General features: G+C 50.6%; 55 protein-coding genes (1 of these 55 only partly in view). 43 read left to right on the forward strand and 12 right to left on the reverse strand.

Features of this window, described 5'->3' with window-relative positions; translation table 11 throughout:
• Positions 1-380: 380 nt before the first annotated feature.
• The 6 genes from DXA36_RS13385 (at position 381) to DXA36_RS13410 (ending at position 8084) form a co-directional block, all read left to right on the forward strand.
• Positions 381-1310: an ABC transporter permease gene (locus tag DXA36_RS13385; protein ID WP_182479067.1), complete on the forward strand. Its 930-nt coding sequence runs from the start codon at positions 381-383 to the stop codon at positions 1308-1310.
• Positions 1311-1328: 18 nt separating this feature from the next.
• A complete protein-coding gene (locus DXA36_RS13390; RefSeq protein ID WP_118679999.1) occupies positions 1329-2246 on the forward strand; it encodes a carbohydrate ABC transporter permease in 918 nt (305 codons plus the stop codon).
• A gap of 39 nt (positions 2247-2285) precedes the next feature.
• Positions 2286-3845: an ABC transporter substrate-binding protein gene (locus DXA36_RS13395; protein WP_118680001.1), complete on the forward strand. Its 1560-nt coding sequence runs from the start codon at positions 2286-2288 to the stop codon at positions 3843-3845.
• Positions 3846-3961: 116 nt separating this feature from the next.
• Complete coding sequence (locus DXA36_RS13400; RefSeq protein WP_118680201.1) at positions 3962-5413, forward strand: glycoside hydrolase family 30 protein; 1452 nt, start codon at positions 3962-3964, stop codon at positions 5411-5413.
• A 17-nt stretch (positions 5414-5430) separates the two neighbouring features.
• Positions 5431-6540, forward strand: coding sequence for a glycoside hydrolase family 5 protein (locus tag DXA36_RS13405; RefSeq protein ID WP_118680003.1), 1110 nt, complete (start codon positions 5431-5433; stop codon positions 6538-6540).
• 191 nt (positions 6541-6731) lie between these two features.
• The gene (locus tag DXA36_RS13410; RefSeq protein WP_118680005.1) at positions 6732-8084 is read left to right on the forward strand and encodes an MATE family efflux transporter; all 1353 of its coding nucleotides are present in this window, start codon (positions 6732-6734) and stop codon (positions 8082-8084) included.
• Here the strand turns inward: DXA36_RS13410 and DXA36_RS13415 are convergent.
• A complete protein-coding gene (locus tag DXA36_RS13415) occupies positions 8005-8679 on the reverse strand; it encodes a hypothetical protein (RefSeq protein ID WP_118680007.1) in 675 nt (224 codons plus the stop codon). The genes DXA36_RS13410 and DXA36_RS13415 overlap by 80 nt on opposite strands.
• A 164-nt stretch (positions 8680-8843) precedes the next feature.
• Here DXA36_RS13415 and DXA36_RS13420 point away from each other — a divergent pair, with 164 nt between their 5' ends.
• From DXA36_RS13420 to DXA36_RS13455, 8 genes are all read left to right on the forward strand, one after another.
• Complete coding sequence (locus tag DXA36_RS13420) at positions 8844-9419, forward strand: TetR/AcrR family transcriptional regulator (protein ID WP_118680009.1); 576 nt, start codon at positions 8844-8846, stop codon at positions 9417-9419.
• Positions 9420-9545: 126 nt separating this feature from the next.
• Positions 9546-11273: a biosynthetic-type acetolactate synthase large subunit gene (gene ilvB, locus DXA36_RS13425; RefSeq protein WP_118680011.1), complete on the forward strand. Its 1728-nt coding sequence runs from the start codon at positions 9546-9548 to the stop codon at positions 11271-11273.
• Positions 11270-11788 carry an acetolactate synthase small subunit gene (ilvN, locus tag DXA36_RS13430; protein WP_118680013.1) on the forward strand — a complete coding sequence of 173 codons (519 nt, stop codon included), beginning with the start codon at positions 11270-11272 and terminating at the stop codon, positions 11786-11788. The genes ilvB and ilvN overlap by 4 nt, the downstream gene beginning before the upstream one ends.
• Before the next feature lie 104 nt (positions 11789-11892).
• Complete coding sequence (locus DXA36_RS13435; protein ID WP_118680015.1) at positions 11893-12456, forward strand: RNA polymerase sigma factor; 564 nt, start codon at positions 11893-11895, stop codon at positions 12454-12456.
• A complete protein-coding gene (locus DXA36_RS13440; protein WP_243114648.1) occupies positions 12447-13496 on the forward strand; it encodes a DUF4179 domain-containing protein in 1050 nt (349 codons plus the stop codon). Before DXA36_RS13435 ends, DXA36_RS13440 begins: the two co-directional genes overlap by 10 nt.
• A 56-nt stretch (positions 13497-13552) precedes the next feature.
• Entirely contained in the window at positions 13553-14200 is a 648-nt protein-coding gene (locus tag DXA36_RS13445; protein WP_118680017.1) for a YkgJ family cysteine cluster protein, read from the forward strand.
• Positions 14201-14497: 297 nt separating this feature from the next.
• Positions 14498-14719, forward strand: a complete 222-nt coding sequence (locus tag DXA36_RS13450; protein WP_118680019.1) for a protein pyrBI — start codon at positions 14498-14500, stop codon at positions 14717-14719.
• Between the two features lie 126 nt (positions 14720-14845).
• Positions 14846-15034 (forward strand): sigma factor-like helix-turn-helix DNA-binding protein, encoded by a 189-nt coding sequence (locus tag DXA36_RS13455; protein WP_279221548.1) that lies wholly within the window; start codon positions 14846-14848, stop codon positions 15032-15034.
• 68 nt (positions 15035-15102) lie between these two features.
• Here DXA36_RS13455 and DXA36_RS13460 read toward each other — a convergent pair whose 3' ends face one another.
• The gene (locus DXA36_RS13460) at positions 15103-15486 is read right to left on the reverse strand and encodes a BlaI/MecI/CopY family transcriptional regulator (protein WP_118680021.1); all 384 of its coding nucleotides are present in this window, start codon (positions 15484-15486) and stop codon (positions 15103-15105) included.
• A 283-nt stretch (positions 15487-15769) separates the two neighbouring features.
• Between DXA36_RS13460 and DXA36_RS13465 the strand changes: the two genes are divergently transcribed.
• The 6 genes from DXA36_RS13465 (at position 15770) to DXA36_RS13490 (ending at position 23303) form a co-directional block, all read left to right on the forward strand.
• Complete coding sequence (locus DXA36_RS13465; RefSeq protein ID WP_118680023.1) at positions 15770-17254, forward strand: D-alanyl-D-alanine carboxypeptidase family protein; 1485 nt, start codon at positions 15770-15772, stop codon at positions 17252-17254.
• Between the two features lie 135 nt (positions 17255-17389).
• Positions 17390-19945: a diguanylate cyclase domain-containing protein gene (locus DXA36_RS13470; RefSeq protein WP_118680025.1), complete on the forward strand. Its 2556-nt coding sequence runs from the start codon at positions 17390-17392 to the stop codon at positions 19943-19945.
• A gap of 180 nt (positions 19946-20125) precedes the next feature.
• Positions 20126-20665 carry a DUF6323 family protein gene (locus DXA36_RS13475; protein ID WP_118680027.1) on the forward strand — a complete coding sequence of 180 codons (540 nt, stop codon included), beginning with the start codon at positions 20126-20128 and terminating at the stop codon, positions 20663-20665.
• An 80-nt stretch (positions 20666-20745) separates the two neighbouring features.
• Positions 20746-21663, forward strand: coding sequence for a DUF6179 domain-containing protein (locus DXA36_RS13480; protein WP_118680029.1), 918 nt, complete (start codon positions 20746-20748; stop codon positions 21661-21663).
• Positions 21664-21733: 70 nt separating this feature from the next.
• Positions 21734-22357: a GH25 family lysozyme gene (locus tag DXA36_RS13485; protein ID WP_118680031.1), complete on the forward strand. Its 624-nt coding sequence runs from the start codon at positions 21734-21736 to the stop codon at positions 22355-22357.
• 190 nt (positions 22358-22547) lie between these two features.
• Positions 22548-23303, forward strand: coding sequence for a hypothetical protein (locus DXA36_RS13490; protein ID WP_118680033.1), 756 nt, complete (start codon positions 22548-22550; stop codon positions 23301-23303).
• A gap of 70 nt (positions 23304-23373) precedes the next feature.
• Here the strand turns inward: DXA36_RS13490 and DXA36_RS13495 are convergent, their stop codons facing one another.
• Positions 23374-23625: a hypothetical protein gene (locus DXA36_RS13495; protein WP_243114650.1), complete on the reverse strand. Its 252-nt coding sequence runs from the start codon at positions 23623-23625 to the stop codon at positions 23374-23376.
• 231 nt (positions 23626-23856) lie between these two features.
• Between DXA36_RS13495 and DXA36_RS13500 the strand changes: the two genes are divergently transcribed.
• From DXA36_RS13500 to DXA36_RS13515, 4 genes are all read left to right on the forward strand, one after another.
• Entirely contained in the window at positions 23857-24840 is a 984-nt protein-coding gene (locus DXA36_RS13500) for a hypothetical protein (RefSeq protein ID WP_118680035.1), read from the forward strand.
• A gap of 1 nt (position 24841) precedes the next feature.
• Positions 24842-25714: a TPM domain-containing protein gene (locus DXA36_RS13505; protein ID WP_118680037.1), complete on the forward strand. Its 873-nt coding sequence runs from the start codon at positions 24842-24844 to the stop codon at positions 25712-25714.
• A gap of 13 nt (positions 25715-25727) precedes the next feature.
• Positions 25728-26351, forward strand: coding sequence for an MBL fold metallo-hydrolase (locus tag DXA36_RS13510; protein WP_182479068.1), 624 nt, complete (start codon positions 25728-25730; stop codon positions 26349-26351).
• Between the two features lie 78 nt (positions 26352-26429).
• On the forward strand, positions 26430-26771 hold the full coding sequence (locus tag DXA36_RS13515; protein ID WP_118680041.1) for an arsenate reductase family protein: 342 nt from the start codon (positions 26430-26432) through the stop codon (positions 26769-26771).
• Positions 26772-26834: 63 nt separating this feature from the next.
• Here the strand turns inward: DXA36_RS13515 and DXA36_RS13520 are convergent, their stop codons facing one another.
• Positions 26835-28127 (reverse strand): ATP-binding protein, encoded by a 1293-nt coding sequence (locus DXA36_RS13520; RefSeq protein ID WP_207666360.1) that lies wholly within the window; start codon positions 28125-28127, stop codon positions 26835-26837.
• A gap of 131 nt (positions 28128-28258) precedes the next feature.
• Here DXA36_RS13520 and DXA36_RS13525 point away from each other — a divergent pair, with 131 nt between their 5' ends.
• Positions 28259-29044 carry a carbon-nitrogen hydrolase family protein gene (locus DXA36_RS13525; protein ID WP_118680045.1) on the forward strand — a complete coding sequence of 262 codons (786 nt, stop codon included), beginning with the start codon at positions 28259-28261 and terminating at the stop codon, positions 29042-29044.
• A 23-nt stretch (positions 29045-29067) separates the two neighbouring features.
• On the opposite strand, the gene DXA36_RS13530 is transcribed toward DXA36_RS13525, so the two are convergent.
• On the reverse strand, positions 29068-30417 hold the full coding sequence (locus tag DXA36_RS13530) for an MATE family efflux transporter (protein WP_118680047.1): 1350 nt from the start codon (positions 30415-30417) through the stop codon (positions 29068-29070).
• 255 nt (positions 30418-30672) lie between these two features.
• On the opposite strand from DXA36_RS13530, the gene DXA36_RS13535 reads away from it, so the two are divergent.
• The 8 genes from DXA36_RS13535 to DXA36_RS13570 all read left to right on the forward strand — a co-directional run bounded on the left by DXA36_RS13535 (position 30673) and on the right by DXA36_RS13570 (position 39419).
• Positions 30673-31317 (forward strand): RpiB/LacA/LacB family sugar-phosphate isomerase, encoded by a 645-nt coding sequence (locus DXA36_RS13535; protein ID WP_118680049.1) that lies wholly within the window; start codon positions 30673-30675, stop codon positions 31315-31317.
• Between the two features lie 129 nt (positions 31318-31446).
• Complete coding sequence (locus DXA36_RS13540; protein ID WP_118680051.1) at positions 31447-32811, forward strand: MATE family efflux transporter; 1365 nt, start codon at positions 31447-31449, stop codon at positions 32809-32811.
• A 2-nt stretch (positions 32812-32813) separates the two neighbouring features.
• A complete protein-coding gene (locus DXA36_RS13545; protein WP_118680053.1) occupies positions 32814-35432 on the forward strand; it encodes a glycoside hydrolase family 28 protein in 2619 nt (872 codons plus the stop codon).
• 2 nt (positions 35433-35434) lie between these two features.
• On the forward strand, positions 35435-35959 hold the full coding sequence (locus DXA36_RS13550; protein ID WP_118680055.1) for a hypothetical protein: 525 nt from the start codon (positions 35435-35437) through the stop codon (positions 35957-35959).
• Positions 35960-36079: 120 nt separating this feature from the next.
• Entirely contained in the window at positions 36080-36412 is a 333-nt protein-coding gene (locus tag DXA36_RS13555; protein WP_118680057.1) for a PadR family transcriptional regulator, read from the forward strand.
• A complete protein-coding gene (locus tag DXA36_RS13560; RefSeq protein WP_118680059.1) occupies positions 36405-36833 on the forward strand; it encodes a permease prefix domain 1-containing protein in 429 nt (142 codons plus the stop codon). The genes DXA36_RS13555 and DXA36_RS13560 overlap by 8 nt, the downstream gene beginning before the upstream one ends.
• A 257-nt stretch (positions 36834-37090) precedes the next feature.
• Positions 37091-38836: an ATP-binding protein gene (locus tag DXA36_RS13565; protein WP_118680061.1), complete on the forward strand. Its 1746-nt coding sequence runs from the start codon at positions 37091-37093 to the stop codon at positions 38834-38836.
• Between the two features lie 43 nt (positions 38837-38879).
• Positions 38880-39419: a rubrerythrin family protein gene (locus DXA36_RS13570; protein ID WP_118680063.1), complete on the forward strand. Its 540-nt coding sequence runs from the start codon at positions 38880-38882 to the stop codon at positions 39417-39419.
• Between the two features lie 45 nt (positions 39420-39464).
• Here DXA36_RS13570 and DXA36_RS13575 read toward each other — a convergent pair whose 3' ends face one another.
• Complete coding sequence (locus DXA36_RS13575) at positions 39465-40970, reverse strand: tagaturonate reductase (RefSeq protein WP_118680065.1); 1506 nt, start codon at positions 40968-40970, stop codon at positions 39465-39467.
• A gap of 14 nt (positions 40971-40984) precedes the next feature.
• A complete protein-coding gene (locus tag DXA36_RS13580; protein ID WP_118680072.1) occupies positions 40985-42487 on the reverse strand; it encodes a UxaA family hydrolase in 1503 nt (500 codons plus the stop codon).
• A gap of 189 nt (positions 42488-42676) precedes the next feature.
• On the opposite strand from DXA36_RS13580, the gene uxaC reads away from it, so the two are divergent.
• Positions 42677-44092, forward strand: a complete 1416-nt coding sequence (gene uxaC, locus DXA36_RS13585) for a glucuronate isomerase (protein WP_118680074.1) — start codon at positions 42677-42679, stop codon at positions 44090-44092.
• A 7-nt stretch (positions 44093-44099) separates the two neighbouring features.
• Here the strand turns inward: uxaC and DXA36_RS13590 are convergent, their stop codons facing one another.
• From DXA36_RS13590 to DXA36_RS13610, 5 genes are all read right to left on the reverse strand, one after another.
• Positions 44100-44969, reverse strand: coding sequence for a hypothetical protein (locus DXA36_RS13590; protein ID WP_147366595.1), 870 nt, complete (start codon positions 44967-44969; stop codon positions 44100-44102).
• The gene (locus tag DXA36_RS13595) at positions 44956-46458 is read right to left on the reverse strand and encodes a class I adenylate-forming enzyme family protein (protein ID WP_118680078.1); all 1503 of its coding nucleotides are present in this window, start codon (positions 46456-46458) and stop codon (positions 44956-44958) included. Before DXA36_RS13595 ends, DXA36_RS13590 begins: the two co-directional genes overlap by 14 nt.
• Positions 46451-46702 carry an acyl carrier protein gene (locus DXA36_RS13600; protein WP_118680080.1) on the reverse strand — a complete coding sequence of 84 codons (252 nt, stop codon included), beginning with the start codon at positions 46700-46702 and terminating at the stop codon, positions 46451-46453. The genes DXA36_RS13595 and DXA36_RS13600 overlap by 8 nt, the downstream gene beginning before the upstream one ends.
• Before the next feature lie 33 nt (positions 46703-46735).
• Positions 46736-47455: a collagen-like protein gene (locus tag DXA36_RS33855; RefSeq protein ID WP_118680082.1), complete on the reverse strand. Its 720-nt coding sequence runs from the start codon at positions 47453-47455 to the stop codon at positions 46736-46738.
• A 287-nt stretch (positions 47456-47742) separates the two neighbouring features.
• Positions 47743-48744 carry a LacI family DNA-binding transcriptional regulator gene (locus tag DXA36_RS13610; RefSeq protein WP_118680084.1) on the reverse strand — a complete coding sequence of 334 codons (1002 nt, stop codon included), beginning with the start codon at positions 48742-48744 and terminating at the stop codon, positions 47743-47745.
• 270 nt (positions 48745-49014) lie between these two features.
• Between DXA36_RS13610 and DXA36_RS13615 the strand changes: the two genes are divergently transcribed.
• The 9 genes from DXA36_RS13615 to DXA36_RS13655 all read left to right on the forward strand — a co-directional run.
• Positions 49015-49545, forward strand: coding sequence for an AAA family ATPase (locus DXA36_RS13615; RefSeq protein WP_118680086.1), 531 nt, complete (start codon positions 49015-49017; stop codon positions 49543-49545).
• Positions 49542-50078 carry a GNAT family N-acetyltransferase gene (locus DXA36_RS13620; RefSeq protein WP_118680088.1) on the forward strand — a complete coding sequence of 179 codons (537 nt, stop codon included), beginning with the start codon at positions 49542-49544 and terminating at the stop codon, positions 50076-50078. The genes DXA36_RS13615 and DXA36_RS13620 overlap by 4 nt, the downstream gene beginning before the upstream one ends.
• A gap of 283 nt (positions 50079-50361) precedes the next feature.
• Positions 50362-51321, forward strand: coding sequence for a Gfo/Idh/MocA family protein (locus DXA36_RS13625; RefSeq protein WP_118680090.1), 960 nt, complete (start codon positions 50362-50364; stop codon positions 51319-51321).
• Positions 51322-51417: 96 nt separating this feature from the next.
• Complete coding sequence (glnA, locus tag DXA36_RS13630) at positions 51418-52848, forward strand: type I glutamate--ammonia ligase (protein ID WP_118680092.1); 1431 nt, start codon at positions 51418-51420, stop codon at positions 52846-52848.
• A gap of 75 nt (positions 52849-52923) precedes the next feature.
• Complete coding sequence (gene amrA, locus DXA36_RS13635) at positions 52924-54330, forward strand: AmmeMemoRadiSam system protein A (protein ID WP_118680094.1); 1407 nt, start codon at positions 52924-52926, stop codon at positions 54328-54330.
• An 82-nt stretch (positions 54331-54412) separates the two neighbouring features.
• Positions 54413-55237, forward strand: a complete 825-nt coding sequence (gene amrS, locus DXA36_RS13640) for an AmmeMemoRadiSam system radical SAM enzyme (RefSeq protein ID WP_118680204.1) — start codon at positions 54413-54415, stop codon at positions 55235-55237.
• A 178-nt stretch (positions 55238-55415) separates the two neighbouring features.
• Positions 55416-56021: a TetR/AcrR family transcriptional regulator gene (locus DXA36_RS13645; RefSeq protein WP_118680096.1), complete on the forward strand. Its 606-nt coding sequence runs from the start codon at positions 55416-55418 to the stop codon at positions 56019-56021.
• Between the two features lie 202 nt (positions 56022-56223).
• Positions 56224-57078, forward strand: coding sequence for an ABC transporter ATP-binding protein (locus DXA36_RS13650; RefSeq protein ID WP_118680098.1), 855 nt, complete (start codon positions 56224-56226; stop codon positions 57076-57078).
• On the forward strand, positions 57075-57671 hold the 5' portion of the coding sequence (locus DXA36_RS13655; RefSeq protein WP_118680100.1) for a fluoroquinolone export ABC transporter permease subunit. It continues 90 nt past the right edge of the window; 597 of the gene's 687 nt are visible here — the first part of the coding sequence; the start codon lies at positions 57075-57077; its stop codon lies beyond the right edge, outside the window. Before DXA36_RS13650 ends, DXA36_RS13655 begins: the two co-directional genes overlap by 4 nt.

Here is a 57671-nt window from a genome sequence, read left to right on the forward strand (position 1 = left end):
GGTGCCGCGCCCTTGCCCTGCTGTACGGTACCTAAATCCGGGAAAGTGCCGGGTAAGTACCGAAACCATTTTTACGGAAATCATCTATGGGTAAAAAAGAAGAGAAATTGTCTTATGTATCTGCGGAAATATACATTATAATGAATGCGAACAAAGAACAAATATTAAAATGCGCATTTAAAGTGATAAATAGCAAACAAAATATACAAACTGCACATAATGCGTAAAATAATCCGGTAAATCTCAGTTTTGTCATATTTCAATTCCTTTCCTGGAAATGTACAATTGTGGTATCAAGACAATGTATGGAAGCGAAGCATTCCATGGAAGCATAGCATTCCATGGAAGCATAGCCTTCCACGGAAAAGAAGGGAGAGGGAATGGTGAAAGAGCGGTTTACTAACTTTGGCCACGAAATAAAGAAGAACAGGGCTTTATTCCTTATGGTTCTGCCGGCGGTGCTCCTGGTGCTGGTATTGTCCTATCTTCCCATGTCGGGGCTGATACTGGCATTTAAGAATTACCGGTTTGACAAAGGGGTATTCGGCAGCGACTGGAATGGAATGGAAAACTTCCGTTATCTGTTTTCTTCCGGCACAGGCTGGCTGATTACCAAAAACACAATTCTGTATAATCTGCTGAATCTGATCACTTCACAGGGCCTGGCAATCGTGCTGGCAATTATCATTTCGGAAATGCAGGGAAAGTACTATAAAAAAATCACCCAATCGGTTATTTTCTTCCCTTATTTTATTTCCTGGGTTATTGTAGGGGCCTTTGTCTATAACATATTCAACTATGAGACCGGGCTTATGAACGGCTGGCTCGTTTCCCTTGGAATGGAAAAGGTGAATGTATATTCCATGCCCTGGGTATGGCCTATCATCATCTGCTGCTTTAATGCCTGGAAATGGTGCGGTTACAATTCCATTATTTATATCGCGGCGATCACCGGTATTGACGGGGAATGCTATGAGGCGGCCCAGATAGACGGCGCCAATATTTTCCAGCGTATCTGGTATATCACACTGCCCTGCATCAAGCCTACGGTTATCACCATGCTGCTTCTGCAGGTGGGAAGGATCCTCCGGGGCGATTTCGAGATGTTTTACCAGATAGTCGGCAATAACGGGCAGTTGTATAATGCCACGGACGTAATTGATACCTATGTGTTCCGTTCCCTGATGCAGAATTCCAATCTGGGTATGACGGCAGCGGCAACCTTCTATCAGTCCATTCTCTGCTTTATTATCATCATGCTGGTAAATACGGTTGTTAAGAAAATTGATGAAGATTATGCGTTGTTCTAAAGGGAGGAGGGAACGGTTATGGCAGCAAACAAACAGGTTTATGAATCCAAACGGGTAAAAATGGGTACCGCCGCCATTGTTTTCAATGTGATCGGCTATCTTCTGGTGGGACTGGTGGCGCTGGTGTGCTTATTGCCTTTTATTATGTTGATTTCCGGCTCCTTTTCTTCCGAACAGGCCATCCGGTTTACCGGTTATGGGCTGCTTCCCAAGGAATTTACCCTGGAAGCCTATCGCATCGTATTTAAGTATCCCCAGAAAATTGCCCGTGCCTACGGCGTATCTATTTCGATTACGCTCATCGGTACGGCCCTGGGACTTTTCATCACCACAATGGCAGCTTATGTTATCAGCAGGAAAGATTTCAAATACCGTAATGCCATTTCTTTCTTCTTTTATTTTACCACCCTGTTTAACGGCGGAATGGTGAGCACCTACATTTTTTATATCCAGTACCTGCATCTGAAGGATAACCTGCTCGCATTAATCCTGCCGGGGATGGTGAACATCTTTTACCTGCTTATTATGAGAAGCTTTGTGGCGGCTATCCCCATTGCCCTGGTGGAGTCGGCCAAGATTGACGGGGCGGGGGAGTTCCGCACTTTCATGCAGATAGTCCTGCCTCTTCTCAAATCGGGACTGGCAACCATCGGCCTGTTTATGGCGCTGGGCTATTGGAATGACTGGTACAATGCCATGCTTTACCTGAACACGTCGGAAAAATATCCGCTTCAATATATGCTCTATGATTTGCTTCAGCAGACACAGGCACTGGCCCGGATTGCCAGTCAGGCGGGAATACGGGTGGAAAGCCTGCCGTCCAATACCCTGAAGCTGGCGATGGCTGTGGTAGCCACCGGCCCTATCATCCTGCTGTATCCATTTGTACAGAAATATTTTGTCAAAGGTGTCACAATCGGATCCGTCAAAGGATGAGTCCGGTAAAACGATACACAAAAAAAGGAGGGTTATTTCATGAAAAAAGCTTCTAAATGGATTTCTGTGCTGCTCACGGCAGCAATGGTTGGTACCCTGCTCGCCGGCTGCGGAAGCGGCGGTTCCGGTTCCGGCAGCTCCGGCGGCAGCACCGACAGCGCAACGGCGGATACTGCCGTACAGACGGAAGCTCCGGGGACAGCAGGGCTGGATACTTCGGAGGAAGTGGAACTGGTGATGTATGTGGTCAGCAACGAACCTGCCAAACAGCAGGAGCTGACGGATAACATGAACAAGATATTTAAAGAAAAGCTGAACTGTACGCTGAAAATCAACTATATCGGCTGGGCGGAATATCCCAATAAATATCCGCTCCTGTTCTCATCAGGAGAATCCTTTGATATGGCCTATGCCGCTACCTGGCTGAATTTTGCGGCCCTGGCACAAAAGGGTGCATTCATGAACCTGGATGAGCTGTGGCCTTCCTATGCACCTGAAAACTTTGCGATGCAGTCTGAGACAGCCAAACAGCAGGCGACTATCGACGGCCATTACTACTGTGTTCCCACACTGCTTGCGACCTACTCCGCATACGGTCCCATGTACCGTACCGATATCCTGGACGGCGTGGACTGGGACGGTAAGATGGAAACCTTTGAGGATATGGAAGAGTATATGGATCTGGTTAAAGCCAACCGTCCGGAATTTGAGCCTTATGACGTAAACTCCGCCGGTTCGGAAATGGACGATTTGTTCATGTGGAACAACGGCATGTATTCCATAAAGGGATCGTCCAATGATTTCCTTTTCATAGACCCCATGGAAGACAATCCCAAGCTTTTTACCTATTATGAGTATGATAAAACACCGGAATTCCTGGAAATGATGAACCGCTGGAATCAGAAGGGCTTCTTCAGCAAATCCGCCCTTTCCGATACCGATACGGAAAAAACGAAGAACGGGAAAGCATCTCTGAAGGTTCACAACGTGGATACCTTTACCGGTCTGGTCATTGATAAACCGGATTACAGCTTTGACTATGCGAATCTGGTAAAGGATGTTTCCAATATGGCTTTTACCCAGGATGCCATGGTTATTTCCAACACTTCCAAGCATCCCGAGCGGGCATTGGCGCTCTGGGATCTCATCACCACAGACAGGGAAGCCTTCGATGCCTTTTTCTATGGAATCCAGGACGTTTCCTATGAACTGAACGACAAAGGAGAAGTGAAAACCCTGGATCCCGACAACTACGCGGCCTCCGCAATGTGGGCGGCACGTACCACCGAACTGAACCGCAACGGTATCGGGACACCGGATCGTACGGTGGAACTGAAAAAAGAATGGGACGCGTATATCAAGGACGGCGTGGGAAGCCAGAAATACCGTTCCTTCGTACTGGATACTTCCTCCATTGAAACGGAGTACGCGGCCTGCCAGAACGTTCATCAGCAGTATTGGTGGCCTCTGGAGCTGGGGTATACGGACCCGGTAAGCGGACTGAAGGAATACCAGGAAAAGATGGAAGCAGCCGGCATAGAAAAGGTACGTGAGGTTCTGCAGCAGCAGCTGGATGCCTATGTGGCAGGACTTGGCTGATAAAAAAACAGGCGGCGGAGATGCTTTTCCGCCGCCCTTTCCGGACAGAAGCGAAGGGGAGTAAGGCATCTGCGGAAAAAGGGGGTTCCGGCCGCAGCCGGAGAAAAGGGGGTATCATGGAACATACAATCAAAGTATATCTGACAGCTATGGAAAACGATGTGCGGCTCCGGGAACAGGAGAACCTGCAATGGAAAGCGGATATGCCCGGCAATGACGGGAATGAAGGGCATGTACTGAACGTATATGATCAGGTGGAATACCAGGAAATCATGGGTTTTGGAGGAGCCTTTACACAGGCATCTGCGGTAAATTTCTTCTCCCTGACCGACGGGCAGAGGCAGGAGGTCCTGGATGCATATTTTGATAAAGAGAAGGGCCTTGGTTATAATTTCTGCCGGCTCACCATCAACAGCTGTGATTTTTCCACAGAAATCTATTCCTATGACGACACGCCGGAAGACTATGAACTGAAAAATTTTTCCATAGAAAGGGATAAGGAGGACGTGATCCCCATGGTGTTGGCGGCGAAGGGGAAAGCGCCGGATCTGAGGCTGTTCGCATCGCCCTGGAGTCCGCCCGCCTGGATGAAAACCAACGGAAGGATGGATAAGGGCGGCTGTCTGAGGAAGGAATGCCGGGAAGCCTGGGCCGGTTATACCGCTCGTTACCTGCAGGCATATGAAGAAGAAGGGATTCCCATATGGGGTGTCACCGTACAGAATGAAGCCAAAGCGGAGCAGGGCTGGGAATCCTGCCATTATGAAGCCGGGGAGGAAAGGGATTTTGTTACAGGCTATCTGAAGCCGGCCTATGAAAAGGCGGGGCTGGGGGATAAGAAAATCTTTTTCTGGGATCACAACAAAGAGCGTGTGGTGGACCGCAGCCTGGAAACCCTCTGCAATGACCGGGCCAGGGCGGCCTTTGACGGAATCGCCGTACATTGGTATTCCGGCGACCATTTCGGCGCCCTGGATGTGACGCACCGCCTGTTTCCGGAGAAGCTGCTGATCGCTTCGGAGCAGTGTAAGGGCAGGGAAACGCGCCCCTGGGAATCCGGGGAAGCATATGCCCATGATATTATAGGGGATCTGAATAACTGGGTGGGCGCCTGGACGGACTGGAACATGCTTCTGGATGAAAGCGGAGGCCCGGATCACTGGCTGGAGGAACAGCTCGGGTGGGAAAGCATCACAGCGAAACGGAAGGAACGGGGTCTGGAAATCAACTGGAAGGATCCCCGGTTCCGGGAGCTGATGCAGGAAGAAGGGATATGGTTCGGAGAATCGCCGGTGCTGTGCGATCACGAAGAAAAGAGCATCCATTATGCGTCTTCTTATTATTATATCGGCCATTTCAGCCGTTTTATCCAAAGAGGCGCCAGGAGAATCGGAAGCTCTGTTTATACACCGGGGCTGGAGGTATGTGCTTTCCGCAACCCGGACGGCAGCAGGGCCGTGGTAGCCATGAATCCCTGTGGCGAAGAAAAGAAAACGGTGCTGCGTTTCCATGAGGAAATTGCGGAATATACCATCCCTGCCCATAGTATTGTCACCTTTGTATTCTGAAACGGGAGGAACGCTGCATGGATAAAATCAGAGGAGTGAACCTGGGAAACTGGCTGGTGCTTGAAAAGTGGATGCATCCGGCATTATTTGAAGGAACGTCCGCGGAGGATGAGGATGAGCTGTGCAGACAGCTTCCCCGGGAAGAACTGGTAAAACGGCTTAACGCACACAGGGATGCCTACATTACGAAGGAGGACTTTTCCTATCTTAGTAGCAAAGGGATTAACACGGTACGAATCCCGGTCCCGCACTTTCTATTCGGGGATGATCCGGCTTATTGCGAGCCGTATGTCCCCTGTGTGGAATATCTGGACAGCGCTTTTGCGTGGGCGGAAGAAACGGGACTTTCTATTTTAATAGATGTGCATACTGCACCGGAAAGCCAGAATGGCTTTGACAACGGCGGTATCTGCGGCGTCTGTAAATGGGCACAGGATCCAGGAAGGGTGGATCGGCTCCTACGGGTGCTGGAAAAGCTGGCACTGCGTTATGGCCGGCACCCGTCTCTGTGGGGAATCCAGCTGCTCAATGAGCCGGTTTCCGAACCTCTGTGGCAGATGGTCCGGTACAAATACCTTCCCCATAACCCGGAGAGGGCGGCAGGTTCTTCCTTTGTCCCACTGGATGTATTATATGATTTTTATACGAGAGGATATCATATGCTGCGCAGCATTCTGCCGGAGGATAAAAAGATTGTGTTTCATGACGGCTTCCGGTTTGAAGTCTGGGAACCCTTTTTCCGAAGGGCTGGTTTTACAAATGTGGTGCTGGATGCACACTGGTACCTGGGGATGGGGGTTCCCGGCGAAGATACTTCGGAGCTGGACTACATGCGGGCTATCCTGAAGGAACATGTGAAAAAGCTGAAAGCCATGGAAAAGACCGTTCCCGTCATTGTGGGGGAATGGTGTCTTTCCCACAATCTGCAGCCGGATAAGGTTTATACGGAGTTGGAAAAGCAGCTTTCCTATAAACTGGTGGGAGACGCCCAGCTCATGGCCTGGGAGGCCTGCAGCGGCTATTTTTTCTGGAGCTATAAGCTGGTTTCCGAACCGGAGGGCTGGGACTTCCGGAAATGCGTGGAAAAGGGCTGGCTGCCGGGAAACCTGGAAAACGGAAGGGATTGACAAAGGAAAAAGATTCATTATATAATAACATCGTTCATCGGAGGTGGACCATTCGCTGAAAAATGGGAACCGGATAAGATGCTGGCCAAGATGCTTGCTTCTTGTCCGGTTTTTTGTGTGGGACGGGGGAAGGCAGGGCCTGATCCCGGAAAACTTTGGTGGAAATCTGCAAAAGATAGGGGAAAATAAAAATGAAAGAAACACAAAATTTTACAAAGGGGAATATCCTTTTATCTCTTGTCCGGTTTGCGCTGCCTGTGCTGGCGGCGTTGTTCCTTCAGACGATGTACGGTGCCGTGGATATGCTTGTGGTAGGACAGTTTGCCACGGCGGCGGATGTGTCTGCGGTATCCACGGGCAGCTGGCTGATGCAGCTGATCACATCCTTTGTAGTGGGGATAGCCATGGGGACGACGGTCCTTCTTGGAAGGAAGCTGGGAGAGGGAAAGCCGGAGGAGGCAGGAAAAATTATCGGGGCCAGTGTGGTCCTGTTTGCGGTTATCGGTGTTGTGATCACGGTCCTGATGGAGCTTTGCGCGGTGCCGGTTGCCCGGATTATGCAGACGCCTGCGGAAGCGTTTGACGCGACCGTGCTGTATGTGCGGATCTGTTCGGCTGGTTCCCTTTTTATTGTGGCTTATAATGTGCTCGGGAGTATTTTCCGTGGGATCGGGGATTCCCGGATGCCGCTGATAACCGTGGCGATTGCTTGTGTGTTTAATATCGCAGGGGATTTCCTGCTGGTAGGGGTATTCGGTATGGCGACGGCGGGAGCCGCCATTGCCACGGTATGTGCCCAGGCCCTGAGCGTGATAATCTCCGTCCTGATTATCCGGAGGCAGAAGCTTCCTTTTACCTTCGGCAGGAAGGATATTGCATTCGATAAAAAGAGGATGGGGAGCGTATTCCGTCTGGGGCTGCCCATCGCGTTCCAGGATTTGCTCGTAAGCATTTCCTTCCTTGCCATTACGGCGATTGTGAATTCTCTGGGCGTGATCCCATCCGCCGGGGTAGGTGTTGCGGAAAAACTGTGCGGCTTTATCATGCTGGTGCCTTCGGCCTTTAACCAGTCCATGTCCGCCTTTGTGGCGCAGAATATGGGGGCGGGGAAAGCGGAGCGGGCCAAAAAGGCGCTGCTGGCCGGTGTGGGCCTTTCCCTGGGGGTAGGTGTGTTCATGGCCTGGCTGTCCTTTTTCCACGGGGATCTGCTGGCGGGGCTTTTTGCCAGGGATACGGCGGTTATCGGTGCGGCGGCGGAGTATCTGAAGGCGTATGCCATTGACTGTCTGCTGGTATCCGTTATGTTCTGTATGATAGGATATTTCAATGGCTGCCAGAAAACGATGTTTGTAATGGTTCAGGGGATCGTTGGGGCATTCTGTGTCAGAATCCCTGTGTCCCTGTTCATGAGCCGGCTGGAGCCGGTATCCCTGTTTAAGGTAGGGCTGGCAACCCCTTGTTCCTCTATTGTCCAGATAGTTCTGTGCCTGGGATATTTTGTGCTTCTGTCCAGGAAGAGGACTCTTCCGGAACCAGAGAAATAAGACCGAGGCGGCATTCGACGGATGCGGCCTTTGAGACAGGGGTCAGTTGGATATCCACAAAGGAAGCAGCGTCACAGACGGCATTGCAGGCATACAGGCTGCCTTTGCCGTCTGTTTTTAATACCATATCACCTGCATAATTGGAATAGTCGAAAACAGTTACCGTCCGTTGGGCCGTATCAAAATAGCCGATTTGGGAACGGTGCATACCGGAGCCCCAGGAAAACGTGAAATATAACTCTTCCCTGCCGTCCCGGTTCCTATCGGCGAGAGCAAAGGAGGTGACCCCGAAACCGCCGAACCATGTCCCAAGAGGGTATACGGCATCCTCATACAGGAGAAAAGAAGCACAGGAGGAATCATATTTATAGACGGCGATACCGTATTCTTCAGACAGTGCCGCCGGGGTTACCCTATAACAGGCCTCCTGTCCATAACCTGCAGCAGACGAACTGTGCAGCGAGGAAAAAGCTTCCGCCCCTTCTGTGGAAGGGGTTAGCCCGAAGGTTTTGACGACGGGACGGGGTTCCTGTCTCCAGCCGGTGAAAAACAGCAGGAGAAGAAGGAAGAAGAGAGAAAAAATCCGTTTTTTCATGACAGGCCTCCTTTTTATGCGGCATAGCTGTGTAACTCGTATATTCCAAGTATACGGTGCCGGACCGGTCCGCACAAGCCCCGTAAGTGTGGCAGACTTCCGCCCTTGACAGAGAAGGGATATGGGAATAGAATGAGAGCAAGTACTTGCATGGAGGTGGCGGCATGGATGAGACAAGCCAGAAAATTATTGACGCAGCGATGACCCTGATCCGTGATCAGGGATATGTGGCTACGACCACAAAAGATATAGCCCGGACGGCCGGTGTGAATGAATGTACGTTGTTCCGGAAATTCCAAAACAAGAAGGACATTGTGATGCAGGGGATCGCCCAGGAGAAATGGCGTGCCAATGTAACGCCGGAGATATTCCGGGAGGTGCAGTGGGAGCTTCGGGCGGATTTGGAGATGTTCCTGGCCGCATATATGGAAAGAATAACGCCGGATTTTGTGCGGCTGTCCATCGGATTGCGGGCGCCGCAGCTATATGGGGATACCGCGCCGCTGATCATGCAGATCCCGCAGGCGTTTCTGGCTTCGCTTACGGAATATCTGGAAGAGATGGGAAAAAGGGGGAAAATAGCCCCTGCCGATTTTGAGAGTATGGCTATGGTTATTTTTTCCTCCACCTTCGGTTTCACCTTTTTAAAGGCTTCTTTTAATCAGGAACTTACAAAACTGGAGCAAAAGGAGTATATCAAAAAGAGTGTGGATCTGTTTATCAGGGGGATTTCCGTATAAACGGAAGTCCCTGGACATGCTGTAAAAGGGTATGAAAAATGGTACTGCAAAGGCAGTGCCAAAAAAATAACCGCAATGCATGCAAGTGCTTGCATTTCTATATCTGGAATAAGGAGGAATGACAGGATGATAACGGGAGCGGAACTATTTGTAAAGGCACTTAAAGCGGAAGGGGTGACTACCCTGTTTGCCTATCCCGGAGGACAGGCGATTGATTTGTTTGACGCCCTTTATGGGGACAACGGAATAGACGTCATCCTGCCGCGGCATGAACAGGGCCTGATCCATGCTGCGGACGGATATGCCCGTTCTACCGGCAGAGTGGGGGTATGCCTGGTAACCAGCGGCCCGGGGGCGACGAATCTGGTAACAGGCATTGCCACGGCCAACTATGACAGCGTCCCGCTCGTCTGTTTTACCGGACAGGTACCCACCGGCCTGATTGGAAACGATGCCTTTCAGGAGGTGGATATCGTGGGAATCACCAGAAGTATATGCAAATATGCGGTTACCGTGAGAAAGCGGGAAGATTTGGGCGCAGTGATAAAGAAAGCTTTTGGGGTAGCAAAAGCCGGAAAGCCGGGGGTAGTGGTGGTGGATTTGCCGAAGGATATCCAAAGAGAATACGGCAGCGCCGGTTATCCGGAGCGGGCAAAGGTGAGAGGCTGTAAATCCCCAGCCTGTATACATACAGGCCAGATCCGAAGGGCGATGGAAGCACTGAAGCAGGCGGAAAGGCCGGTTTTTCTCCTGGGCGGCGGCGTGATCATAAGCCGTGCCGGGGAGGAAATGCGCTGTCTCGCCGAAACCACAGGGGTTCCTGTAGTCACAACGATTATGGGAAAAGGGTCCATACCCACCAGCCATCCTTTATATATCGGAAATCTCGGTATCCACGGCGCTTATGCCGCCAATATGGCTGTGAGCCGGTGTGATCTCCTTTTTTCCATCGGGACAAGATTCAATGACCGCATTACCGGGAGAACGGATTGTTTCGCGCCCGGAGCCTCCATTGTCCACGTGGATATCGATCCGTCCTCCATATCCCGCAATATTTCCGTGGATATCCCTATTGTCGCCGATGCGGGGCAGGCGATCCGCGCATTTACCGAAAGAGCCTGTCCTCTGGAAATCGGGGAGTGGAGGGAACAGATTGGGCAATGGAAGAAACAGCACCCTATAGAACGGAAGAAAAAAGGAATGACCCCGGAGACCATCATGCGGCATATCAATGAAACCTTTCCCGAAGCGGTTGTCGCTGCGGATGTGGGGCAGAACCAGATGTGGGTCACGCAGTTTCTGGCCCTGGATGGACACAAGCAGCTGCTGACATCCGGCGGCCTTGGTACTATGGGGTACGGCCTTCCTGCCGGGATAGGGGCGAAGCTGGGCAATCCCGGGACGGATGTGGTCGTTATTACCGGAGACGGCGGGATGCAGATGAACATCCAGGAGCTGGCTACCGCCGTGGTATATGAACTGCCTGTCATCATCTGCATATGGAATAACGGCTATCTGGGAAATGTAAGGCAGTGGCAGGAGATGTTTTACGGAAAGCGATATTCCTCCACCTGTATGCGTTACCGGAAAAGCTGCCCTGCGGACTGCAGCCGGCCCGGTAAAGACTGTCCCGTTTATACGCCTGATTTTATCCGGCTGGCGGAAAGCTACGGGGCAAAAGGAATCCGGGTGACAAGGGAAGCGGAAATCGCCCCCGCCCTGCAGGCCGCAAAACGAACGGCCGGAATACCCACCGTCATTGAATTTATCATAGACCGGGAGGATAATGTCATGCCAATTGTCCCGCCGGGAAACGCCCTGGAAGAAATGGTTTTGAAGGAGGAGCGGATATGAAAAAACGATGGATCTGTCTTTTTGTGGAAAATGAAATAGGGGTGCTTGCCCGGATAGCGGGCCTGTTCTCCGCCAAAGCATATAATCTGGAAAGCCTGACCGTGGGAAGAACGGAGGATGAAAAGGTTTCCCGTATGACAATCAGCCTTACCGGGGACGATAAAACCTTTGAGCAGGTGAAAAAGCAGCTCAACCGCTGTGTGGAGGTAATTAAAGTGGTGGATTATACCGACCGGGCCGTGTATCGGAAGGAACTGATGTATGTAAAAATCAGCGGCTGTTCCGGCGAAGAGATAACGGATCTGTTCCGTATATCCCGGGTGACGGGAACTGCAATTGCGGACTATACGCGGTCCTGTGTCCTGCTTGAGAGTGTGCGGACGCAGGAGCAGAATGAGGAACTTCTGGCAAGGCTGAACCGAGACTATTCCGGCCGGATCGAGATTGCCAGAGGAGGGAGCGTGGCGGTGGAGGCAGCCGGCAGATACTCAACAGAAACAAATTCGCAAGATTGACGGTGCCGGGTGTGATATAGTATTACAAAAGGGTAGTTAATAAGGGAAGGCGGAAAACAATACATCGTCCTGACATACAGGACCGGCAGCTGAGGGAGAAGGAAATGGAGGATGAGAAGATTATAGCGCTGTTCTGGAGCCGATCCGAACAGGCGATTGCGGAAACTGCCGCGAAATATGGCGGACTCTGCAGGAAAATTGCGGGAAATATTCTGGAAAACGAACAGGACACGGAGGAATGTCTCAACGACACTTATCTGGGCGTATGGAACAGTATACCTCCCGCGCATCCCGGGGTGCTGCGCGCCTATGTGTGTAGGATAGCGAGGAATCTGGCGGTTAAAAAATACCGGTCCAATACCGCGGCAAAAAGGGACTGCCGCTGCAATTGCCTGCTGGAGGAGCTGGAAGGATGTATCCCTGCTCCCGTTCGGCAGGAGGTGGAAGCGCAGCTGGAGATGAAGGAGCTTGCAGGATATCTGGAGAAATTCCTGGACAGTCTGGGGAAACGGGAGAGAGCGGTATTTTTCAGACGGTACTGGCTTGCGCAGCCCCTGAAGGAGGTGGGAAAGGCATGCGGGGTTACCGAGCATCACGCTGCGGTTATCCTGGAAAGAAGCCGCAAAAAGCTGAAGAAATTCCTGGAAGAGAGGGGGATATGGATATGAAGGCGGAACGGTTATGGGAGGCGCTGGGAGAGGTGGGCGACTCTTATATAGAAGAAATCCTGGAACAGACGGAGAAGCGGAAGATAAAAATGCGGAGAGGAAGGCTGTGGAAACTGGCGGCTGCAGCAGTCCTGCTTCTTTCCTGCCTGCTCACAGGAATTCCCCTTCTGGCGGCGGAGATCCCAGCCTTTTACCAGGTGCTGTATCAGATATCCCCTGCCACGGCCCAGTTCTTTATCCCGGTACAAAAAGCCGGAGAGGATAACGGAATCCGGATGGAAGTGGAGGCGGCCTACATCGAAGGCGATACGGCCCGGATATATATATCCATGCAGGATTTGGAAGGGGAGCGGATTGATGAAACCACGGATTTATTTGACAGCTATTCCATACAACGAAGTTTTGACAGCGTGGGCAGCTGCCGGCGGGTTTCCTTTGAGGAAGAAACCGGAAAGGCCACTTTCCTGGTGGAAATAACAAGAATGGACGGAAAACCTATAGAGGGAGGGAAAATCACCTTTTCCGTCAGGGAATTTATCAGCGGGAAAACGGCGTCGGAGGATATGCTTCTGGATTTGGATCCGGCGTCGCTTGCAGACAGAAGTGTTACGGAAACTGTGAAGGAACCCCAGATAACAGGTTTCAGTTATCCGGGGGACGTTTCCGATGACGAAGAACGCAAGATCCTTTCCCAGGCGGTACTGCAGCCGCAGGAAACACTGTATTCCCCAATGGATAAAATCGATATAACGGCGGCAGGGTATCTGGACGGTATGCTCCATATCCAGCTGGCGGTAACGGATAAGCTTCTTTTGGATCCCCACGGTTTTCTCTATTTGACAGATGGGGAAGGAAACCGGGTGGATTCCCGCTACACCATATCTTTTATGGAAGAGAAGGAGGGCGGAAAGCGGGTGGATTACCAGGAATTCCTTTTCCGGATCCCCAGAAAAGAGCTGGAAGGCTGCCAGCTTTACGGAAGCTTTTATACAGCTGGCAGAAACGTCCGGGGCTATTGGCGCGTAACCTTCTCTTTGTAAATCGGACCCGATATGATATAATTCCTGGTAACGGCAGTACAAAAGAGGAGGCAGGGATGGAAAGAGATATGAATCTGGATGAGATATCCGACGGAAAATTATATGAGGCCAACGATATGGTCAGGCTGGGCTGCGGGGACTGTGACGGCTGTTCGGCATGCTGCCATGGTATGGGGGATACTATCGTACTCGATCCCTATGATATCTGGCAGCTCACGGGAAATCTGCACCATACTTTTGAACAGCTCCTGAGTCAGGGGAAGATAGCCCTGGCCGTATACGACGGGGTTATCCTGCCCCATCTGTGCCTCGAAGGCGCACAGGAGGGCTGCCCCTTTCTCAGCACACAGGGAAGATGCAGCATCCATTCCTTCCGGCCGGGGATCTGCCGTCTGTTCCCTTTGGGAAGGCTTTATGAGGATAATGGCTTCCGTTATTTTATCCAGGTGCACGAATGCCGGAAGGAGAGCCGGACAAAGATGAAGATAAAAAAATGGCTGGACATTCCTGAGCTACGTAAGTATGAGCGGTTCATCACCAGTTGGCATTACTTCATCAAAGCGGTACAGGAGGAAATAAAGACATTAGGGGACGAGGCGCAGATAAAACAGCGGAATATGCAGCTGCTGCAGACTTATTTCCTGACTCCCTACAACGGAAAAGACGATTTTTATGAACAGTTTTACGCCCGGCGGAAGGAATGACAGACGGCCTCCGGCACCCCATGGAAATGTGCGGTGCCGGAGGCTTTTTCGGACATAACGATAGCTCGCAGAGCATGAAACCCGTTGTTTACTGCGGGAATTGCGATGAAGATAACGCAGTTGTGCACAATGTATAATATGATGTGCTGTACATATAGGACAATTGGCTGAAAATAACAAAAAAGAAAAAATAAAACTGACATTCCCAAAAATAAAATGCTAAAATGAAGATATCGTAATAACTGTGAAGATACGGAACAGTTACAGACGTAAAAAGAAAGATCAGGAGGTAATTTTATGAGAAGGATAACGAGTGCCTGTCTGCTGCAGACAATGAGGTTTGATAACCTGAACGGGGAAAATCCGGAGCAGGAGCTGGAAATGTACTGCAAAAAGCTGGATATGAAAAGGACGAAATATGTCATTGAGGAAAAGACGGTACAGCCCGGCGGCGCGCTGCTTGTTAAAATCAGGAGACAATACAACCAGTATAAAACGGACGGATATTTGGAGCAGTAAACCCGCACTTCGGAGCCGCCGCACAGAACAGGCGGCAATGCTCCGGAGTGCTTTTTTGGAAATGGAAAGCAGAAACGGCATATCTTCGCGGGTTAAAGGGTATAGAGCCGTAATTCAAGGGAAACCCTGTCAAAGAGGGAACAGACGGTGATCCTTTTGCGCTTCGGCTTTGTGGATGGCCGCAGCTGGACGCTGGAAGAGGTCGGAAAGCTGTATCATGTGACAAGGGAACGGATACGGCAGATAGAAGGCAGGGCGATAAAGCGGCTGCGGCAGCGAAGAGGTGTGAAGGAACTGAGGGAATATATAGACTAAATAACCCCCAGGGAATCCTGCCGCCATCTCCGCCGGCTGTAATGCCCCAGGGTATCCGTGATGATATATCAGGACGGATCGGATGTGCGGGCGGATATCAGATTTTTCAGCTCCTCCAGGTCTTGCCGGGTAAGTGTTTCGGCATCCAGAAAAGAGGCCAGCATAGAGGTCATGCTGCCGTTAAAATAACGCTGCAGGAAATGATGGCTTTCCTGGTTTATGTATTCTTCCTGCCCAACCAGCGGGGTGTAAATAAATACCCGGCCCTCCTTTTCATAAGTGAGGGCTTTTTTCTGCACAAGGCGTTTCAGCATGGTCTGTATGGTTTTAGGGCTCCATCTGGTGGTCCGGGTCAGATATGCAGTCACCTGGTTTGTGCTTATGGGCGCATGATCCCATACGATTTTCATGACCTGGAATTCCGCTTCCGATATCTGTGGGAGAGCCTTCATAAAATACCTCAACCTTTCTTACGGTTGTAATAATAGAAAGTATAGGGATATGCGGGCCATTTGTCAATTCTCATCTTCAAGAAAAATTAAGAATTGGGAAAAACCTGCAATTTCCATAAATTACCTGCCTGAAAAGTTACTTTTGAGGGGAAATAGAAGATAATCTGCTTGACTTGATATTCCAGGGGAGGTAATCTTTTAGTTGAGAGTCCTTTCATCCCTCTGCGTCTTACGGACAGCGGGAGATCGGAATGTTAGAAACTTGCAAGGAGTATACCCCCTGATGAAATATAAATGGATACCGGCTACAGCGGCAATTCTTTCTTCTTTTTTTCTTATTTCTTCCCCGATAACCGCACTTGCGGTGGGAAATACCATCAGTACAATTGAAGACGAAATGGTTCATAACACGGAAGGCGGGCAGGAAACGGAGTCCGGCGGAAGGGAAACGGAACAGGAAGCCACGGCGGAAGGTGACGGCTCCGGAGCCGATGCTTTCTGGCCGTCAGGACCTTCGGTGGTTGCGGAATCGGGCATAGTGATGGAGGTTTCCACCGGAACCATCCTGTACAGCAAGAACATGCACGCCCAATATTACCCTGCCAGCATTACGAAAATCATGACAGCCCTTCTCGCCATGGAAAACTGTGAATTGGATGAATTGGTGAAGGTTCCCCACGAAGCGGTTTATATGGAGGATAAGGGCTCCCATATTGCCCTGGATGAGGATGAGGAGCTGACGGTAGAGGACTGCCTGTATGCCATGATGCTGGCCTCTGCCAACGATGCGGCTTATGCCCTGGCCGTCCATGTGGGCGGTACCATTGAAAATTTTGCGGATATGATGAATAAGCGGGCGGTTGAGCTGGGCTGCCAGGACAGTAATTTTGTCAATCCGCATGGGCTGCCGGATGAAAGGCATGTATCCAGTGCCTATGATATGGCGCTGATCACCAGGGAAGCCCTGACGCATGAGATTTTCAGAACCGTGTCCAAGACCGTATATTATGAGATCCAGCCCACGGACAAACAGCCGGATTTGATTCCCATGTCTAACCACCATAAGATGATCTGCAGCGGCAAATATCATTATGACGGTGTTTTTGCCGGAAAAACCGGGTATACGGTAGTTGCGAAAAATACGCTGGTCACCTGTGCAGCCAGGGACGACATGGAGCTTATCTGTGTAACCATGAAAACGGAAGGCCGTCAGGTATATGTGGATACCGCATCCCTGTTTGACTTCTGCTTTGATAATTTTAAAAAGGTGGATATCGGAACCAGTGAAGCGGGTGAAATAAAAGTGCCTGTAAAGGCGGCGGACGGAACGGAAAAAGTGGAGACGGTACCTGTACAGGTGGCGCAGGACGGTTATGTGATCATCCCTTCCCAGGTGAATTTCTCAGATCTGAAGCCCATGCTTCTGCTGGCAGCAGCGGAGGAGAACGCGGATACCGGTGTGCTGGAATATACATACGGCACCCGTGAGGTGGGACAGGCTTCCATAACCCTTCCTGATTTCCTGCGGACAAAAGCGGAGCCGGAGGAAACGGAGCCTGAAACGGAAACCCGGCCGGCCGAAGAGGAAAAGGATGGGGATGCCGGCTTCCGCTGGTGGTATATCCCGCTGGGGATACTGGCGGCTGCCGCAGTTATCCTGGGTACCGTCATGCTGGTACGCCGGCAGATTTGGAAATACCGCTGGAGGAAAAGAAGAAGAGGCGGCAGGATGCGGAATGCAGGAAGCGGACGCAGGCCGCGAAGATAGCTGCATTGCTGCTAAGGGCCGGTGATCCAACCGGGGGAATTTTATATATACCCATTTATATTTCGCACTTGTACAACAGACCGTAAAAGCTTATAATGAAATTGTGTACACGGTATCGTAACAGAGGGAGCTTTTATGGATACGCGAAGAGTTGATGATTTTGATGCGCTTTTTTTTACAGAAGTTTTCAACCGGCTGCAGACGAATATATATATTCTGGATGCGGAGACGGAAACAATTGTTTATATGAATGACGCCATGAAAAGGGAGTTCCGTTTGGAGCACCCGGAGGGAAAGCCGTGCTGGCAGCTTCTGCAGGAAGGAATGACGGGAAAATGCCCGTTCTGCAGCAGAAAAGACAGGGAAGCGGGATGCCCTCCTGTTGTCTGGGATGAGAAGAATACAAAGACGGGGCGGGTATACAGGCATTATGACAATTGGACAGAGTGGAACGGGAAGCGCTACTATGTGAGTGAATTTACCGACGTTACAGAATATACACTTTTGTCCCGGTGTGCCAGGTTCGATGACCTGACAGGAATCCATAACCGCAGGGCCGGAAGGGAAATGCTGGCGGAGCGGATGGAAACGGGCCGGAAGGAAAACGCTATTATTACCGTTGCCCTGATGGATGTCAATGAACTGAAGAAGATAAATGACAGGTATGGCCATGCAAAAGGGGACCAGCTTCTGTCATGTCTGGCTGATGCGGTCAGAGAATGCCTGAAGGAGCGTGATATGGTATTCCGGATGGGCGGTGATGAATTTGTCCTCGCTTTTTACGGAGTGAGCCTTTCGGAAGCGGAAGCGCGTATTCGAGAAATAGAAGATCGGTTCCGGAAAGCACAGGAGAAGGATTCGCGGGTTCAGCAGGTATCCTTCAGCGCGGGGCTGACGGAAGTATATCCCGGTGACAGGAATTCCATATTGGAGATCATCAGACAGGCGGATGAGAAAATGTACCTTCAGAAGAGGGATTATCATATCAGACGGGCAAAGGAGGAGCTTCTGACAACCGGCGGGGCCGGTGAAACGGCGGATACCTTCCGGTATGATAAGGATCATTTATACGACGCCCTTTCGGCGAGTACGGATGATTATGTATTTGTGGGAAACATGAAAACAGGTGTTTTCCGGTATCCGCCGGCCATGGTGAAGGAGTTCGGGCTGCCGGGGGAGATTGTGGAGAATGCGGCGGCTTTCTGGAGTGGTATGATACATCCCGACGATGAAAAAGGTTTTTTAGAAAGCAATCAGGACATTGCGGATGGAAGAGTAAATTCCCACAATATCGAATACAGGGCCAGGAATACCAGGGGGGAATGGATCTGGCTGCGCTGCAGAGGACGGATGCTGAAGGATTCCCAGGGACGGCCGGATCTGTTTGCCGGCTTGATTACGAATCTGGGAAAAGTAAACCGGACGGATCATATGACGGGGCTTTTTAACCGGTTTGCCTTTGAGGGAAATATCAAGAAGTATCTGGCGGACCATGAAAAACGGAACCGGATGGATGTTATGATCCTGGATATGGATTCCTTCAAAAATGTGAATGATTTGTATGACAGAGCTTTCGGGGACGGGGTGCTCCGGACGACGGCACAGAAAATTTCCCAAATGCTTTCCCCCAATGCATCGATTTACCGTCTGGACGGCGATGAATTCGGCATCCTGATATTGAACGGGGAAGAGCGGGAGGCGCAGAAGATCTTTGGCGGCATACAGAATAAATTCTGCCGGCAGCAGGAATATAACGGCAAAAAGTACTATTGCACTATATCCGCCGGCTGTGCGGTTTATCCGTCCGATGCGGACAATTACCTGGATTTGTTGAAATTTGCCAACTATTCCCTGGAGCATTCCAAACAGAAGGGGAAAAACCGGATGACCCTGTTTTCCGTGGAACTTATCAGGGAAAAGGAACGGTCGCTTGAATTGACGGAGCTGCTCAGGGAGAGCATCGAACATGGCTTCACCGGTTTTTCCGTCAGCTATCAGCCCCAGGTATATGCGGAAACCGGGGAAATCTGCGGTGCAGAGGCTCTCGCCAGGTGGCACTGCCCGAAGTATGGGGATATTTCACCGGTAGAGTTCATCCCTCTGCTGGAGCAGAGCGGGCTGATTATCCCGATGGGCAGCTGGATTCTGTATCATGCAGTGGAGCAGTGCGGGAGATGGCGGAAAAGAAAGCCGGATTTCCATATCAGCGTCAACCTTTCATACCGGCAGCTGCTGGAGGGAGATATCGTGGAGGGAATACGCGAGACACTGGAGATACTTCGGATGCCGCCTGAGGGCGTCATACTGGAGCTGACGGAAACCTATCTGATGAAGGACGCGGCGGGAACCAGGGATATCCTGGATAAAATGAAGCAGGCGGGCATCATGCTGGCGATGGATGATTTCGGCATCGGTTATTCCTCCCTGTTTTCCCTGAAAAGCACCCCTGTGGACGTGGTCAAAATCGACAGGGGCTTTGTTAAGGGCATCACCACCGATTTGTTTAATGCAACGTTTGTAAAAGCCATAACGGAGCTGTGCCATGACGTAGGCAAAAAGGTCTGCCTGGAGGGCGTGGAAAGCCGGGAAGAATATGAAGTGGTAAAAGGAATGGGCCTGGAGCTGATACAGGGATACTATTTCGGAAAGCCGGTAAGGGCGGAGGTTTTTGAGGAACAATGGCTGTCATGACAGAATAAATAAAAAGAGATAGGAGCGTCAACGCTTCTATCTCTTTTTCGATTACTATCGTATCATAAAAAGTGGAAAATGTCAAGTCTTGTATTGGATGCGCCGCGGACGTATAATAGGCATTCCCGGCGGGGAAAATGGGTAAAACAAGGGGATGGGATAACAGAAAGGGATGGGGATATGGATGAAAAATTTTATGAAATGATTCTGGCGGAAAAAGAGAAGCGGGAAATGTCTGTTCTTATGGACTGCAATGAAAAGACGGCCCGGTTCGGTTTAAGCCTTACGGAACAGGAGGCGCACGAACTGGTGATCTGCAGGAATGAAAGCCTGAAAAAGTACCGGAGAGTGGAATTCGGCGGCGGGATTCTGGATAAACTTATCTTTACTTTTTGTGATTCCTCCTATATTACTCAGGATACTTACAAAGAAACGATGGAGGAACTTCAGGATATTTTCTACTGTTTTAAAAACGAAGCGGCGGATCAGCTGACGGACGATGAACTTCTGGCTTTCATGAAGGAACAGTTTGAGGATATCTGTATGGGGGACACGGAATATCTGCGGAGCACCTGCCTGCCCCGGTTTGCCTCCGCGATCCGCGCCGGATATACAGGATATCGTAAAAGCGGCGGAAATGGGGAATATGAGAAGCTGAGTGAGGAGGAGCGTTGGGATGAAACGCTGTATATGGATGTGGTAAAGGAATTATTTTGGTAACGGATCGGAAAGGCCTGCGTATCCACTGCGCGGACCGTGCATAGTTGCGTGCCTGCGGACACAGGCGGACAGGAGCGGGAATGGAAGAAATACATTCCATAGAAGAAAAACTTTCTATGGTAAATGGAAAAGTGGCGGACTATGATATGGCGGAGCTTTTACCCGTAGTCGCATGGCTTACGGATAAATATACCTCCAGGGAAAGCAGTTCGGTGACCTATGAGACAGCGGCGGTGCTTATGGAGGCAGTCTGTTACTGTATACAGGAATGCTTTTCCGGTAATCCGTATGGGGTTACGTCTCCGGGAAAAGGCCTGGGGGCCAGGCAGGCTTATGATAAAGGATATCAGAAGGTGACGCAGAAGGCGCAGGCGGCAAGGGAACTGTATGAAAAGCTGACAGACGGCTTTGAGGATTACGGCTGCCTGAATTACAGGGATACGATCCGGAAGGGGCTTCCGGCTTTTTTCATGAAATACGATGCCCGGTTCCGCCCCCAGGATCATATCCTTACGCTGGATTACCCGGATTTGGCGGCAGGGGAGACGCTTACCGGCGTGGACAGGATTTACAGCTATCTTAAGCATATTACCATGGAGAACAAGCTGCTGGGACAATTTCCGCGGCATGCGGTGTGTGAACTGCTGGAGAATCAGCAGGCGGATTATAGAAACCTGTACATGGATAATATCTGCTATCCGGTGCTGCTTCAGGCTGTCATGTGTATGATAGGTGACACTCCGGTACAGGAATTGCGGACCGGCAAGGAGGAGCAAAAGCTTCTTTACGTTTATCTGGAAGGGGACAGTCTGGATAGGGCATCTGAGAAAATAAGGGCCCTTCTTGTTTTGCTGGTATCCAGAATGGGCTTTAACCAGGAGGAGCAGGCGTATTTTGGGAAGATGGGAAGAGAACTGGCCGCGCGGCTTCTTCTGCTTTCCCAAGTCAAAAATCCCGCAGCAGACGGCCGGGGATTTGACCCATGCGGCAGTTTTTAGGGGAGCAGGATACGGCGGCTTCCCTTTTTCATATATTATAGTAAGAACAGAGATAGAAAAAGGGATAGCTATGATAAAAGGAATTGATGTTTCCGAGTATCAGGGGATAATTGACTGGAAAAAGGTGAAGGCGGCAGGCTGCCGCTTCGCTGTGCTGCGGGCGGTAAGAAGGGATGGGAGTGCGGATATGCAGTTTGAGGCAAATGTAAGGGGCTGTCTGGAGAATGACATTCCCTTTGATGTGTACCGCTATACATATGCACTTCTGCCGACGGAAGCGCAGAAGGAGGCTGATCAGGTAATCCGGCTTCTGCAGGCATATGGGATACGCAAATGCAGAATATGGTGGGATGTGGAGGACCGTTCTCTGGAAACACGGGGGAAAGAAGTTCTTACAGGCTTGATCCGGACCGCAGAGAATACGGCGGCCGGAGCAGGATATGCGTTTGGCATTTACACGGGACTGTTTTTTTACAGGGAGGGTTATTTCGATGGAGAATCTCTTGACTGTCCGCTCTGGATAGCAGATTACCCCATATCACGCAGTTTTCCTTTTTCGGAGGAACCGCCCGCAGATGGCCACGGGCCGGTGATCGGGCAGCCGCTTTTTGCCTGGCAGTACTCCGGCAAGGGGATTATTGAAGGGATCTTGGCGCCGGTGGATCTGGACGTCTGTTATATGCCTTTCCGGTGATAAAAAAATATGCCTGTGCCGCCGCCCCGGGGAAAACCGGCAGGCATAACCACGGGGCAGCGGTGCAGGGAGCTGCGGACAGTAACAAACGCATAAAAGCGGGAAGAATTACGAAGATTTATACTTGTCTTTTCAACCGGGAGTGGGTATGATAGGAAAAGATACATTATTCCGGAATGGAGGTAGGAGGATGAAAAAGAAACATTTGTTAACGCTGGCTGCAGCTGCGGCTGCGGCCTTGTTTTGTATGCTTCCCGTAAAAGCGGATGCGGCTGAACTCATCCGTTCAGATGAATATGGAGAGGTTTTGGTGGTGGATGTACCCGGCGGGGAAGGGCTCCTGTTTATGGGCAATACCAGCGGCAAGGTTATGCAGTTCCTGAAGGAAAGTGCTGGAGATCCCTATTTTGTGAGATATAATGTAATGGATGCCACTTTGGCTAAAGTAAAAGCGACCGCCAGTTCCATCCTTGTATTCAATGAGGAAGGAGAGCTGACGGGCGTAAAGGGGCCGGCGGAGATCGGGCAGGATATTGCGGCTCATCAGGCGATGATAGAGGCTCTGAACCAAATGGATCCCCAGCAGCAGGCGGCATTGGAAAACCAGCAGCTTGTAAGCCTGGCAGCCCAGCAGAAGGAATTGGAGGAAGCCAGGGAGGAGGCGCTGGAACAGGCCGGTCAGGCTGCGGCGGCGGGAAATGAGGCCGAAGCCGCACAGTATCAGTTTGCGGCGGTGCTGTGTGAACAGCTTCTGGCGGTGGCAAACACGAAGCAGCAGGCAGTTCTTCTTTATCAGCAGCAGGCAGCTGCCGAAGCCGGGCAGGTTCTTTTGTCCATACAGGAGCTGGCGGGAGTGATACAACAGGAAATTGCGGATTATTCCCTGCAGTATCAGCAGGCGATGACGCAGGCGGTTATGACGGAGCTTTTCCAGTCCATGTTGTGACGGCTGCTCAGAACCGGACAGAAAGGCCCGGCATACCTTTTAAAGTATGCCGGGCCTTTTTCTATAACCGTTAATTCCCCTGTGGGCCGGAAAACAGATCCTTCATATCATTTACCAGCTGCATATCCTCCGGCGTCAGCTTCAGATTGGAGCTGTATTTTTTCCCATCTGCCGTGGTTATGGTCATTTCTATCAGTGCCCCTTCCGTTACCGCGCCTTTGGATACGGCGTTCAGGAAGGACGGGAATTTGGGGTGCCTGGCCTTGAATTGCTCCCAGGAGGCTTTTATCTGTAATAATTTCATGGGATTCATCGGATTCATAATAATACATTCCTTTCCTGCAAAATAATGCTGCGGTGGTACAAGTATTTTTATTATATCATTTTTATTCCCGCATGGCGAGAAAAATAACAGGAAAAAACGGGAGACAGGGCGTAGTGAAAATGGTAAAATGAAAATAACTGTGAAGATACAGGACAGTTACAAGTCAGATATCACGCAGCCCGTTGAGCGGAATCATCAGGCTTACGGGCGAATGAAGGAGATCAGGATATGATTTATAAATGCAAGAACTGCGGCGGAAATGTGGTTTACGATCCGGACAGGAAAGCAATGCATTGTCCCTATTGCGACGGCATAGGGACCCAGGATGAGGCGCCGGGCGGCGGAATGGAACTATGCGCCAACTGCGGGGCACCTATAGAGGCCGGAGATTATCATAGTGCGGTCAAATGTGAATACTGCGGCCATTATACTATTTTTGACGAGAGAATAGAAGGCGTTTATGAACCACGTTTAATCCTTCCCTTTAAGATGGGAAAGGAAACGGCGGTAAAGCGTCTGGAGGAGGAGTTTTCCAAACGTATTTTTGCACCGGAATCTTTTTTATCCCAGGCTACCGTGGAAAAAATGGAAGGGAACTATGTACCCTTCTGGCTGTATGATATGAAAGCGGACTGCCATTACTCCGGGACGGGGACGCGGGTCCGCGTCTGGGTCAGCGGGGATACGGAGTATACGGAGACCTCTTATTTCCAGGTGAACCGGGATGTGGATGTGGACTTTGAAAAGCTTCCGGTAGATGCCTCTCTGGAAATGGAAGATCGTGTAATGGATATGATGGAGCCTTACGGTTACGAGGCATTGGAAAAGTTCCGGCCGGAATATATGTCCGGCTTCCTGGGAGAAATCTATAATCAGCCAGCAGAGGCCCTGGAGCCGCGGGCGGAGGAACGTGCGAGGAAGGATGCCTCCGTTATGCTCCACAATACCATGAATGGATATACGGCCCTGATCCCCGCGCAGGAAACCGTCCGTATGCACAGTGTGCAATCCAAATATGCGCTGCTTCCCATCTGGCGGTACCGCTATAATTATGAAGGCACGAACTATGACTGCTTTGTCAACGGACAGACGGGGAAGGTAATCGGGAAAGCCCCCTTGTGTAAAAAGAGGATATTCGCTTACGGCGGCACCTTTTTTGCCAGCCTTACCATAATTTTGCTGCTTATAAAAGGAATACTGGAGGTGCTGTGAGATGAAGGGATATCTGAAATATTTCAGAGTTTATTTTATTATTATATTGGTACTGGCGGTGGTTTTTATCCTCTTATCCCTAGTCAAACCCGGAGAAAAACAGACGGTGCGCAGCAATACGGAATGCACCACCACGGAGCGGGTTTTTGACTATGCGGATAAGCTTACCGAGAAGGAAGAAAACAACCTGCGTGAACTGATTGCCAGGAGGGAAAAGGAAACTGGCTGCGATATTGTCCTGGTGACACTGGACGAATCCCTGGAAGAATATGCCAAAGGCTATGAGGACCGGCTGGGCAGCCTGCAGCCTTACCAGTATACCATGGTGTACGCGGATAATTTCTATGATGAGCATATGTTCGGATACAACAAACCCCAGGGAGACGGCGTCCTTCTGCTTGACAACTGGTACAGGGAGAGCGACGGCAGCGTCTATTCCTGGCTGAGCACCTGCGGCAAAGCCCAGGATCGTTTCAGCAGCTCTATGATCGACGATCTTCTGAACGAGGCGCTGGAAGATGTGGAGAGCAATCCTTACAAGGCTTACACAAAATATGTGAATCTGTTCTATTCTGATATGACGGGCAAAAAAGAAATTCCGGCGGTTCTCATGATCGCTATTGCGGCGGCAGCAACAGCCGTATACATAGGTGTGAATCTGGGCAGGAATAAAGGACGCAAAACCACCGGTGTAACGACTTATGTGGCGGGCGGACATCCGCAGATCCGCAGCCAGAGCGATATTTTTATCAATAAAACAGTAACAAGGCGCCATATCCAGCGGGATGATAACAGCTCCGGCGGTTCCGGCGGCGGAGGAGGCCATGTTTCCAGCGGCGGTGTATCCCACGGAGGCGGAGGACACAGCAGATAAGGGGGTTTTTTACATGAAGCTACAGTATTTGGGACATTCCTGTTTTAAACTAAGCTCCGGTGATTACTCGATTGTGGTGGATCCTTACGAAAATGGTTCCGTACCGGGGCTGAGAGATTTGGATGTGACGGCAAACCTGTGTCTATGCAGCCATGGGCATGGCGATCATCATGGGGACTCCTGCGTGACAATTGCGGAAAGCTTTGTACGCAGCCCTTTCGGCATCGAAGCTGTGGAAAGCTGGCATGATGCGGATTGCGGCCGTAAGCGCGGGACGAATTCCATCCATATTTTCCATGGGGAAGGCATGAAGGTGATCCATCTGGGAGATATGGGCTGCCGCCCCGAAAACTGGCAAATGGAGCTTTTGAGAGAGGCGGACGCCGTTATGGCTCCCGCAGGCGGTTATTATACGGCGGAGCCTTCCGTTGTCAGTGAAGTGCTTAAAGAGATCAATCCCCGGATAGTGATTCCTATGCATTACCGGACAGCTGTGAGCGGCTTTCCGGTACTTAAGACCTGCGAAGAATTCCTTTCTTACTGCAGCGGCGTTGTGCGCTATGAAACCGATACGCTGGTGCTTAACAGGAATAGCAAACCACATACGGCTGTGCTGAAGCAGTGGGCATGCCGGTGACGAATGGCATGCCGGTGAGGAATGGCATGCCGGTAAGGGGAAGGATGTCCCCCATGATTTTTGGATTAGGAGAACAAAGTGAATATACAGATTTTCGGAAAGACAAAATGTTTTGATACGAAAAAGGCCGAACGTTATTTTAAAGAGCGCGGCATACGGTACCAGTATATTGATTTGAAGGAAAAAGGGATGAGTAGGGGGGAGCTGAATGCGGTAAGCCAGGCGGTGGGCGGACTCAGTGCCCTGCTTGATGAAAACTGCAGGGATAAGGATGCCCTGGCAATCGTGCATTACCTTGCGGAAGAGGACAGGGCGGAGAAGCTTCTGGAAAACCAGCAGGTGATCCGGACACCTGTCGTGAGAAACGGAAAGAAAGCCACCGTTGGGTACCGGCCGGAGATATGGAAGGGCTGGGAGTAAATTATGGGAAGAAAAATGGAACAAAAATGCCCGTCACAGTCACAAACAGTGACGGGCATTTACTTAAAGGAGTTCTTTCGTCTTCCGTGCAAGATATAATGGTATATTGGTGATGAGGCCGTTTTTCAGATACCCTCTCTTGGAAAAACGAATGGCATATTCCGGCTGCTTTTCGGCAAGGTAACGTTTGAAAGAGGGTGCAGACTTATCATCGCCGCCCTTTGTTTCCACCGGAATGATATCTGTCCCATACTGGATTACAAAATCAATCTCGCCGCTTTTATCTGAATAATACCTCGGTTCTACCTCAAATTGTCCATGAAGCTGCTGCAGGACATAGTTTTCGGTCAGAGGGCCTTTGAACTGATAGTTATTTTTGAGAAGGATTGCACTGTTGTCCAGCCCGGCCATGTGTTTGAGAAGCCCAGTGTCAAATACAAAAAGTTTGAACTGTTCCATTTTGTCAAAAGCCGAAAGCGGATGCTCCATTTTTGATACATTGTATATGCGGTTGAGCATACCGGCAGATACCAGCCACTCAATCGCTTCTTCAAAGTCTCTGGCCCGTGCGCCGTCACGGACTGCCCCATACATAAACTTTTCATTGGATTTGGCAAGCTGTGATACTATGCTTCGGAAAACCATCAGGATCCGTCCGCTGTTTACCTTCCCGTTGTGCTTGGAGAAGTCATTTTCATACACCTCTATGAGTTCCTTCTGAATCTGTGCTACCTTCGCCGGATCTTTGTACTTGACCCACGAAGAAACACACTCCGGCATTCCGCCTATGATAAGATAGTAGTTGTAGGCTTCCAGAAAACGGTTATGAAAGATTTCCTCGATCTGCTGCCCTTTTTGGATGCTGTCATAATAGGTGCGCAAAGGTGTTTCCGTTGCTTCCAGAAACTCATCAAAGGTCAGGGGATGGATATCCAGCAAATTTACCATACCCACCGGGTAGGATTTAGGCTTTGCAAGCAGTGTTCCCAGAAGGCTTCCTGCGGCGATTACATGGTATTCATTGGCCTTTTCCTTGAAATATTTGAGTGTGTTGAGGGCTTCCGGGCATTCCTGAATCTCATCGAAAATAACCAGCGTTTTTTCAGGCAGAATCTTTTCTCCGGAGATCATGGACAAAAGTTCAATAATTCGGTGCGGGTTTTTGTTTATTTCAAAGATAGATTTCAGCTCCTCTTCTTCATCGAAGTTGAAATAAACATAGCTGTCATAGTAACTCTTACCGAACTCTTTCATGAGCCAGGTTTTGCCAACCTGACGTGCACCTTTCAATACCAATGGTTTCCGTTCGGCGCTTTTTTTCCATTGTATTAAGTCTTTGATTGCATTTCGCTTCAAGGTTATCACCATCCTTCCTGATGCAGATATAGTATAACACTTTTTTCTGAGTTTTACAAAGAATTGAAACACGTTTTTCTAAAAAAATAGCTTGAAAAAAACACGTTTTTACATCATGGGGTGAAATAAATATGCGTATAGGACTTTATCAGTTCCCCGGCAGCGGGGACATGGAGAAAAATTACGGACACATGGAAAAAGCGGTTTTATCTGCGGCATCCCAAAAGGTCCGTTTCCTTGCCTTTCATGAATGTGCCCTTACCGGATATCCGCCGCTGGAAATTCCGTCTGCCGCCGGAGCGGACTATCAGGCAGAGGCGGGATACCGGGAACAGCTTCGCAGACTGTCAAAAGATCAGGGAATGTATATTGCGGCGGGCAGTATGGAAGAAGAAAACGGCCGGTATCGCAATCTCATGCTCCTGTTTTCCCCGGATGGAACGGTGCAAACCTATGGAAAAAGGGCTTTGTGGGGGTGGGACAGGGAAAATTTCATCCCCGGTGCACAAACGGGGATTTTTCAAATTGACGGAATCCGTTTGGGGATCCGGATTTGCTTTGAGGTCCGTTTCCCGGAATTTTTCAGGGAACTGTACAGGAAAAAGGCAGAAGTGTGCCTGGTATCCTTCTGTGATAGTTCCCGGGAGGAAAATACAGCGCGTTATGAGCTGATAAAAGCCCATCTGCGGACACGGGCGGTGGAAAATGTATGTACGGTTTTGTCTGTGAATAACAGTTCCTTCTTCCAGACCGCACCTACCGCAGTTTTCGATCCTAACGGGGCCGTGCTTCAGGAAATGGACAGGCATAAAGAAGGCCTTCTTATTTATGATTACGAAAAAGGGAGCGACACCTTCGGTATGCGTGGGAGGAGGGAGATTTCCGATGAATTACGGAGAAACTGCTCCCATACATAAAGCAAATGTGACGGCAATACGTTTTAATTCTCAAATCCGTGAATCCAGTCCGCTTTCAGGAAATAGATGAGAAAAACAAGGGAACTCAGCGTCCAGGTCAGGGGATATGCCCAGAAAACCACGTTGATGACCGGGATGATTTTTACCGCAATGCTGATATAAGTGATACGGATAATACACCAGCAGCACATCATTACCAGCATGGGGACTGTAGCCTTCCCTGCGCCTCGCAGGATGCCTGCCATGCAGTGGGAAAAGGCAAGTAAAAAATAGAAAAGGGTCACCGTACGGGCCTGAGCGGTACCAAACGAAACCACCTGCGGATCGTTGTTGAAGGCGGCTATCAGGACAGGGGCAAGCCCGTAAATCAGGATACCCACCAGCTCCGCCATTACGACGGAACAAAGGATACCGAAGCGCGCCCCTTTTTTGGCGCGGTCATATTTACCAGCCCCCAGATTCTGGCTGATAAAAGTGGTCATGGACATGGCAAAACAGGTAATGGGCAGAAAACCGAAGCCTTCTATTTTGGAGTATGCCCCGCAGCCCGCCATGGCCATTTTCCCAAAGCTGTTGATATTGGCCTGCACCACCACATTGGCGATGGAAATGATGGAATTCTGAAAACCGGAGGGAAGGCCGTTTTGAATGATCTGCTTCAGGAAAGAGAAATCAAAACGGATCTTACGCAAATGTACCCGGTAATCCTCCGGGCTTCTGGACAGCCGCAGAAGACACAGGATGGCGCTGACAAACTGCGAGATGATGGTAGCCATGGCCGCGCTTCCCACGCCAAAGCCCATGACCCCAACGAACAGCAAATCCAGCAGGATGTTAACGACGGAAGAAATGATCAGGTACACCAGCGGATGCCTGCTGTCGCCCACGGACTGCAGAATTCCTACAAAAATATTATATAGGACAAAGGCAAGGGAACCGCAGAAATAAATCCGGAAGTAAAGGATGGAATTGGGCAGGACATCCTGCGGGGTTCCCATCCAAAGCAGCAGCTGCGGCGTAAGCAAAACACCGATTACCGTCAGTGCGACACCGGCGGCAAGCCCGAAAGCGATGGTAGTATGTATGGCCTTCTGCACCTTATCAATCTGCCTCGCCCCATAGTATCTTCCGATGACCACTCCCGCGCCTATGGCGATGCCGTTAAAAAAACCCACCAAAAGGAAAATCAGGCTGCCGGAAGAACTGACGGCGGCAAGGGCTTCGCTGCCGAGAAAGTTCCCTACAATTAAAGAATCTGCCGTGTTATAAAGCTGCTGGAAAAGATTCCCCAGAAAAAGAGGAACAGCAAATGCTATAATCTTTTTCCAAATCGAACCTTCCGTCATCAGTGTAGTCTTAGATGCTTTATCCATACCACTTCTCCCTGTCTTTCGTTTTTCCTTCTAAAATAACAGTTTACTGCGGCGGCTTAATTTTAACCGCCAATTTTCTATTATATCACAGGAAACCGGAAAAGAAAGCCTGAACTGTTGCAGAGGTGTAGAATATGCATGATTAAGGGAAAGAAAAGACAAGCAAAAACATAAAAAATACGGTATAATTTTAGCAATACAGCCGGGCAGGAAAAACAGAATAACCGCCGGCCGAGTTTAAGGAGGATATTGGGAATGAAAATTGCATTGATTAACGAAAACAGTCAGGCGGCAAAGAATGCCCAGGTGGAGGCCGTTCTTAGAAAAGTAGCGGAGCTGAAAGGACATGAGGTGTTCAATTACGGAATGTACGGTGCGGAGGATACCCACCAGCTTACCTATGTACAGAATGGTATTCTGGCCGCCATTCTGCTGAATTCCGGAGCGGCCGACTATGTGGTTACAGGCTGCGGCACCGGTGAAGGGGCCATGCTTGCCTGCAACGCTTTTCCCGGCGTGCTCTGCGGACATATTGTGGATCCTTCCGATGCCTATATGTTTTCCCAGATCAACGATGGGAACGCTATTGCCCTTCCTTTTGCCAAAGGCTTTGGATGGGGGGCGGAGCTGAACCTGGAATATATTTTTGAGAAGCTGTTTGAAGGCGAGAGCGGACAGGGATACCCCAGGGAACGGGTAATCCCGGAGCAGCGCAACAAAAAAATCCTGGATGAGGTAAAAAAGGTTACCCATAATGATCTGTGCACGATTTTGAAAAATCTGGATCAGGATCTGGTAAAGGGCGCCATTGCCGGTGACAGATTCCGTGCGTATTTTTTTGCAAACTGTAAGTGTGATAAAATCGCGGCCTGTGTGAAGGAACTGCTGGAGAATAACTGAGAAGCGGCGGTGCCCGCTTGTTGTACACAAAAGCCAGGAAAGACCGGCAGAACCTCCGGGCGGGAGTGGAACCCCGTTGGCGGCTGCCGGTTTTCCGGTATAGGCCTGCACAGGAAAAGGAGAGGGAGCATGGCAGCCTCAGATATGACAAAAGGAAGCATTGCAGGGCATCTGATCCGGTATTCGGTGCCGCTCGTGGTTGGGAACCTGTTTCAGCTTGCTTATAATGCAGTGGATTCCATCATTGCAGGAAGGTTTATCGGAAAAGAAGCGCTGGCAGCCCTGGGAACGGCAGGGCCGGTTATGAATATCATCATTCTCGGGATATCCGGTATCTGTATGGGAGCAGGAGTCCTGATGAGCGGCTTCTTCGGTTCCGGCCGTAAGGAGGAGCTGAAAAAAGAACTGTCCACCACCCTTTTGTTCGGCCTGTATTTTTCCCTGGCGGTCGCCGCATGCGGCATCCTTTTTGCCCGGCCCCTGTTAGTTCTGCTCCGGGTGCCGGACAGTGTTCTGGATGATGCCTGCGTATATCTTACGATCATTCTTTCCGGGGCACCCTTCACCTACTTTTATAATGCGCTTGCAGCGGCTCTGAAAAGTGTGGGTGATTCGGGCACACCGGTCAAGTTTCTGATGGTTGCTTCCCTGCTGAACGCAGGGCTGGATCTCATATTTATCGGTTTCCTGGGGTTTGGGATTGTCTGTTCTGCTGTAACCACCGTTGCCGCGGAAAGTGTATCGGCAATTCTTACCTGGATCTACATAAAAAAACGGGTCCCTTTGCTTCATCCGGACAAGGAGACCTTTCGTATCGATCCCGGACTTCTGAAGAAAACGCTCCGTTATGGGGGCGTTACGGCGCTCCAGCAGGCTTGCCAGCCGGTTGGCAAGCTGCTGGTCCAGGGAGCGGTAAATCCTTTAGGGGTGGATGTGATAGCCGCTTTCCAGGCGGTGAACAGAGTGGATGATTTTGCGTTTACCCCGGAACAGAGCATTTCCCATGGGATGACTACCTTTACCGCCCAGAACCTGGGCGCGGACAGGACACGTAAGGAGAGGGAAGGGCGGGTACGCGACGGCCTGCGGATAGGGCTGCTGATGGAATTCCTGTACTGGATTTTCATTTTCCTGGTGGTTTTCCTGGCCCGGGAACCGCTTATGAAAGCATTTGTAAGCGTCGGGGAAGGCGGGACTGTGGTGGAACTGGGAAGCAGATATCTGAAGACCATGGCATTTTTCTATCTTTTCCCGGCCTTTACCAATGGGCTGCAGGGGTATTTCCGGGGGAGAGGGAAAATGGGGATAACATTGGCAGGCACCTTTATCCAGACGGGCATAAGAGTGGCGGTTACCTATGTGACGGCTCCGGTTTTGGGGATATACGGTGTGGCATTTGCCTGTGCGGCGGGCTGGAGCGTCATGCTGCTTTTTGAGGTGCCGTATTTACTCATTTCCGGAAAAAAAGAAAAAGGCTGCAGAAGGGAAGAATAAAAATGGGTATAAAAACAGCAACAGGAGCCTGCCTGCGGGCAGAGGATCTGTACCGGGAAAAAAGATATGTAATTACCGCATACGGAGCCGTACCCGGGGGAAATCCAGTGGATAACACAATGGGGATAAACCAGGCGATCGCTGCTGCCGCAGAAGACGGCGGCGGAACCGTGGTGGTACCGGAGGGAGAGTTTAAGACCTATACGATCCGGCTCCGTTCCGGGGTAAATCTTTGTCTGGAAAAAGGAGCCGTTCTTCGTGCCGCACGCACGGATATCCGCCATTCCTATGAAAAACAGGAGGGGGAAGGCGGTAACTATGACCGGCCGGAGGAAAACCGGTATGTGGGAATACAGGATCACGGACATACCTATTTTGCAAACAGTCTGCTATACGGAGCCGACATTTCCGATATCATGCTTTATGGGGAAGGCATGATTGACGGCAGCTGTTTTGACAGCGGTTACCGTACGTATGTGCTGCAGGGAGGCGATCCTGAAGAGCCGGAATACAGGCGGGATCCGGGAGTGGCGGGAGAAAACGGCGAATGGTTCGGCAACAAGGCGATTGCCCTGGTGCGCTGCTGTAACGTAGTGATTAAAGGGATTTCCGTAGTTATCGGCGGTCATTTTGCCATCATAGCCGAAGGGGTGGAAAATATGCTGGTGGAGGATGTCCTGGTGGATACCACCAGGGATGCGCTGGACGTGGACTGCTGCCGGAATGTAACCGTCAGAAACAGTGTTTTTAACTCCCTTACCGATGATGCGCTTGTTATGAAGGCATCCTTTGGGGCGGGGAAATTTATGCCTCTCAAAAATGTGCTTATAGAGGACTGTAAGGTGAGCGGCTATGATGCGGGAAGTGTTTATGCGGGAGTATATACCCGGGAAAAGCTGGTGGCGGCAGATCGCGGCGGCCCCACAGGAAGGGTGAAGCTCGGAACCGAATCTACCTGCGGTTACGAACAGGTAACCATACGCAGGGTACGGTTTGAACGTTCCCGGGGATTTGCCCTGGAGGCGGTGGACGGATCGGACCTGAAGGATATTCTTTTTACGGACTGTGAAATGCATACTATCAGCAGTTCCCCCATTTTTATCCGCGCGGGAGACAGGTGCCGTTTTCCTGTCACCGGGAACAGCAGCGAAGAACGGACGGAGGCCGGAAAAGGGAATGTGCGTCTGGACAACCGGAAATGGGTCCTGCCCGACAGGGACGGCTATATCCGTTATCCGGCCCTGCGGTACAGCCCTTCTTACAGGAAAGAACGGAAAGTTACCATTGACGGGCATTCTTCTTTCTTGGTAGTGAATCCGGACGCTCCTGCCGCAGTGAATGAAGCGAACCTTCAGCGGGAGGGGGATAGCTGTTACGGAAAACGGTATTGTTCCTCCGCCGGCGCCTATGAAGCGGATCGGGAAAAGCCCCTGGCGGCATGGGAGGAGCCTTGTTATGCCAATGCCTGCGGCAGCGGCCATATGGCGTGCGTTTCTGATATTGAGATCAGCAATGTGACAATTACCAATGCGGATCCCAGGTATCCTATCCTGGTAATGGGCCTTGCAGACAGCCCTGTCCGCCGGGTATGTATGAAAAATATCCGGGTGGAATACCGGGGAGGCCTGTCCATGGAGCATGCGGCGGAGCAAAGACAGCTCAATACCAACTGGGATTATGTCCAGTATGGAGCAAAACCCTGCGTACAAAGCCTGCCCTGGCTGGTGAATACATTTTTCCTGAAGGAGGAAGGCCTGCTTCCCCGGGCGGACTGGGACAGGGAAACGGGCGGCTGGAAAGCAGATCCCTACAACGTGCCGGAGCTTCCTTATGTTTATCCGGAACCGGAAAACTGGGGCATTCTCCCGGCATATGGATTGTATGCAAGACATGTGGAGGATTTGACTCTGGAGAAAGTGTCTTTTACCTGGAAAACAGAGGACGGCCGGCACGCGGTGGTGCTGGACGACGCCTCCCGCGTCAGACTTTCGGAAATAACCGCAGATAGCAAGGCGGGAGTGGAGCACGCCGCCGTCGTGGCAAGCGCTTTCCGCAGGCCCACAGGCAGGGAATATATCCTGCACCAGCCTTATATGAGGACCGAGGTGAGGGATGCGGTCTTTCCCCCGGACTGGCAGGTGAAAAAGGTGGAAATTACCGCACCTGCCCCCGGGACGCCTCCGGATGAATATTATCCGTACCCCACGCTGCCCTGCCCGGAGAATGGGTACAGTTATCCGGTAGAAACGGACAAATATCCGCTGCCTCTCACCGTTTACCGTCCCTTTTTTGCCATGCCGGCAAAATATGAGGGCAGAACCGGCGAAGAAATCAGAATACCGGTTAAGGTACGTAATCCCGCTTCCGAAATTTCAGAAAAAGAATGGAATGGGCGTATATACAATGAAACGGCGGAAGTCTGTGATTATGGGGTAAAGGGCCGGAAAATAGACATGAAAATCACTGCCGATGAACTGCCGGAGGGTGCCGTTTTCCTGGAAGATCAGATGGAAATCCGGTGGACTCCCGGAAAAGGCCAAAAAGGGGAATTCCGAATCCGGCTTACAGTGGATGACGGGATATTGGCGGAGTATGGGGAATGTAAGGTGGTGATCCGCTGACTATGAAATATAAAGGAAAAATATATAAAAAAATAATTCTTCTGGGAAATTCCGGAAGCGGGAAAAGCTGGACGGCGCAGAGGATGGGCAGTAAAACGGGATATCCGGTTATTTATCTGGATAAAGAATGCTGGCAGCCTGGCTGGAACTATCCTCCGGAAGAAGAATGGCAGGAGAAAAACAGGGCTTTCATTCAGGGCAGCGAATGGATCATAGATGGAAATCATCATGAAACCCTGCAAATGCGGATAGAGGCGGCCGACTTAATTCTGTTCTTTGATATTAACCGGCTTCTCTGCATGTACCGTGTATGGAAACGTCATGGACATAAGAGGATCGATCTTCCGGAATACCTTGAGGAAAAAAGAGACAAAGAATTTTTTCGCTTTCTGAAGTGGATATGGCAATTCCCGGAAAAATGCAACCCGGGGATCCTGGCTATGCAAGAGAAGTATCAGGATAAAGATTTCCTGATTTTCCACAGCAGAAAAGATGCGGAAATCTTTTTGGAACAGATAGAAGGATAAGCACAAATAACAATTGACATACCTAGATAATCTATGTAATATATAATGCATAGATTATCTAGGTATTTTTTGCCAAACATAAAATTTTGCTTTTCGGTACCTACAGAAAGGAGGCAGCAAATGGATAAGAAAATGATGGCGGTGGGAACCTCCATGCTTCTTCTGAAGCTTTTGGAAAAGGAGGAAATGTATGGCTATCAGATGATTAAGGAATTGGAGGAACGCAGTGAGAAGGTGTTTTCCCTGAAGGAGGGCACCCTGTATCCTCTGCTGCATATGCTGGAGCAGCAGGGAGATATTGAGAGCTTTGAGCAGCCTGCGCCTACCGGGAGAGTGCGCAGATATTACCGGATTACCCCCAAAGGGAAAAAGACGCTGACAGGGAAAAAAGCGGAATGGTCGGCCTATGAAAAAGCGGTTAATCTGGTTCTGGGAGGTGTGGTCCATGCATAAAAAAGAAGATGTGAATATGCCAGGTGATGCCGGAAGCCAGGATGCGGCCCTGTTTTTAGCGGATGTGGAAGCGCAGATACAGTACAAGCCTGCGGCAAAACGTGCGGGAAGAGAATTGTATGCGCATATGGAGAATAAGGCGGAGGAATACCGGCAGGCCGGTATGGGAGAGGAGGAGGCCATGAGCCGGGCGGTAAAGGACATGGGGGATGCATCGGCTCTGGGCGTTATGCTGAATCAGACCTGCCTTCCGGATCCCCAGCGGTTATATGCTTGCCATGCAGGCAGGATTGTATTTTTCCGGAAATTTCGGATTCCAATTCGCCTGGTTTACCACCCTTCCGTTTCTTTCAGAAGGACTGGCCAGTATAGTGGTCAATATGATTCTGGCAGGACTGATCGTTTCTGCCTGCGGCTATGATCATTTGGTGGAGGAAACGGAAGAACGGAAAGCCTTCCGTCCTTTTACAGAGCCTCATTCTGCGGTGAAGAAGAAAAAAATAAAAAAGAGTTACCTATTATTTAATTTTCAAAGATAATTTGTCGAAATGTACATGGTATGATATAATCTGGTTAAGGTCCGAAAAGGACATAGCGGAAACACATGGACAAAAGACAGACGGTTTGGATGGGCAATGAATACCGGTCAGTGCTTTTCATGTGTCTGGGAGGATTCACATGGAGGCAGGTAAGAAAAGCGGCACCATAAAAAAGGCAGTGCAGAAAAATGTGACACGTCTGATAGCAGTTCTGCTTATTTTTGTTTTTTTCATCATCAGTACAACATCCTTTTCCACGATAGCCCATATGCAGGGAAATGCGAGGGTGATTAATTATGCCGGGATAGTCAGAGGGGCTACGCAGCGTCTTGTGAAGCAGGAAATGAACCATACGCCAAACGATGAGCTGATCCGATATCTGGACGGAATCATTTCGGAGCTTTCAACAGGGGAAGGGGAATATGGGCTGACTGCACTTCCGGATCCGGACTACCGGAAGCTGCTTGAGGAACTGAGCGGTGAGTGGATTGCGTTAAAGGCGGAAATCGCGCAGGTGAGACAGGACGGGGATGTGCAGCGCCTGTTCGAAATGAGCGAAAATCATTTTAAAACGGCTGATCGCCTGGTATCGGCTGCGGAAAAGTATTCGGAACAATGTGTCATCTCCGCAAAGGAGACCCTGGTGAGCTTTAATGCAGGCTTTATCTTTCTGGGTATTTTGTTTCTTGTATACGGCCATTGGCAGAAAAAAATGCAGCGGGCGCTGGATTCGGCGGAAAAAGCAAGCCAGGCAAAAAGTGAGTTCCTTTCTTCCATGTCCCATGAAATACGGACGCCGATGAACGGGATCATAGGCATGACGGAAATCGCAAGGCGATCCCTGGACGACAGGGACAAAGTGATGGATTGCCTCAAAAAAATAGACCTGTCCTCCGGTTATCTCCTGACGCTGATTAACGACATTCTGGATATGTCCCGGATAGAAAGCGGCAAGGTGGAGCTTGCCGATAAGCCGTTCCGGGTGACGGAGGTTTTGGAGCGTATATATGTGATGTTTAACCAGAAAGCGGAGGACGGCGGCATAGAATTCAGCATCCATTATGACAATCCCGCTTTGGAAAATGTGATCGGGGATGATCTCAGGCTCAGCCAGATTCTGGTAAATATTATTTCCAATGCCATGAAGTTCACACCGGCCGGGGGGAAAGTGACCGTGGATGTAAAGGAGCAGGCGGCAGGGCCGGATAAGACTGCCCTGGAGTTCCTGATATCGGATACCGGCATCGGCATAAGCAAAGAATTCCAGGCAAAGCTGTTTGATCCCTTTGAACAGGAGCAGTCCGTTACATCAAGGCAGTATGGGGGGACGGGGCTGGGACTGGCGATCAGCCAGAATTTTGCCAGGATGATGGGCGGAAAAATCACAGTTGACAGCAGGCCCGGAGAAGGTTCCCAGTTCAAAGTATCGGTGGTGCTTGGGCGGGGCAAGGCGGATGCGGCAGAGGAAAAACCTCTTGCAGCGGCTTCCGTACAGGCGGCCGACAGCCTTTCCGGTCTCCATATCCTTCTGGCGGAGGATAATGCCATTAACTCGGAAATCGTTACCTTTATGCTGGACAGCAGCGGAGCCGTGGTGGATGCCGTGTTTGACGGGAAGGAAGCGGTGGATACCTACAGGGATTCCTCCGTCGGCTACTATCAGTGTATACTCATGGATATCCAGATGCCCGTACTAAACGGGCTGGAGGCCTGCCGCAGGATACGGGAGATGGATCGGCCGGACGCAGGAAGCGTGCAGATTATCGGCCTTTCTGCGAATGCCTTTATGGAGGATGTGGACAGGGCCAGGGAAAATGGAATGGATGGTTATCTGACAAAGCCGGTGGATATGGATAAGCTTCTGGAAATGATAAGTAACGGCTGAGCACCGTTTTTCATATGATAAAAGAAAAGCGGCTGATGGAATTATGGATTTTAAAGAAAGTGAAACCTATAAAAACCTGGAGAAGGCCTATACCGGGGAACTGCTCGCAGGTACGAAATACAGAATTTACGCCCGTATTGCCAATAAGGACGGCTTCCGGCAGATGGGTTCTATTTTTGAAGAAACGGCAGGAAATGAACAGGAGCATGCGGAAGTATGGCTGCGCATGCTGAATGAAGGCGCCCTGCCGATGCTGGATGAGATTCTTGCGGATTCCCAGGCAGGTGAAAAGAGAGAATGGACGGAAATGTACCGGGATTTCGCGGAAACGGCGGAAAAAGAAGGCTTTGTGGATATTGCCCGGCTGTTCCGCAGGATTGGGGAAGTGGAAAGACACCACGATTTCCGTTTCCGGCAGCTGGCTGAGAATCTCAGGAACGGAGAGGTTTTCTGTAAAGAAGAGGAAGAGGTATGGATCTGCATGAACTGCGGTTTTGTGGTATTTGGGAAATGTGCCCCTGAAAAATGTCCGGCCTGCGGTTATCCCCAGGGTTACTTTGAATTAAATTGTGAAAATTATTAAAATAAAGAGGAAAGAACGATGCTGTCGTTCTCTCCTCTTTTTGGCTCAGGCCAGACAATCCTGCATTAACCGGTAAGCGCCTTTTTCCAAAATGACCTTTAAATCTGCGCATACAGCTGTTTCCAGTCCGGGCAGGCAGGTCAGATCCATCCCCCAGAAGCCGCTTTGGCAGCATACCGCATGAACCAGATCCTCCGGGCTGTCATTCTTATGGGCGGCGAAGAACTCCAGGATATCCCTGTCATCGGAAACCGGATACCGGTTGCCCTTCGGGCGGGTACAGGTCAGGCCGCTTTCCGTGAGATCGCCGCCCCCGTAAAACGCAATATAGAAGGCGAGGGAAGCGGTAAGACATACCGGAAGGCTTCCTTTCGTTTCGATATAACCCTTCAGGGAAGGAAGAACTCTCGCTTTCCATTTGGAGGTGGAATTCAGGGAAATGGAGAGGAGGGCATGGTCGATATAAGGGTTGCGGAATCGTTCCGTTACAGAGGCGGCAAAGTCCTCCAGTTCTTCCCTGGGCAGGGTGAGTGTGGGAATGATTTCCTGGTAGATGGCTTTATTCATAAAGCCCCGGATAACCGGATCTTCCATACAGTCACGGACGATATCCTGTCCTGCAAGGTAAGCGCCGAGAACCATAGAAGTATGGGCGCCGTTAAGGATACGTACCTTGCGCTGCTTATAGGGCTTATGATCCTCCGTTACCAGAATGGGGAGGCCTGCCTTTTCAAAAGGTAGTTCCTCCTTGATGGATTGCGGGCCTTCGATAACCCAGAAGCCAAATACTTCTCCGGTATCCATCACGTTATCTTCGTAGCCGTTTTCCTCATTCCGTGCTGCGGCTTCCGCTCTGGGAAAACCGGTAACAATGCGATCCACCAGGGTAGAACAGAAGATATTTTCGTCCTGTATCCATTGTACAAAATCGTCGCCAAGCCCCCATTGCGCCGCATACTTCAGCACACATTTTTCCAGTTCCTTCCCATTATCGTCAATCAGCTCACAGGCAAGGATCAGGAAGCCTTTCCCCGGTTCCCCGCCAAAGGTCTGAAAACGGCGGTATAAAAACTGGGTGAGCTTGCCGGGGTAGCTTGCTGCCGGACGGTCCTCAAAACGGCAGGAGGGATCATAGGTAATCCCGGCTTCCGTGGTATTGCAGGAAATAAAGCGCAGCTGCGGATTTTCCGCACAGGCCATTACGGCTTCGAAATCGGTGTAAGCGTTCAGACAGCGGCTCACACAGGATATCACCCTTTTTTTATTCACTTTTTCCCCGTTTTCACAACCGCGCAGATACAGGGTATACAGTCCCTCCTGTTCATTGATGGCGTCCTTCAGATCAAAAGCGCCCGGAATGGGGGCGATGGGCTGAACCAACACAACCTTGGACTGGAAAGCGGCTTTTTCATTCATGCTGTCAATAAAAAAATCCACAAACGCGCGCATGAAGTTGCCTTCCCCGAATTGGATGATCCGTTCGGGTGCTTCTTTCAGAAGATAGCCGGTAAAGCCTTTTTCTTCCAATGTCCGGTACGATAATTTGTTCATGATTTTTATTCCTCCTATAAAGTAACACCTTGTTTAAAGATTGCCATGTCATGGAAACCGGCGGCTTCGGATTTGACCTGCTCCCCGTTTGCCACACGGATTACATAGTCAAAAAGCATTTTCCCCAGTTCCGGAAGCGGGGTTCCGTTTACCATACGGCCGCAGTCAAAATCAATCCAGTTCTTTTTCTTTTCACTGAGCGCCAGGTTGCTGGATATTTTCACTGTAGGCACGGGGGAAGCAAAGGGAGTTCCCCGGCCGGTGGTAAAGAGCACGATCTGAGCGCCGGAGGCCGCAAGCGCCGTGGCGGCAACCAGGTCGTTTCCCGGTGCGCTGAGAAGATTCAGGCCATGTGTGCATACCGGCTCCCCATAGGCGAGGACACCCCGGACCGGTGCGGAGCCGGATTTCTGGGTGCAGCCAAGGGATTTGTCTTCCAAAGTGGAAATCCCCCCTTTTTTATTGCCCGGGGATGGATTTTCATAAATCGTCTGGTTGTGGCTGGTAAAATAGTTCTTGAAATCATTGATGAGATCCACGGTCTGCCGGAAAAGTGCTTCGTTTTCGCAGCGGTTCATCAGCTGGGTCTCCGCGCCGAACATTTCAGGAACCTCGGTAAGTATGGTAGTCCCGCCGGCCGCAATGAGTAGATCGGAAAAAACGCCCACTGTAGGATTGGCCGTTATGCCGGAAAGTCCGTCGGATCCTCCGCATTTCATACCGATAACCAGTTCACTGCAGGGGATTGCCTCCCGCACACAGGTCCCGGCACGGCCTGCCAGTTCTTTGATAAGAGCCAGGCCATCGGCTATTTCATCCTCCGAGTCCTGGGCGACGAGGAATTTGACACGGTCAGGATCATAGGTGCCGATATATTTTTTCAATTCCTCTATATTGCTGTTTTCACAGCCAAGCCCAAGTACCAGGATGCCGCCGGCATTGGGATGGTTGACCAGGTCTGCGAGAATCTGTCTCGTGTTTTCCTGATCCTCCCCCATCTGGGAACAGCCATAGGGATGGGGAAAGGCGGCGATGGCATCCAGGCTGCCGCACAGGAATCCCTGCGCCCGGTCCGCTATTGTCTCAGCCACATTGTTGACACAGCCGACGGTGGGAATGATCCAGATTTCATTGCGTACCCCTGCACGCCCGTTTTTTCTCCGGTAGCCATAAAAATAAGGAGGTGTTTCCGAGAGGGCGTCAGCAGCCTGATCCGTACCTGCAAAGAGGGATGGGCTATAGGTATAAGTCAGCACATCGCCCAGACCGGTTTTCAGGTTGGAGGTATGGATCCAGGAGCCGGGTAAGATGTCCGTGACGGCCGTACCGATAGGGGAGCCGTATTTGATAACCGCTTCCCCGGCGGGAATATGCACCAGGGCGAATTTATGCCCCTGCGGGATATCCTCCCGGAGGGTAATCGGTTTTCCCTCCGCGACGACAGCGGTTCCGGCAGCCAGAGGCTGCAGCGCCACAGCAACGGTATCTTCGGGATGAATGCGGATAAAAGTCTGCATAAATTTATGTATTCCTCCTTAAAAAAGTATGTAAGGGCTTACATTAAAATTACACCTCTTTTCCTTTACAGTCAACCTGTTTTTACAAAAAGATATCTTTATATAACGGCTATGAGGATTTGACTTTTCAGAAAGGACAGGATATAATGAAAGAAAAATGTAAGCATTTACATAACTGGAGGAAGAAAAATGAAACCATTTATGGACAAGGACTTCTTATTGCGTACGGATACGGCTAAAAAGCTCTTTCATGAAATTGCGGAGCCTATGCCTGTCCTGGATTATCACTGCCACATCAATCCCCAGGAAATCGCGGAAGACAGAAAATTCGAAAACATCACGCAGGTATGGCTGGGCGGAGATCATTACAAATGGCGCCAGATGCGTTCCAACGGGGTGGAGGAATATTACATTACCGGAAATGCCCCCGACAGGGAAAAGTTCCAGAAATGGGCGGAAACCCTGGAGCTGGCGGTGGGAAATCCCCTGTATCACTGGAGCCATCTGGAACTGCAGCGTTTCTTTGGCTATCATGGGATTCTGAATGGGGAAACGGCAGAAGAGGTATGGCAGATCTGTAATGCCAGGCTGCAGGAGGACAGCATGAGCGTGAGAAATCTGATCCGGCAGTCGGCGGTCACCCTGATCTGTACGACGGATGATCCGGCGGACGATCTGCGCTGGCATAAGGCGCTGGCTGAGGACAGCAGCTTTGAGGTACAGGTGCTTCCTGCGTGGAGGCCGGACAAAGCCATGAATATAGAAAAGCCGGATTATACGTCATATCTGGAGAAGCTGGGGGCTGCGGCACAGACAGATATCCGTTCTTTTGCAGATTTGAAAAAGGCGCTGCAAAAAAGGCTGGATTTCTTTGACAGCTATGGATGCAGGGCCAGTGACCATGCATTGGAATATGTGATGTATGTGCCGGAGACGGAAGAGAATATTGAGAAAATATTCGGACGCCGCCTGGCAGGGAAGAAACCGGGCCGGGAAGAGGAGCTGAAATTCAAAACAGCCTTTCTGTCTTTTGCTGCGGCGGAATATGCAAAAAGAGGCTGGGCAATGCAGCTTCATTATGGCTGCAAGAGAGATAATAATTCTTCCATGTACCGTTCTTTGGGGCCGGATACCGGATATGACTGTATCAATAATTATGCTCCCTCCAGCCAGATGGCGGATTTCCTGAATGCCCTGAATACAGAGGGAGCCCTTCCCAAGACCATTATTTACAGTCTGAACCCTAATGATGACGAAGTTATCGGAAGCATCCTCGGCTGCTTCCAGAATGCGGATGCCGCAGGTAAAATCCAGCAGGGATCCGCATGGTGGTTTAATGACAATAAAAGCGGGATGAAAAAGCAGATGACTTCCCTTGCCAATCTGGGCCTTTTGGGTAATTTCATCGGTATGCTTACGGATTCCAGGAGCTTCTTATCCTACCCCAGACATGAATATTTCCGCAGGATCCTCTGCGATCTTATCGGCGGATGGGTGGAAAACGGGGAATATCCATATGAGGAAAGGATGCTGCAGCGTATTATAAAAGGGATTTCCTATAACAATGCAGTCCGGTATTTCGGGTTCGCGCTGGAAGAAAAATAAAACGCAGTTACCCGGTTTTCCGGATCGCTTCCGCCATATCGATTTCTTCCAGGATAACAGAAGAGAGGCGTCTGCAGACCTGATCGATCAGGTCTTTGTTATCCCGGCAGACGGACGCTTTAAACAGGCCGTTTTTGATCGCTGTCCAACGGGTATAAAACTCCTCTGTGAAATGTGCGGCGCAGTCATTCCGGGGAGGAGGCAGGCTGTTGAGGTAACAGCGGTATAAATAACGGTTGTTGATCAGGGCATCCGTATATCTGGCCAGCAGAAGGGCGTATTCCGGTTCTTTGCGGATACAGGCTCTGACTGCCGGCAGCAGTCTGCGGCAGAAGCCCGGATGGTTTTCAAGGACCGTCCGGGCTTCTTCTTCCGGCAAAGAGATGGCTTTTGCCGGACCGGCGGCCTCCGGTACCCTGCAGAGGCGGCTGATATCAAAGGTATACGCCAGGATATCGGCCGCCTTTATGGTTCCGCCGCTGAGACTATAGGTGGGATCGAGACAGGTAAGGGTATCGGAATCCTCTTTCCGGGCAATAAAATAATGCGGGCCGTGATGAAGCCGGTACAGAGGGGACCAGGGAATATAACAGGCATCCATTCCGGTCAGGATCGCTTCTCCGTCCTGAAAGAAAGAAAGGCTTTCCTGCGCTTCCCCGGGGGGAGCGCAGGGCAGCATCTGCAGCCGCAGTCCCATGGCCTCCAGGGCCGCCGGCATCCTCTGTGTGAGAAATACCTGCCGGCAGGGTTCGTAAGTAAAATCGGTTTCAGACCATAGGGAGGCGAAAGACAAAGGATAATCCAGATGGTGATGGTTAGCAATGCTTACTATACAATTGTAGTAACAATTCAATCCCTGGAAATTAATCAGTTTCATGAGCCGTTTCCCCAGTCTTTTTGTTTTTACCGGTTGCTGTTTTTTCGATCCGGTCCAGCAGCCGTATCTTCTGCGGTTGTTTGTAAGCCGACAGATGTGTGCGGAAATAGGAATGGAGTTCCTCTATGGAAGGGCCGGCTTCCTCACAAGATGCGTATGCCGCAGGGACGATATCGGCACAGACCCTTTCATTTCCCTTCCCGTCACTTTCTCCGTATACGATGCAGTCCTTTACCAGAGGGCAGTTCATCAGGCAGGCTTCCACCTCTTCGGCATAGACATTGAAGCCCCTTACAATAATTACGTTTTTCTTTCTGCCGCAGATATATAAATAACCGTCTTTATCCAAATATCCGATATCGCCGGTATATAAAAAACCATCTTTTATTATCTTATCCGTTTCTTTTTGGTTGTTGCAGTATCCCAGCATGACATTCGGTCCTTTTACCAGGATTTCACCCCTTATATAGGGTTTGTCGGTTTTTTGCCCATCCGCTTCCACGAGAAGGGTTTCGCCTTTTAGGGCGGTTCCCACGGAGGCAAACTTTTCCGGATCCATTTTTTTATAGGGTTTCGTGATCAGGGGGGAAGCTTCTGTCATGCCATATCCCGTCCAGAATTCAATGGAGGGAAAGGATTTGGAGAGCCGGTGCAGGATATCCGGGGATACCTTGCTTCCGGCCAGGCCGAAATAGCGGAAAGAACGGATATCATAAGGGATCTTCCTGCCTGCCAGCTGATCCATCAGGACAGCGGCGATAACTCCGCCCTCGTAGTGGGTTACCTGATATTGTTCCGCCGCTTTATACAGCACATCCAGGGAAAAAGGCTCCTGCATACATATGATGGGAAAGCCTTTTGTGAGGCAGGCGGCCAGAATCAGCAGGCCGTAAATAGAGGAATAAGGAGCGGCAATAAAGTACCGTATGGGGACGGATGCATATTTATCATAATCCATTTTGGAGAGATAGGAGAGGACACAGTAGGAAAGATTGCTCTCCGACAGCTGGACGATTTTGGCATTTCCGGTCGTGCCCGATGTGCCTAACAGAAGCATGGGCTTATGAATCCCGGCCTTTGCGGCAGGAAGAATGTCCTGGTGGGAATGTGCGGCGTATTCCCCGATATAAAGGATTCGGAAGCATCCGGGAAATTCCGGCGACAGCGCTTCAAACAAAGGGGCATAGTGCGCTGCGGTAAGAATCGTATGAGCATCCGCCTGGTTAAGCAGCGGCAGTATTTCGTATTCCGTGAGCTTTGTGCTTAAGGGAAATACGGTCATACCAGCCATAAGGATTCCGAAAAAAGCGGCGATAAAAGCCTCTCCGTCGGGCAGGTAAACTGCTATTGTTTCCGTTTCGCCGCCCGCAAACAGCTGCCGGACCGCTTCCGCTTTTTCCGTGAGAGCACGATAGGAAACCACCCTGCCGTTTTCAATGAGCGCAGTCCGTTCCTGGTCCTTTCGTCGCAGCAGCAAATCTCTAATCATGGTTTCCGTCCTGCTCCCTTACTTTTCTTTCCGTCATGGCTATGAGATTGTCAACCTGCAGGCACAGCTCCATTTCCATGATTCCGAAAGTAATCCCGTATTCTTCTTCTATTTGGAAAAGCAGGCCCACAAAAGAAAGGGAATCAAAGCCCAAATCGGTATACAGATTTGATTTCCCGGTAACCGGTGCGGATACAAACTGGTATCCCCTTATCTTTTGCAGAATGGCTTCCCGTATTGTCATTGTTGATCCTGCCTCCGTTTTCTGAATCTTTGTTTACTCAATAAAAAGTCCGCCGCTGACGGATATTTGTGTCGATTGCTCCGATGTAACCCCTTCTCCCATCCAGCCCACAATAATAGTTACAAGGGTGCCGGCTTCCAGGCTGATATTCAGGTCGGTGAGCGAGCCTTTACGGACGCTGTATTTGGGAATTTCCGTCCCGCCCACGTAGGGCTGTGTATAGGTAATGGTTTCCGGAAGGACGCGGAACACAAGCGCGCTGCCGTCAGATACGCCCAGACAGACAAAGGGGCGCATGGTTATCCCTTCCTCCAGGTACAAAGAGGTTCTGGTAGCTGCCAGCGCATAGATATTTTTCAGTATTCCGTCATAGGGCATGATAAAAGAGCTGGGATAGGCATAGCTTTGTGTTATGGTGATGGTTTGGGAAGCCCATTCTCCCGGCTGCAGATAAAGCCCGTAGCCGCTGTCACCGCCAAAGCCGGCAAAAGCGATGGTTTCCGGATTTCCCTGCGCATCGGCGGATATCTGCGCACCGGAGCTGTTTACATTGGACAGCGAAAAGGGGATGGTAGCAGCGGCCGGCCCCTGCGGCCCTTCCGGCCCGGGCATACCCTCCGGCCCGGGTTCACCCTGCGGTCCCTGTGGTCCCTGCTTGCCCCGCGGCCCCCGGCGGTAAGGGGAGCAGCAATTGCAATAGCTGTTTCCCCGCTCATAACTTCCTGCGTTTCTTCCGTTCATTTCATCCGACATTTTTTATCTCCAATCACAAGATTTTTTATCTCTTATAGAATAGCTTATGTTCCTGCCGGGAAAATGTTCCCGCAGGGCCTGGAAAAGAAGGGGAAGCATATACGCTGCGAATGCAGGGAAGGGGGAAAACAGACGGATTTGTTATTGATACGGAAACGGGAAAGCAATCCCGGAGGCTGTTATTCCGGCGGCCTCCGGCGGCGGACTGCCGGTTAATACCGCCATGCGGAATGCCCGTCAGGGCAATTTTCAAATATGCTCCGGGATGACAAGGGATACCCCGGACTTTACCTGACTGTGGTATCCCGATAAATGATATCTCCGGAAAAAACCGTCCGCGCCGGTATATCCTTCCCGTCAAAAACCTGCATCAGCAGAGACACGGCTGTTGTGCACATAAATTCCACACGGTTGTCAACGGTAGTGATTTCAGGCGTGCTGCAGGTGGAAAGCTGGGAATTATTATAGCCGCTTATCTGGAAATCCCCCGGTATCCTCCTGCCGTGGGACAACGCATATTTTACCGCCCCGACAGCCAGCTCATCATCAGCAGTGACACAGGAATCAAAGCAAAGCCCTTCGTTTTCCAGGGAATCCAGAAGAGCGGCTGTTTCGTGGATGGATGCGGGGCTGGCAAAAATTCTTTTTTCCACATCCTGCAGCCCCTTTTCCAGGCAGGCTTCCCGGAAGCCTGCTATTTTTTTCTGGCCGCTGTAGCTTAAGCTCCGGTAGAGATAGACAGGGGAACGGGAACCGCTGCACAGCAGGGACGCTGTCATTTCGTTTACCGCCAGACGGTCGTCGCAGAGAACGGAATAAATGCGGCTGCCGGACAGATAACCGTTTAAGATGAAAACGGGTACCTTGCCTGCGGCTTCAAAAAGATACGCATTGTTTTTATCCGTATCCTCCACAAAATTGGAACCGACAAAAAACAGGGCATCCACATTCCGGGAAAGCAGCAGCTGCAGGTACTTTTTCTTTTCCTCCAGATGATATCCTGTGCAGCAGAGCATGGAAGCATAGGAATTCTGACGCAGCTCCCTTTCCAGATAATAGATGGCCGACGCCAGATACACATCGGAGGAATCCGCACATAAGATCCCCACGGTATGCATGGAATTCAGGCCAAGGCTGCGGGCAAAGGCATTAGGCGTGTAACTGTTTTGGTCAATGACCTGAAGCACCTTCTCCCGGGTGGCAGGGCTTACCTTGTCGCTTCCGTTTAATACACGGGATACGGTGGCAATGGAAACGCCTGCCTGTTTGGATATATCGTAAATGTTCATGATGAAATTCCTTTCTGTTGCAGACTCCCTTGGTTACGGTCTATTCCGTGACCAGTAACCTTCCTTATAAATTATAAATTATGTAAGCGCATACATGCTTGATGGAAAGTATTATACAATATATAATGGGAGGAAGCAAATGTAATTGCTTACATACGGTTCCCACTTTTGTTACATCCATCCGTAATTCGGAAATGCTGTTTTATGCGGACGACAATGTTGCCGGCAGAAGAAAAGGGGACTGACTAATACACAGAAAGAAGAGTGGAAATGAAAAGACTGCTATTGCTATGCGGAGCGAATGGAATCGGAAAATCGACGGCAAGCGCGGAGCTGCTGAAAAAACTGCCGCATTCCGCCTACATCGACAGTGATTATTGCCGTATGACAAATCCCCCTATATTTAATGAGGAACTGATCCGCCTGAATTATAAGAATATCCTTGCCATGATGGAGAATTCCTTTGCCTGCGGGGAAATACAGAATGTCATATTCCCCTTTGGTTTTCATGGACACAGGAAGCAGCTGTTTGAGGCACTGCTGGAAGAACTCAGGCAGAAAGGAATCCGGTTCGAACTGGTACCGGTTTTATTGTATTGTGAACCGGAAGAAAATATCCGCAGGGCAAGGGCGGACGGCCGGGACGAGGAACGGATCCGGCGGGGAATCAGCTATTCCCGGATCGTATATGAGAATACGGATTACCCGCGTATTGATGTGACAGGCCTGACGGCGGAGGAAACCGCGGATGCGATATTGAAGATAACAGGGACAGGAGAAGAGGCGGACATAAGGATATGACAGGAAAGAAAACAGCAGTAAGAAGTAAGGCGGCCGTTAAAGTTAGCTATAGAAACGCGGAGGCGGCAGAGGCCGGAATCATAAGCTGCCAGATGAATGCCGGCTATAAAGCGGCATATCATGGCATGATGGATGAAAGTTACCTTTCTTCCCTAACGGACGATCATTGGATGCCTGTAATAAGAAGCAGCCTCAAACGGGGAGATATATGCGTCCTGGCGGAAGCGGAAGGGGAGATAATCGGTTCATCCGTTTTCGGAAATATGCCGGATGACAGGGATACGGCACAGCTATATGCCATCTATCTGCATCCTGACTACATAGGAAAAGGTATCGGACATGTGCTGTACGAAAAAACGGAAAGCCAAATGCGGTTACGGGGCTGTAAATACTGCATGCTGGAAGCCCTGTCAGAAAATAAACGTGCTGTCCTTTTTTATAAAAAACATGGATTTATAGAAAAAAATACATTTACAGTACATGAAAACGGAATGTCTCTGATCTGCATGAGCATGGAGAAATCACTGTTGTAAAAGGATGCTGCCAGTCACGGAATTAACAGTAATAAGGAGGAATTTTGACCGTCGGAGCATAAAATTGGTTGCTTTTCCGGGGGAATAAGGTTATTCTGCTTTTAGAAACAGTATGTACTGTAACAGAGCAGGCAGATCTGCGCATTCATGGCGCAGATCGTGAGAAAACACGGTGGCGGCAGGCGTCCGTCCGCACGCGCGGCGATTTGAGTGGCCGAATGCAGTAACGGTCCGGCTGAAGGCTGCGCGGTTACTATATACCGACAGGGAGAGAGGAAACACTATGAAAAATTTTAAATTTGCCATTATGGGAGCGGGAAATATTGCCAACAAGTTCTGTGACGCGGTAAAGCGTATGGAGGACTGCGAGGTGGCGGCGGTTGCGAGTAAATCCATGGATCGTGCGGAGAACTTTGCAGAGAAAAACGGCATTAAAGCCGCCTACGACAGCTATGAAAAAATGCTGGCGGAGGAAAAACCGGATTGTGTCTATATTGCGGTGACGCAGGATGCCCATTTCGCATTATGCATGCTCTGCCTGGATTACAAAACGCCTGTTTTATGTGAGAAAGCGATGTTCCTCAACAGCGCCCAGGCGGAAGAAGTATTTACGAGAGCAGAAAAAGAAAAAGTTTTCGTCATGGAAGCCATGTGGAGCAGATTCCTTCCCGCCGTTAAGATGGCCAAGCAGTGGATGGAGGAGGGGAAAATAGGCACTCCTTCCTTTATTGACACGGCTATCGGGTTCCTGGCGCCTGTTGATAAGGACAACCGCTATTACAGCCCGAAGCTCGGCGGAGGAGCCGCTTATGATATTACGGTTTATGCCTATGAACTCACCACCTTTATGATTGAGCGGCCTGCTGAGGATGTACAGGTGTCTGCCGTATGGAGTGATACCGGTGTGGATATATCCGATCAGGTGACCATCCGTTATCCCGGCCTGCTGGCCTCGCTGCGCACCAGCTTTGCGGCTGCGCTTCATGAGAGAATGGCGATTTACGGCAGCCAGGGGAAAATAGTGATTCCCCATCCCCATTTTGCGGAAGAAGTATTTTTGTACAATAAGGACAATGAACTGTTGATGCATTTCCAGGATACCGTTACGGAGAACGGCTTCCTTTATGAAATCGAAGAAGCGGTAAACTGTATCCGGGACGGAAGGATAGAAAGCCCGGTGGTTCCCCACAGCCTTACTCTGGAGTGTGCAAGGCTGTTTGACCGGATCATGGAAAAGGCTTGACTTTGACATGGATCCTTGTAAAACGTGCCGGTATAGCGTTATAATTTATGATAGAAATAAGAACGCGGCAAAAGCGGCCGCAGATGGGGGTTATTTATGGAAAAAAGCGAAAAAATCCTGCAGATGTGCAGGGAAAACGACATCCGTATGATCGATTTTAAAATGGTGGATCTGGACGGGCGTTTCCGGCATATCACCATACCGGCGGAACGGTTCGGAGAGAGTATTTTTGAATACGGGATCGGCTTTGACGGTTCTAATTACGGGTATGCGCCTATAGAAAAGAGTGATATGGTATTTATCCCTGATCCGGAAAGCGCTGTCATAGATCCCTTTGTGGATATACCCACGCTTTCCATGACCGGCGATGTATGTGTGATCGGGGAACAGGAAAACAAACCGTTTGATCAGTATCCCAGGAATGTGGCCCTGCGGGCTGTGGATTATATGAAGGCCACCGGTACGGCGGATAAGATGCTGATCGGCCCGGAATTTGAATTTTATCTGTTTGATACCGTCAATTATAAGGTGGCTCCCAACGGTTCCTCTTATGAAGTGGATACCAGACAGGCGGAATGGAATACCGGCGATGATGGCGGCTTTAACCTGGGATATCAGGTGAAGCACAAAGGCGGCTATCATATTGCGGCTCCCCAGGATATCTCCTACAATCTTCGCAGCAAAATGTGCATGCTGATGGAAGACTGGGGAATTCGGGTGAAATACCACCATCATGAGGTGGGCGGTCCGGGGCAGCTTGAAATCGAAGTGGAGCTTGGGGATATGGTTGACATGGCGGATAAGACCATGATTACCAAATATATTGTGAAAAATGCGGCTGCAAAGGAAGGCCGGACCGCCACCTTTATGCCCAAACCGATTTACCAGGAAGCGGGAAGCGGTATGCATGTGCACATGCTTCTGTTTAAGGACGGCAAACCGGTTTTCTATGATAAGGACGGCTATTCTTCCTTAAGCCGGACCGCCCACTATTTTATCGGCGGACTGCTGAAGCATGCACCGTCCCTGTGTGCCTGGACAAACCCGTCCACCAATTCCTATAAGCGGCTGGTTCCTGGGTTTGAGGCCCCGGTTACCATTGGCTATGCCACTTCCAACCGGAGCGCGGTCATCCGCATACCGGCATATGCAAAAGCGCCTGAGCAGAAGCGGTTTGAGCTGAGAAGCCCGGATGCCACAGCTAATCCCTATTATGCGTATGCCGCCATTTTGATGGCGGGTCTGGACGGGATTGAAAACCGCATCGATCCCGCTGCCAACGGATGGGGACCATATGATTATAACCTGTATGAGCTTACGCCGGAACAGCAGGCAGAGATACAGTCGCTGCCGAAAACGTTGGAGGAAGCGCTGGACGCCCTGGAAAAGGATCATGCTTATCTCACAAAAAACGGGGTGTTCCCGGAACGGCTGATTCTGCTTTGGCTGGAAAGGAAACGAAAGGAAAGCAGGGCGATCAGCCAGATCCCCCACCCGGCGGAATTTGATGCTTATTATGATTTGTAAAAGGCTTTCCCGGCAAGAAAACGGGGAGTTTCTTATTTTCGTTTCACGCGCACAGCTGCGCAGACAGGAGCAGAAATGGCAGTGATAGCTGGGTTTATGGTTCCCCATCCGCCGCTGATTGTCCCGGAAATCGGAAAAGGGGAAGAAAACGGAATCAGGGAAACAACGGAAGGCTATGAAAAAGCGGCCGCAGAAATTGCGGCCCTGAAACCGGAAACGATAGTCGTGATATCCCCTCATTCGGTGATGTATGCTGACTATTTCCATGTGTCACCGGGAAAAGAAGCGGCGGGGGATTTCCGGCAGTTCCGGGCAGGACAGGTGGCGCTGCAGGCGGAGTATGACGAGACATTTGTCCGCTGCCTTTGCCGGGAAGCGCAGGAAGCCGGTTTCCCGCTGGGCACCCTGGGGGAACGGGAGAAAAGGCTGGATCATGGCGTAATGGTACCCTTGTACTTTGTGAATAAATATCTGCAAGGCTGCCGCCTTGTGCGTATAGGGCTTTCGGGGCTTTCCAAGGCGGAACACTACCGGGCGGGCATGCTGATTGAAAAGGCCGCTGTCCGGCTGGACCGGCGGACGGTGGTAATCGCCAGCGGCGATCTGTCACACCGGCTGAAGGAGGACGGCCCTTATGGATACAGGGAAGAAGGACCGGCTTATGACCGGAAAATTATGAATTCGATGGGAAATGCGGCATTCGGCGAACTGTTGGAATACCCGGAAAGCTTTTGTGAAAAAGCAGGGGAATGCGGACACCGCTCTTTTACCATGATGGCCGGCTGTCTGGACGGAAAAGCCGTAAAAACGGAAAAACTGTCATATCAGGGTCCCTTCGGCGTCGGCTATGGGATCTGTACGTATCATGTGACGGGGGAAGATAAAGGGCGTCGTTTCCTGGAGCAATATACCCGGAAGAACAGTCGGGATATACAGAGCCGGAAGGACAGGGAGGACAGCTATGTGCGTCTGGCGAGAAAATCGCTGGAAACCTTTGTACGGACCGGAAGCGTATATGTGCCTTCCCGGGAAGAAACGGAGGAACTGCCGCGGGAAATGACGGGAAACCGGGCGGGAGTATTTGTGTCTGTCCATAAGGAAGGGATGCTGCGCGGCTGTATCGGAACCATTGCCCCGGTCACCGGCAGTGTCGCGGAGGAAATCCTGCGGAATGCGGTGCGTGCGGGAACGGAGGATCCCCGGTTCCCTCCTGTGGGAGAGGAAGAACTGGAGGCACTGGTTTACAGCGTAGATGTGCTGGGAGTTCCGGAGCCGGTTGCCTCTGCGGCGCAGCTGGATGCCAAAACGTACGGGGTGATTGTGACAAAAGGGAGAAAACGGGGACTGCTGCTGCCGGATCTGGAAGGTGTGGATACCGTGGAAGATCAAATAGCCATTGCCAGGAGAAAGGCGGGGATCGGGGAAGAGGATCCGGTCACGCTGGAACGTTTTGAGGTGATACGCCATGGAGAAAAGGAATGAAACGGGGAAAAGGGAAGCACAGCATTCCAAGGAAGCACAGCATTCCAAGGAAGCACAGCGTTCCAAGGAAGCACAGCGTTCCATGGAAATCATCTGTCCGGTCTGCATGCACCATTGCCGGCTGCAGCCCGGACAGGCAGGACGATGCCGGGCCAGGGCCAATGCTGACGGGGAAAGCCGTTCCCTGAGCTACGCAAGACTGACCTCCCTTGCTCTTGATCCGATTGAAAAGAAACCGCTGGCGATGTATGAACCGGGCAGCCTGATACTCTCGGCCGGCAGCTTTGGATGCAATCTAAACTGTCCGTTCTGTCAGAATTATGAGATTTCCATGTGCAATGAGACATGCGACACTGTTTATCTGACCCCGGAGGAGCTTGCCGGGAAAGCGGCAGAGCTGAAAAAAAAGGGCAATATCGGCGTGGCTTTTACTTATAATGAACCGATGATAGGCTATGAATATGTACGCGATACGGCCAGACTTGTCCGCGGGGAAGGAATGAAAAACGTAGTAGTGACAAACGGGAGTGTGACGCAGGCGATTCTGGAGGAGGTATTGCCCTTTGTGGATGCCATGAACATTGATTTAAAGGGATTTTCGGAAGAATACTACCGGAAGCTGGGCGGCGATCTGGAAACGGTGAAGCAGTTCATCCGCCGGGCCGCCGCTTCCTGCCATGTGGAACTGACCGTTTTGGTGGTCCCTGGTGAAAATGATACGCCGGAGGAGATGAAAAAGCTTGCTTCCTGGACGGCGGAGGTGGATCGGGAAATTCCTCTTCATGTGACCCGCTTTTTTCCCCGGTGGAAGATGACAGACAGGCCTCCCACAAAGGTGCGCACCGTATATGAACTGGCGGAAGCTGCCCGGGAAATACTGCCTCATGTATTTACGGGAAACTGCTGATACGCAGGAGAGGATAGGGAGCGACTGTGAGAGGGCCGGTGTATGTATATCAGGGGCAAACGAATCCGGTATAAGCGAATCCGATACAAACACATCCGCCCCGAATCCGCTTGACAGAATGTTGGGTAAGAATTATAATGACTAAAAACAATAAAACAGTCAAAAAGAGGTGAGTCCCTTGCCGAAATCCTATTCGGAGCAGGAAAGAGAATATATTGACAAGCGCCTCCGGGAAGAGGCGATGAATTGCATGTGCTCTTATGGAATCAGAAAAACTACGGTGGATGAACTGGTCCGGCGGGTGAGGATACCCAAGGGGACCTTTTATCTCTTTTATGAGTCCAAGGAACAGTTGTTGTTCCAGGTGTTGATGCAGTTTCATGAAAATATGGAAAAACAGCTTCTGGAACGTGTGGACAGCCTGGCGGGAAGGCCCTTGGACGTGGAAACGGTAACGGATTTGCTTATGGATTTCTTCCGGAGGGCCGATGAAGCGCCTATTATAAGGCTGATGAATTCCGGGGAACTGGAAATCCTGGCCAGGAAGCTGCCCGGAGAGGAACTGGCGGCTCATTTTATGGAGGATGCCAGGATGGTGGAAGCGGTTATAGGAAAGCTTTTTCCTTCCGGTACCGTGTGCGCTGGGGAACTGGCGGAAACGTTTGGAGGGGCCTTCCGGGCTGCTTTTACAGCGATGATTTACAGCCATGAGGGCGGGCAGGAGGGCACTTACGCTTCCTTGCGCCTGCTGATCCGGGGGCTGGTTCTGCAGCTTTTTGAATAAAAGGCTGAAAGTAACCGTCCAGACAGGCAGGACAGTAAGGGGAGATAGGCACCCGGCGGGAACGGGTGGAGTCCGCGCCGCAGGAAAACGGCTATGGGGCGCGGGCTTGCTATATGGATGGTTCATAGGATGGATCATCTTTTATTTTACCGGTTATTTGACTATAAAAAACATAATGGTCAAATAGTAAAGAAGGAGAATTATGATAGAAGTAAACAGACTTACTTTCAGTTACGGGAAAAAGCCATTCATAAACGATATGAGCTTTTCCGTGGAAAACGGCGAAATCTTCGGATTTCTGGGGCCGTCGGGAGCAGGCAAGACGACGCTGCAGAAAATTATGACGGGGATGATTACCGCCTATCAGGGGAGTGTAAAGGTGGACGGTATGGAATGCAGAAAAAGGACGCCGGCCTTTTATGAAGAAATCGGAGTGGATTTTGAGTTCCCTGCCTTGTATGAAAAACTCACGGCAAAGCAGAACCTTCTTTATTTTGCCTCCCTGTACCGTAAACCCTGCCTGCCGCCGGAGGACAGCCTGGAAAGAGCGGGGCTTGAGAGGGACGCGGATAAAAAGGTTTCCTGCTTTTCCAAAGGTATGCGTTCCCGGCTGGCTTTTCTCAGGGCCTTGCAGCACGATCCCCGTTTTTTGTTTCTGGATGAACCCACCAGCGGGCTGGATCCCTCAAACAGCCGTGTGATGAAGAATATGATTCTGGAAGAAAAGAAAAAAGGGAAAACCATTCTTCTTACCACCCATAACATGCATGACGCCGCCGAACTTTGCGATCGGGTGGCTTTTATTGTAAACGGGGCGGTACGGGCGCTGGACAGCCCCCATAATCTGGTCATGCAGAAAGGAGCGGCCCGCCTTGTGTATACGTATCGCAGGGAAGAGGACGGCAGGGAAGAGAAAAGGGAATGCCCGCTTTCGGAGACTGGAAGTGACCTGTTTCTGCAAAAACTGCTCAGGGAAAACAGACTGACCTCTCTGCACACGAGCGAGCCGGATCTGAATGATATTTTTCTTGAGGTTACGGGGAGGGCGCTGGTATGAGACTGCTTCGTTTGCTTGCCGGGGATATCCGGTTTCAGGCGGTTTATGGCTTCTGGTTTTTATATAGTATTTTAACCCTGCTTTACCTGCTTTTGCTGTCTGTATTGCCCGGGGAATGGAGGGAGGCCGCAGCCGCCGTGCTCATATTTTCCGATCCTGCGGCTATGGGCCTGTTTTTCATGGGAGCCTGCATCCTGCTGGAGAAAAGCCAGCGTGTGCTGCAGGTGATAGCAGTATCACCGGTAACTGTCCGGGAATATATGCTGTCCAAGGCGGCGTCTTTTGCCGGTATTTCCCTTGTTGTGGCGGCCGTTTTGGCGCTCGGTGCGGGCTATGGGCAAGAAAGGCTGCCCCTGGTGCTTGGGGGAACCTTATATGGCTCCCTGTTGTTTTCCCTGCTGGGGATGGCGGCTGCTTCCGGGATTAACAGCATCAACCAATATCTTCTTATTACAGTTCCGATAGAAATGATTCTGTTTATCCCCCTGATTCTCTTTTTACTGGGAAGAGAAGGAATACTGGCTTTTTTTCCCACAGTGATATGTATGAAAATGCTGCTGGGGATCCCGCAGAACGGCGCTGCCGTCTGGCTT

The organism is Eisenbergiella sp. OF01-20 (assembly GCF_003478085.1).
In the GTDB taxonomy this organism is placed as follows: Bacteria; Bacillota; Clostridia; order Lachnospirales; family Lachnospiraceae; genus Eisenbergiella.

Bases quoted from the DNA above. Each gene is read 5' to 3' on its own strand.
- DXA36_RS13490 (WP_118680033.1), top strand. From the start codon at position 22,548: ATGAAAAAGAAACATTTGTTAACGCTGGCTGCAGCTGCGGCTGCGGCC.
- DXA36_RS13600 (WP_118680080.1), bottom strand. From the start codon at position 46,702: ATGACAATACGGGAAGCCATTCTGCAAAAGATAAGGGGATACCAGTTT.
- DXA36_RS13460 (WP_118680021.1), bottom strand. From the start codon at position 15,486: ATGAAGGCTCTCCCACAGATATCGGAAGCGGAATTCCAGGTCATGAAA.
- DXA36_RS13550 (WP_118680055.1), top strand. From the start codon at position 35,435: ATGAAATATAAAGGAAAAATATATAAAAAAATAATTCTTCTGGGAAAT.
- DXA36_RS13540 (WP_118680051.1), top strand. From the start codon at position 31,447: ATGGCAGCCTCAGATATGACAAAAGGAAGCATTGCAGGGCATCTGATC.
- DXA36_RS13420 (WP_118680009.1), top strand. From the start codon at position 8,844: ATGGATGAGACAAGCCAGAAAATTATTGACGCAGCGATGACCCTGATC.
- DXA36_RS13445 (WP_118680017.1), top strand. From the start codon at position 13,553: ATGGAAAGAGATATGAATCTGGATGAGATATCCGACGGAAAATTATAT.
- DXA36_RS13465 (WP_118680023.1), top strand. From the start codon at position 15,770: ATGAAATATAAATGGATACCGGCTACAGCGGCAATTCTTTCTTCTTTT.
- DXA36_RS33855 (WP_118680082.1), bottom strand. From the start codon at position 47,455: ATGTCGGATGAAATGAACGGAAGAAACGCAGGAAGTTATGAGCGGGGA.
- ilvB (WP_118680011.1), top strand. From the start codon at position 9,546: ATGATAACGGGAGCGGAACTATTTGTAAAGGCACTTAAAGCGGAAGGG.
- DXA36_RS13390 (WP_118679999.1), top strand. From the start codon at position 1,329: ATGGCAGCAAACAAACAGGTTTATGAATCCAAACGGGTAAAAATGGGT.
- DXA36_RS13395 (WP_118680001.1), top strand. From the start codon at position 2,286: ATGAAAAAAGCTTCTAAATGGATTTCTGTGCTGCTCACGGCAGCAATG.
- DXA36_RS13535 (WP_118680049.1), top strand. From the start codon at position 30,673: ATGAAAATTGCATTGATTAACGAAAACAGTCAGGCGGCAAAGAATGCC.
- amrA (WP_118680094.1), top strand. From the start codon at position 52,924: ATGGCAGTGATAGCTGGGTTTATGGTTCCCCATCCGCCGCTGATTGTC.
- ilvN (WP_118680013.1), top strand. From the start codon at position 11,270: ATGAAAAAACGATGGATCTGTCTTTTTGTGGAAAATGAAATAGGGGTG.
- DXA36_RS13615 (WP_118680086.1), top strand. From the start codon at position 49,015: ATGAAAAGACTGCTATTGCTATGCGGAGCGAATGGAATCGGAAAATCG.
- DXA36_RS13385 (WP_182479067.1), top strand. From the start codon at position 381: ATGGTGAAAGAGCGGTTTACTAACTTTGGCCACGAAATAAAGAAGAAC.
- DXA36_RS13485 (WP_118680031.1), top strand. From the start codon at position 21,734: ATGATAAAAGGAATTGATGTTTCCGAGTATCAGGGGATAATTGACTGG.
- DXA36_RS13440 (WP_243114648.1), top strand. From the start codon at position 12,447: ATGGATATGAAGGCGGAACGGTTATGGGAGGCGCTGGGAGAGGTGGGC.
- DXA36_RS13480 (WP_118680029.1), top strand. From the start codon at position 20,746: ATGGAAGAAATACATTCCATAGAAGAAAAACTTTCTATGGTAAATGGA.
- DXA36_RS13525 (WP_118680045.1), top strand. From the start codon at position 28,259: ATGCGTATAGGACTTTATCAGTTCCCCGGCAGCGGGGACATGGAGAAA.
- DXA36_RS13545 (WP_118680053.1), top strand. From the start codon at position 32,814: ATGGGTATAAAAACAGCAACAGGAGCCTGCCTGCGGGCAGAGGATCTG.
- DXA36_RS13470 (WP_118680025.1), top strand. From the start codon at position 17,390: ATGGATACGCGAAGAGTTGATGATTTTGATGCGCTTTTTTTTACAGAA.
- DXA36_RS13610 (WP_118680084.1), bottom strand. From the start codon at position 48,744: ATGAACATTTACGATATATCCAAACAGGCAGGCGTTTCCATTGCCACC.
- DXA36_RS13505 (WP_118680037.1), top strand. From the start codon at position 24,842: ATGAAGGGATATCTGAAATATTTCAGAGTTTATTTTATTATTATATTG.
- DXA36_RS13450 (WP_118680019.1), top strand. From the start codon at position 14,498: ATGAGAAGGATAACGAGTGCCTGTCTGCTGCAGACAATGAGGTTTGAT.
- DXA36_RS13405 (WP_118680003.1), top strand. From the start codon at position 5,431: ATGGATAAAATCAGAGGAGTGAACCTGGGAAACTGGCTGGTGCTTGAA.
- DXA36_RS13595 (WP_118680078.1), bottom strand. From the start codon at position 46,458: ATGATTAGAGATTTGCTGCTGCGACGAAAGGACCAGGAACGGACTGCG.
- DXA36_RS13625 (WP_118680090.1), top strand. From the start codon at position 50,362: ATGAAAAATTTTAAATTTGCCATTATGGGAGCGGGAAATATTGCCAAC.
- uxaC (WP_118680074.1), top strand. From the start codon at position 42,677: ATGAAACCATTTATGGACAAGGACTTCTTATTGCGTACGGATACGGCT.
- DXA36_RS13580 (WP_118680072.1), bottom strand. From the start codon at position 42,487: ATGCAGACTTTTATCCGCATTCATCCCGAAGATACCGTTGCTGTGGCG.
- DXA36_RS13620 (WP_118680088.1), top strand. From the start codon at position 49,542: ATGACAGGAAAGAAAACAGCAGTAAGAAGTAAGGCGGCCGTTAAAGTT.
- DXA36_RS13560 (WP_118680059.1), top strand. From the start codon at position 36,405: ATGCATAAAAAAGAAGATGTGAATATGCCAGGTGATGCCGGAAGCCAG.
- DXA36_RS13475 (WP_118680027.1), top strand. From the start codon at position 20,126: ATGGATGAAAAATTTTATGAAATGATTCTGGCGGAAAAAGAGAAGCGG.
- DXA36_RS13400 (WP_118680201.1), top strand. From the start codon at position 3,962: ATGGAACATACAATCAAAGTATATCTGACAGCTATGGAAAACGATGTG.
- amrS (WP_118680204.1), top strand. From the start codon at position 54,413: ATGGAAATCATCTGTCCGGTCTGCATGCACCATTGCCGGCTGCAGCCC.
- DXA36_RS13555 (WP_118680057.1), top strand. From the start codon at position 36,080: ATGGATAAGAAAATGATGGCGGTGGGAACCTCCATGCTTCTTCTGAAG.
- DXA36_RS13570 (WP_118680063.1), top strand. From the start codon at position 38,880: ATGGATTTTAAAGAAAGTGAAACCTATAAAAACCTGGAGAAGGCCTAT.
- DXA36_RS13500 (WP_118680035.1), top strand. From the start codon at position 23,857: ATGATTTATAAATGCAAGAACTGCGGCGGAAATGTGGTTTACGATCCG.
- DXA36_RS13415 (WP_118680007.1), bottom strand. From the start codon at position 8,679: ATGAAAAAACGGATTTTTTCTCTCTTCTTCCTTCTTCTCCTGCTGTTT.
- DXA36_RS13510 (WP_182479068.1), top strand. From the start codon at position 25,728: ATGAAGCTACAGTATTTGGGACATTCCTGTTTTAAACTAAGCTCCGGT.
- DXA36_RS13565 (WP_118680061.1), top strand. From the start codon at position 37,091: ATGGAGGCAGGTAAGAAAAGCGGCACCATAAAAAAGGCAGTGCAGAAA.
- DXA36_RS13590 (WP_147366595.1), bottom strand. From the start codon at position 44,969: ATGAAACTGATTAATTTCCAGGGATTGAATTGTTACTACAATTGTATA.
- DXA36_RS13575 (WP_118680065.1), bottom strand. From the start codon at position 40,970: ATGAACAAATTATCGTACCGGACATTGGAAGAAAAAGGCTTTACCGGC.
- glnA (WP_118680092.1), top strand. From the start codon at position 51,418: ATGGAAAAAAGCGAAAAAATCCTGCAGATGTGCAGGGAAAACGACATC.
- DXA36_RS13530 (WP_118680047.1), bottom strand. From the start codon at position 30,417: ATGGATAAAGCATCTAAGACTACACTGATGACGGAAGGTTCGATTTGG.
- DXA36_RS13650 (WP_118680098.1), top strand. From the start codon at position 56,224: ATGATAGAAGTAAACAGACTTACTTTCAGTTACGGGAAAAAGCCATTC.
- DXA36_RS13495 (WP_243114650.1), bottom strand. From the start codon at position 23,625: ATGAATCCGATGAATCCCATGAAATTATTACAGATAAAAGCCTCCTGG.
- DXA36_RS13435 (WP_118680015.1), top strand. From the start codon at position 11,893: ATGGAGGATGAGAAGATTATAGCGCTGTTCTGGAGCCGATCCGAACAG.
- DXA36_RS13410 (WP_118680005.1), top strand. From the start codon at position 6,732: ATGAAAGAAACACAAAATTTTACAAAGGGGAATATCCTTTTATCTCTT.